Genomic DNA, 57,259 nt, shown 5'->3' on the forward strand with positions numbered 1-57,259 from the left:
GGCCAGGAACTTCTTGAGTTTTCTCTATCTCGTCAGTGCTCTCTTTTGGCTCAAATGAAAGATCAACACAACCTAGATCTCGATTGGCAAGAGCTTGATGAAGCGCTTCACTCATAACAGATAGAAACAAAAAAGCCAAGTTGCAATGAAGTTGGGCAACAGGAAGGGATCCTCGATAGGCCGGAATGGAGGCTCCAAACAACTTGGCCAAAGTCTAACACTGGATCCCTGCTGCTGAGGGAAGCGGGAGAACCAAGCGCTTGGTGGGATCCCTTGGTCAAGCCGGGGCCGCAGCGATAGACTAGAGCTGGTTTTTGGCCAGGTCTTTTCCCGATCCCTTAGTTGCGCCACCGTTTATGGATTACTACGCGATCCTGAACCTATCTCCTGCAGCGGACATTGAAGAGATTAAACAGGCGTTTCGACGGTTGGCGCGGCAGTTTCACCCTGATGTGGCAGGGGAGGGATCCCGAGAGCGTTTCCAACAAATCCACCAAGCCTACCAAGTGCTGAGCGACCCTGAGCAGCGGCGGCGCTACGATGCACAACGTCAATCTGCACAACGTCAATCTGCACAACGTCAACCTCCACCCAGCTCTCCTGCTGCCGGCGAAAGGCGGGTGGTCATTCGCAGCATAGGCCCCTCATCGGCAGAGCAGCCCAATCCGGAAGGGCTCAAGGAGGGGATTGCCCGCGTCAAGGCAGCCTGGCGGGAGCGGAAGTTACCCACGGCGGTGGCCCAGGCGGAGGCGCTGCTGAAACGGTTTCCCAACTCCAGCGAGGCCATCCACATCTTGGCGTTGGCCTACCAGCGCTTCGGCAACCATTTGATCTACGAGGGGCGCTATCAGCAGGCGGAAGCCTACTTGAGAAAAGCTTTGGCCACGGAGCCGCACAACCGGGAATTGGCCTTTGAAATCAAGCGAGATTTAGCCCGTTTGGGCATTCAGGAGGGATCCCGCTAGCTCGCCTGCGTTGAGATCCCCAACATTTGGGCTGTCCACTGCCGGAGTTGTTGGCGGTTGACTTTGCCCTGGGGGTTGCGTGGGATCCCGGTACACCACAGCCAGTGCTTCGGATGCTTGAAGGGACTCAGTTGGCGGCTCAGGTGTTGCTTCAGGTGCATCTCCAGCTCTTTGGGGATTGCCGGGATCCCTGTTTTGGGGACGACCACCGCCACAACCCGCTGCCCCCATTCGGCATCCGGCAGGCCCAACACACATGCATCTTCCACCCAGCCGCTGGCTCGGATCTCCCCTTCCACTTCCGCAGCCATCACCTTTTCCCCGCCGGTCAGGATCAGGTCATCGGCTCGACCCAGCCAATGGAGACATCCCTGTCGGTCTAGATAGCCCAAATCGCCGGGGGTAAAGCCTTGCTGTTGCCCTTCGCGTAAGCGGTGCGTAGCACTTAGGTGCGGGTAGTAGCCCAGTGCCAGCGACTCTGCCTGAATGTGAATGTAGCCCACAGCATGGCTGGGCAGGGGATCCCCTTTTTCGCTGCGGATCTGGAGCGTGGCGTGGGGCAGAGGCCGACCCAGACTGTCGCTCCCTTGCCAAAAGGCTTCTGGCAGTAACGTACACACCTGGGAGGCGGTCTCGGTCATACCGTAGGTGAGGGCAAGGGGAAGGTGAAGTTGCCGGGCCTGTTGCCGCAAGCTGGGCCAGGTGGGGCCACCGCCGACCAAAATGGCCCGAAATTGGCGCAGGCTCTCCAAAACTCCCGGATGGGCGCTGAGCAACAGCCGTTGCAACTGAGTGGGCACCAGCGATAGAAAGCTCCCCGGCAGAGGGGGATCCCAAGACTCGGCCTGCTGTTGCCGTTTCCAATCCCAGACAACCCACTGCCCACCGCTCAGCCAGGATCGGACTGCCTGCATCAAGCCGCTGACGTGGTACAGGGGCAGAACGCAATAGCTGTGTACAGGCCCAACGGCAAAGTGCTGTTGGTGGGCTTTGGCCGAGGCGCTGAGGGTCAGCCAAGAGTGCATGGCCCATTTTATCTGGCCGCCGGAGCCACCGGTGGGGATGCCGATCAACGGCCAATGGGAGCTGGGCAAAACTTCCCGCAACTCTCGCAGGCGCGGATTCAAGGGGGCGGGATCCCCTTCCAGCCGTCCCTGTCGCCACCACCAGCCGGATCCCATATCCGCCAAAGCCTGTCCCCATTCCCGTTCTCCCCAGTGGGGATTACCCAAGAACAGCGGGATCCCCAAGCGCTGGCAAGTCAAAACTGCCGCCCACACCTGCACCGGATCGGAGTCTGCCACCAGCAGGGGAACGGCCTTGTCTGCCAAAGGGCGCAGTTGCTCTTCCAGTTCGGACAGGCGCCCCTTCAAGTCTCCGCCATCCCCGGACAAGGCAATTGATCTCATGGGCTATGGGTATGCCATCTCAACGGCTTCGCGGATCCCCTGCATTTTATTAGGGGATCCCCCCTCGATTTCCTTGGCAAGGAACGGTGAGGATAGGTTTGGGCTTGGCTTATCATGATTTAGGTTTAACTGGGAGGTCTGTGCTGTGATCGAGCCAATTTTGTTGGGGATCGTGTTGGGAATGGTGGTGGTCACCTTGGCGGGCTTGTTCGTGGCAGCCTACAGGCAGTATCAACGCAGCAACAAGATCGGCCTGTAGGAGCAGCCTTTGGGGGGGTTGGAGAAAACCCATAGGGGAGAGAGGGATTGAGGTAGCATGGCAATGCACTGGCTGCGCACAGTTGCTGCTTTGCGGGAGCAGGTAGCCGATTGGCGGGGATCCACAGTTGGCTTGGTGCCCACGATGGGATCCCTGCATGAGGGCCATCTCAGCTTGATTCGCCGCTGCTGCCAGGAGTGTGACCACACGGTGGTCAGCATTTTCGTCAATCCGCTGCAATTTGGCCCCAACGAAGACTGGGATCGCTATCCCCGCGACGAAGAGGGGGACCGAGCTTTGTGCGAGGCAGCAGGTGTGGATGTGGTCTTTGCCCCTGACCCGCAAGAGATGGGAGCCGACCCGGCAACCGGAAGCGACCGCACCTGGGTCATGCCCCCCGAATCCCTTCTGCAGACCCTCTGCGCCCCCCACCGACCTGGCCACTTTCGCGGCGTGGCCACCATTGTGCTGCAACTGCTGAACTTGGTACAGCCGCAGCGGGCCTACTTTGGCCAAAAAGACGCCCAGCAACTGGCGATCATTCAGCGTTTGGTTCGGGATCTGCAAATACCCACCACGATTGTTCCCTGCCCCACGGTGCGAGAAGCCGATGGCCTCGCCTGTAGCTCCCGCAACCGCTACCTTTCTGCTGCTGAACGACAGGTGGCTGCCGGGCTGTACCGGGCCTTGCGTCGGGGATATGACCATTGGCAGGCCGGGGATCCCTCAGCAGAAGGGATCCTTGCCGCCGCCCGTGCTGAGCTGGAGCATACCCCAGAGCTGCAACTGCAGTACCTGGAATTGGTGGATCCCCAAACGCTACAGCCGCTGCCGCGGGTGGAAGACAAGGGCCTGCTGGCCATTGCTGCCTATGTGGGGCAGACTCGCCTGATCGACAACCTGCTCCTTTCCCCAGAGCAAGGGGATCCCTCGCCGGAGAGAGTCCAGCATGCGGCACCGCCCTCTTCCGGCACGACCTCTCCCCCGCGTCGCCCGCTGATTGCCATCGACGGCCCGGCTGGAGCCGGAAAATCCACCGTGGCGCGGGCAGTAGCCGCCCAGCTGCAGCTTTTGTACTTGGACACGGGGGCCATGTATCGAGCCATCACCTGGCTGGCACTGCAACGGGGGATCCCTTTGGACGATGCCGAGCAACTCACCCAACTGGCCGCCCAAACCCAGCTCACCCTGCAAAGTGGCACCTCTTCGACAGAGCCGACCCGCATCTGGGCCGATGGCGAAGAAATTACCCAGGCCATTCGCTCTCCGGAAGTGACCCGCTGGGTCTCTCACGTGGCGGCAGTGCCGGGAGTACGCCAGGAGCTGGTGAAGCGGCAACGCAGCATTGGCCGGGATGGCGGTGCTGTCTTGGAGGGGCGGGATATCGGCACCCACGTCTTTCCTGATGCAGAGCTGAAGGTTTTCTTGACCGCTTCTGTTGGGGAGCGGGCGCAGCGTCGGCAACACCAACTCCAAGCCCAAGGGCAAATGGTGCCTCTCGAAGAATTGAAAGCGCAAATCGAGCAGCGGGATCGCCGCGACAGCGAACGGCTCATCTCTCCCTTGCGGCCTGCCCCCGATGCCATCTTGATCGACACAGATCACCTGAGCCAATCCGAGGTGCAAGACAAAATTGTAACGTTGTACCGGCAGCTTTTGGAGCGATCCGGCTCCGCCCATTTCGATCAGTAGCCTTAACTCAATCAAGAACAAATCAACGGGATGAATAAGATCTTCGAGGAGCTGACTGGCTTGAGCAGCTTGGGTTTAGTCCTTCGACGCCACCCATATCCCGTAACGGAGCGCTATGGTTAATGTCTTCCTCTTGGCCTTTTTGCTGCTCCTCTCAGGAGCTTGCTCTGGGGCCGAAACCGCCATCACGGCCATGGACAACCTGCGCCTGGAATCTCTGATCGAAGAGCAAGGGGATCCACAGGGCTTGTATCGACTGGCCCAACAACAGCGCTCGCGGCTGATCACCACCCTGTTGCTGGTGAACAACTTTGTCAACATCGGCATTGCCGCTTTGGCCACAACCCTCTCCATTGAACTGTTGGGAACCCAGATTGGAGCTTTGGCCGCCACCGTGCCCACCACAATTGTGGTGCTCCTCTTTGGAGAAGTAGCCCCAAAGTCTTTAGCGGTGAGCCATCCGCTAGGGGTGTTCCGCTGGGTGGTGCGGCCTGTTCATGTCCTATCGGTGCTGCTGCGCCCTTTTAGCGACGCTTTTGAGTGGGTTGTCAGCAGGCTCTTCAATCTATTGGAATTCTCCCCCCTGACGGCCACCGCTTCTCTCAAGGATTTGGAGCTGCTGATCGATGTGTTGGGGCAGCGGGGGCTGCTGGATTGGCAAAAACGGCGGCTGTTCCGCGGTGCCTTGGCTTTGGACTTACTCCAAGCGCGGGATGTGGCCAAGCCCAGAGTCAAGATGGAGACCATCTCCCACGACAAAACGTTGCAGGATGTGGTGAAGCTCTGTTTGGAAACGGGCTACTCCCGCATCCCCGTACAGGGAGAATCCAAGGATGAGATCGTCGGCATCATCCACCTCAAGCAAGCCCTGCGCCATCTGGATCAAAAAGGCAATGCCGAAGTGACCCAGGCGATGGCACCGCCTTTTTTTGTGCCGGACACCAAGCGGGTCAGCCTGTTGCTCAAGGAAATGCTGCGCTCTCGCCAACACCTGGGGATCGTGGTGGATGAGTTTGGCGGCACCACCGGCCTCATCACGCTGGAAGACATTTTGGAGGAGCTGGTGGGGGATATTTACGACGAGAGCGATCTCTCCCCCCTGCTGCTGCGGCGGCAGCGGCGACCAGGTGGAGCTTCTACCTCCCCTGGCTGAGAACAGGAGCAAGGGGATCATCCCCTCTCTAAGTCCTAGCTGGCTCTGGAGGGATCCGTCTCCGCGGCTGTTGGGTTTTCGTGCGCGCCGGGAGTGAGCTCCCCAAAGCCGGCCTCGACGGGATAGCGGGCCACAAAAAAGATCCAGAAGCTGTGGATCCCTAGCCCCAAAGCCCACCAGCCCAACAGGGGCACCAGCCACGGCCAATCCGCGCGGTACAGTTGCTGAAAAAACACCAGCCCAGACCCGCTACAGAGGAAAACAGACAGGTGGGCGGCATAGGTATAGCGATCATCCAGCTTGCGAAATTCGGGATCCCGACGGGAGGGCTTCCGGGGCCAGCGAGGCGGCATGGCAAAACCATCCAGTTAAAACCTTCTCCAGTGTAGAACAGCCGTCGGCGGGGATCCCTGAGACTTGGGAGCGGCATTTCTGCTGCGGAACCCCAGTTTCAACGCCCGTTTGCCCAGCCAGTACACCAGCAAACCCATCAGCAGCACTGCCAGCCAAGGAGCCAGCACCGCCACCACCGCCAGCAGCAGAGAAGTGACGTTTTCGCCGGTGGCCAACAGCGGGTTGCCCAGCCCCCCTGTGGTGGTGGTAGAGGTCACCAGTGTGGCACAAAAATGCGAAACTGAGGCCCAACCCCCAAAAAATGGCCGGTATGCCCTTCATATCCTCAGCGTTGATGGGAGTGCTCCCGCCAAGCGCAACTGGGGGGATCCGTCTCGGCGGGCGGATCCGTGAACTCCAGGGGCGAGCCCTCTGCATACAGATGCAGATCGAACCAAAAGGTGGATCCCTGTTCTAGCTTGCTCTCCAGGCAGATGCGGGTTCGATGTTTCTCCAGGATGTTGCGCACGATGGCCAACCCCAGGCCGGTGCCCTCTAGGGTGTGGACCCGGTTCTCGACACGGAAAAAGCGGTCGAAAATCCGCTCCTGATCTTCTGGGGCAATGCCAATGCCTGTATCGGCCACCGCCACCCGCACTGCCTGCGGGGATCCATCCGCCTGAACCACCAGGTGGGCATGTACCGTCACCAGGCCCCCTGAGGGGGTGAACTTGAGGGCATTGCCCAGGAGATTGGTCATCACCTGCAGCAGCAGATCGTAGTTGCCCCAGACCAGCGGCAGATCCGGATCGACGAACTTGCGCAGCTGGATCCCTTTGTCGCGGGCCTGCAGTTGGTGGGTGCGCAAAGTCTGCTCGATCACTGCCGCGATGTCGACACCTTCAAAGTGGTACTGCTTGCCCGATTCCAGACGAGACAAATCCAAAACATCGTTGACCAGGCGGGTGAGGCGGTCGGTTTCGCGGTTGGCAATTTCCAGGTAGTCCAGCCGCTCCGCCGAGGACATCTGCTCGCCGTACTCGTAGAGGGTCTCGATAAAAGACTTGATGCTGAAGAGGGGGGTGCGCAGCTCGTGGCTGATGTTGCTGATGAATTGGGCCTTGGCTTCGTTGAGCTCTGCCTCGCGGGTGATGTCCTGCACCGTCATCACGATCCCCTTGAGATTTTGCCGCCGCGGATCCGACACCGGCGAAAGCAGGATGCGGATAACACGCTTGGTGGGGCCGGTGAGGTTGACGCGAACTTCCTCTGCTTCTTGATCCCCGCGGGCAATTTGCATCAGGGGGCGGGCCAGTTGCTGCTGCAGATCCTCCGGCAACAGCTCCGGCAGGGGTTTGCCCAAAACGGGATCCCCTTCCCAGCCAAACATGCGGGAGGCGGCAGGGTTGAGCAGCAGCACCCGCAACTCGGCATCCAGCAAAATGGCAGCATCGACGATGGAGAAGACCAAGGTCTCCAACTTGGCTTTGGCGGCAGCCAGTTCCTCGATGTTTTGCTCTTCGTAGCTTTGCAGCCGCTCCGCCATCTCGTTAAAGCTGTCGATGAGCTGGGCCAGCTCTCCCCCGAAGGGCAGGTCGATGCGCTGCTTGAAGTTACCTTTGGTGATCTCCTGGACACCTTTGACCAGCTCTTTGATGGGATAGGTGATGGTGAGGGCATTGACCACCGCTCCCAGGATGGCCAAGACCCACACCGCCAAAAACACCCCAATCGAGACCTCCCGCGCCAATTGTGTGGAGCGCACCAGGGCGGGATTGGGATTGATGCCCAAGCCGAGGGTGCCCAAAAAGCGGCCCTGATGGTAGATGCCGACGAAAATATCCGTCACCCGCCCAGCAGGGGTAAGGTGGGTGCGCACCAGCGGTTGGCCCTCAGCAGGAGGACGGTTGTCCGGCAGTTGCATGCGACGGGTAAGGCTGAGGGAGGTTTTCACCTCCTGATTGGAGAACGGGATCCCGTAGTAGATGTTTCCTTCGGGATCGGCATAGAGCAGATAGCGGATGCTGCTGGTGCTCTCAAAGTACTGGCGGGACAGTTGCGCCACTTCGCCAATGCGATCTTCCGCAATCAGGGGGGCGACATTGGCGGCCAAGAGCAGCCCCAGATCTCGGCCAAAGCGGGCCTCGTTGAAGCGGGCATCCTGCTGCACAGTGCTGACGGCCCAGAAGGTAAAACTGCTCACCACCAAGGAGACCACCAGCGTGGCCACAAAGAGCAGCTGGGTCTCCAGGCGCAGCTTTTGTTTCCAGCGCGCCCACCAGCGCTGCAGGGATCCCATCGAAGACCCGGCTGGCTTCGACTGCGAGGGATCCACAGCCCCAGGCAATGGCTCTGGAGACGGAGCAGTCGCTTCTGGAGATTGGGCTTCAACAATTGGCTCAGCTGGCTCGACGGTGCTGACAGGAGGCATCAACCCAACGCTAGCAACCTTGGAAACACTGTCGCCATCATTCTGACATGGCTGCCGACAGGGTTAGGAGATAGTGACCTCCTCTGTCAAGAATCGTCACCCAGTAGAAGAGCACAGCCCGCCCAGCCGAGACCTGCAACGGCATTGCAGAAGCGCCAAGACATTTGCCCCTAGAGCGGTCGCAGGCCCAGCTTTTGCAGCAAAGCTGCATCGGCAGCCGACCCTGGGTTGGGCGTGGTCAGCAATTTGTCGCCGGTAAAAATGGAGTTGGCACCTGCCAAGAAGCACAGGGCTTGCTCGCTCTCGGAAAGATTTCTCCGCCCTGCCGAGAGCCGGATCTGGGCCGTGGGCAGCAGCAGGCGAGCAGTGGCGATGGTGCGCACCAGCAGCAGCGGATCGGGAGGGGGAAGCTGGCCTAAGGGCGTGCCGGGCACCGGCACCAGAGCGTTGATGGGCACTGAGGTGGGCGGCGGCGTCAGGCTGGCCAGCACGTGCAGCAGGCCGATGCGGTCTTCGTCGGTTTCTCCAAGGCCGACAATGCCGCCACAGCAGATCTGCAAGCCGGCTGCCGCCACATGGGCCAAAGTCTCCAGGCGCTCCCGGTAGGTGCGCGTCGTGATGATGCGGGAGTAGAACTCCGGCGAGGTGTCCAGGTTATGGTTGTAGGCCGTCAGCCCTGCCGCCGCCAGCTGCTGGGCCTGAGCCGCCGACAGCATTCCCAGAGTGGCACAGGCCTCCATCCCCAGCTCGCGCACCACGCGCACCATCTCCAGCACGCGCTCAAACGCCTCCCCTTGCGGGGCTGACCGCCAGGCAGCCCCCATGCACAGCCGAGTGGCGCCTGCCTTTTGGGCGGCAATGGCGTGCTGACGCAGCGTATCCGGCGCAATCAAGGGGTAGGTCTCGATGCCCGTCGAGTAGCGGGCGCTTTGGGGGCAATAGGCGCAGTCTTCCGGACAGCGGCCCGATTTGATGTTGACAAGGGCACACAGTTGCACCCGGTCGGGCGGGTGGTGCTGCCGGTGCACCGCTTGCGCCTCGTACACCAACTGCAGGAGAGGCCGATGGTAGATTTGGCGGACGTCCTCTAGAGCAATGGCCATGTCCACGCCGGAAGGGGGAAAAAATCCCCAAAAGTTTGCTAGCCCTTCTGGGCTTGCTAGAATTGGTGATCGTGCTTTGCGACGGCGGATCCTGCCGCGCTCAGGAACTCAACCATAGACACAATAGACACATAATAACGGGGGAAGCAGTGACCAACGGCCCTGTCAGCCAATTTATCGAGCATCACTTTCGCCACTTCAACGCAGCCGCGCTGCTGGATGCAGCCAAAGGTTATTGTGCTCACCTGGAAAAGGGCGGCAAAATGATGGTGACCCTGGCCGGCGCCATGAGCACAGCGGAGCTGGGCCTTTCCCTAGCTGAGATGATCCGGCAGGGTAAGGTTCACGCCATCTCCTGCACCGGCGCCAACCTAGAAGAGGACATCTTTAACCTCATCGCCCATGAGTTCTACGAGCGGGTGCCCCACTACCGCGATCTTAGCCCGCAGCAGGAGCAGGAGCTGCTGGAGCGGCACCTGAACCGGGTAACCGATACCTGCATTCCCGAAGAGGAGGCGATGCGGCGCCTAGAAAAAGCCCTCTTGGAAGAGTGGATGGCTGCCGACCAGGCCGGGGAACACTACTTCCCGCACGAGTTTATCTACCGCATCCTGCGCAGCGGCCGGCTGGAGCCCTACTACCAAATTAATCCCCGGGATTCTTGGGTTTACGCCGCTATGGAGGCCAACTTGCCCATCTATGTGCCGGGATGGGAGGACTCCACCACCGGCAACATGTATGCCGCCCACTGCATCACGGGTGAGATCCGCAATGTGCATACCATCCGCACAGGGATCGAGTACATGATCCACCTGGCGGACTGGTACACGCACACCTCGGCGGAATCCTCCATTGGCTTCTTTCAAATTGGCGGCGGCATAGCCGGGGATTTCCCCATCTGTGTGGTACCCATGCTCCATCAAGACCTGGGCCGCCAGGGCGTGCCCATGTGGGGCTATTTCTGCCAGATCAGCGACTCCACCACCAGCTACGGCTCCTATTCGGGAGCAGTGCCCAATGAGAAGATCACCTGGGGCAAGCTGGCTGTCGATACCCCCAAGTTTGTCATCGAGTCGGATGCCACCATTGTGGCACCTTTGATCTTTGCCTGGGTGCTGGGGTGGTGAGAGAAGCGGAATCAATCCATATGCCCGTCAGCGGATGCCGAGCGGGGCCAGCGGGACAAAAGGATCGCAGCTTCCCAGCGCCGCATGTCCTGGGCAATTTGCAGGGGGGTGAGGCCGTAGCCATCCGGCTCGTCGATCTCGGAGCCATGTTCCAGCAGCAGCCGAACGACCTCTGGGTTGCCGGACCAAGCGGCAAAATGTAGGGGAAGGCCACCGGCACCAAAGCGAGCGTTCACCTCGGCCCCTCCCTGGAGCAGGGCTTTCGTAACCTCAGGGTTGCCCAGGCGAGCGGCTTGGTGTAAGGGGCTGGCTCCCCCATGGTCTAGTTGATTGGGATCCGCCCCCGCTGCCAGCAAAAGACGGGCGTTGAGGCCGCTTTCTACGAAAAACAGGGCTGTCTTGCCCCGCTCATCGACGGCGTTGGCGTCTTTCCCCAGCCAGAGAGCCAGTTGCAGCCGCAGCGGGTTGGCTTGGGCCAAGGCTTGTGGATCTTCTGGTAGGGAGTATCCATAGAATCCCAGACCCCCCACTAGCAGGGATCCCAGTCCGACAGCGATTTTTAGGACCTGACCTCGCATAGCCCTATTCCTCAAAGAAAAGGATGGCGAGCCCCTGCCTGGGCAGAGCCTGGGCCGAGAGCAGCAACGGGTTGCTGAGGGCAGGTTGCGGGGCAGCAGCGGGGAAGAGACGCAAAAACTCCTGCAGCGGCAGCAGCTCGCATTGGGATTCCTCGGCGGCGGCCGTGCGATACATGGTGGGGATGACCAGCTTGGGCTGCAGCGCCTCAATGGCCGCCTTGGCCCCGGCAGGATCGTAATTTTTCGGCCCACCCCCCACTGGCACCAGCAACAGGTCGGGACGAGCAAGCAGGATGGACTGCTCCCGCGTAATTGGCTGCAGCGCCCCTCCCAAATGGACAATGTCGATCCCAGCCATGCGCCAGCGCCAACCCACGTTTACGCCAAAGCGAGGGCCACGGGGCATGCGTACTCCTTGCACCCGGATCCCGTCGATCAGATAGTCCCCCGGCTGAAACAGCACCCTTGGGTTGCCGGGCACCACATCCAAAGCGCCCTCATCCAACAAGCGGCTGCTGAGCAACACCAGATCGGCAGCAACTCGTGGGGCAGGATAGCCAGCCGTACAGCCCGCCGGCCGAAACGGGTTGACCAGAAACCGTCGGCCCTCCCCCTCGAACAAAACACAACTGTGGTGCAGCCAAGTCAGTTGCAGCCCCTGCGAGCTGGAGCCGGGAGTGAACTCTATAGACCCTGGGGTTGTTGGCGTTTCCGAACCTTGTGCCGGCGCTGTCTGAGCGCCCGCTTTGCGCCCTCTGGCCAGGTTCACGGCCATCGATCCCAGCAGCCCAGCGCTGGCTTGCAGAAGCTGGCGACGCTTCATGGAGTGGGGATCCCTGATGTAACAACGGCAACGGTTTCCTGAGGTTTCTGCGAAACATTGGGCTGAGCAGCAGTTGAGGCTTTGGCGCTGCGCAGGAAGTTGCTCAACAAGCGCTTGCCCTCTGCAGTCAAGATGCTCTCCGGGTGGAACTGCACGCCCTGAACATGGGGATAGCGGCGGTGGCGTACCCCCATGATGATCCCATCGCTGGTTTGGGCCGTCACCTCCAGCTCGTCAGGACACGTAGAAGGCTCGATCACCAAGCTGTGGTAGCGGGTGGCCGTGAAAGGCTGGCTCAACCCCTCAAACACTCCCACCCCTCGATGGTAAATGAGCGAGGTTTTGCCATGCATCAGCTCAGGTGCGCGCACGATCTGACCACCGTAGACCTGCCCAATGCACTGGTGCCCCAGACAAACGCCCAGGATCGGCAGCTCTGGCCCCAGCTCCCGAATCAACTCCAGCGAGATCCCGGCATCTTCTGGCCGCCCTGGCCCAGGAGAGATGACCACCGCTTGCGGCTGCATGCGGCGCAGGTCGTCAACGGAGAGCTGGTCATTGCGAAAAACCTGTAGCTGGGCTCCCAACTCCCCCAGATACTGCACCAGGTTGTAGGTGAAGCTGTCGTAGTTGTCGATGACGACCAGCACTTCAACATCCGGCAACGGCACCCCATTTTATCACTTCCACTGGACTGAAGGAGATTGGGTCACGGGGACAGGCTAGAGTGAAGGAGCCAGACTCCTGTGCTTTTGAGATGGATTTATGTCGGCCCTACCCATTCCCCTGCTGGGGCAGTCCTTGTCTGCTCTGAAAGACTGGGCGGTTGCCCAAGGACAGCCGGCCTATCGCGGGCAACAACTGCATGCTTGGATCTACCAAAAAGGGATCCGCTCCCTGGAACAGGTGACGGTGTTTCCTAGGGCTTGGCGAGAGGCGGTGCAAAGCTACCCAGTGGGACGCTCGCGCATTGTGCAGCGGACAGAGGCCCGCGATGGTACTGTGAAGTTTCTGCTGGGGTTGGCGGATGGGCAGTTGATCGAAACGGTAGGGATCCCAGCGGCTGAGCGTCTGACGGTCTGCGTCTCTTCTCAGGTGGGCTGCCCGATGGCCTGCGATTTCTGTGCCACCGGCAAGATGGGCTACCGACGCAACCTAGAGCTGCACGAGATTTTGGATCAGGTGTTGACGGTGCAGGAAGATTTTGGCCGTCGCGTCAGCCACGTGGTCTTTATGGGCATGGGGGAACCTCTGCTCAACCGCGATACGGTGGTGCAAGCCATCCGTAGCCTGAATCGAGATATCGGCATCGGCCAACGGCACATCACCCTCTCGACGGTGGGCGTACCCCGGCAAATTGCCTGGCTGGCGCAGCAGGATCTGCAAATCACCCTGGCCGTCAGCTTGCATGCTCCCAATCAAGATCTGCGGCAGCAGTTGATCCCCTCGGCAGCCCACTACCCTCTGGATGCTCTGATCCAGGATTGCCGTGACTACATGCTGCGCACCGGGCGGCGAGTCAGTTTTGAATATACCCTGCTGTCGGGGGTCAACGATCTGCCCATTCATGCCCGCCAACTGGCGCAATTGCTGCAGCAGGCCAGCCGGTCAGGGGTGCAACTGCACGTGAACCTGATCCCTTACAACCCTATCTCTGGAGCCGACTATCAACGCCCCCACCCGGCACGAGTCAAAGCGTTCGTCCGCCAGCTTGAGCAACACCAGGTGCGGGCCACCGTGCGCCAAACCCGTGGTTTGGATGGCAATGCCGCATGTGGTCAACTGCAGGGATCCTTCCTGCGCTCTTTGCCAGGGCGCAACGCTTTTGCGAGTACATCAGCTCAGTCCGCAGGCGCGTCGTAACCAGGCGGCATCCTGTTCTGGCAAGGTGGCGTGGTGCATGGCGTAAACCTGCCGGTGATACTCGTCCAGCCAGGCTCGCTGCACCTCGTTTAACAGTTCCCAATCGATCAAGCGCCCATCGAAAGGGATCCAAGTCAGGGAGCGAAAGCCCATCCAGCCCTCCGGCTCGGGAATGGCAATCACCTCGTAGAGATTCTCCAGGCGGATCCCACCCCATCCCGGCTGGTAGTAGCCCGGCTCAATGCTGTTGATCATGCCCACCTTGAGAGGGGTGTTGGCGCGGCGGTGGATCCCGTTGGGCCCCTCGTGGACGTTCAAAAAGGCGCCGACACCGTGGCCGGTGCCATGGCCGTAATCCAGCCCGGCCTGCCAAAGGGTGGAGCGGGCGATCCCATCCAACGAGACCCCATAGGTGTCAGGGGGGAAGATCTGGCGGGCGCATTGAATGTGGGCCTTGAGCACCTCGGTATAGCGCCGCTTGCACAAGGGATCCGCCGGCTCCTGGCCAATCCAAACGGTGCGGGTATCGTCGGTGGTGCCCCCCTCGTAGTGGGATCCCGAATCCAAAAGGAACAGTTCTCCCGGTTGCAGGCGCTTCTGGGGATCCGGAGTGCCGTAGTGGATGATGGAGCTGTTGGCTCCTGCCCCGGCAATGGTATTGAAGCTCAGACCCACCCACTCCCCTTCCTCCCGGTAGTGGGCCTCCATGATCGCGGCCACGTCGGCTTCGGTGACGGGGATCCCCTGTTGGATTTGCCGGTCGATCCAGGCCAGGGTGCGAATCTTGGCCCGGCTGGCCTTGCGGTTGGCGCGGCGCATTTGCTCCAGCTCGGTGGGGTTTTTCACGGCCTTGAGGGCTTCTACTGGGTGCTCCAGCTCGCGGCAGCTCGCATCCTGCAGCAGCTCTTGAGTGCCCTGGGTGGTCTGCTTGGGATCCAAGCCCACCGGCGCATAGCTCTTGGCCCATTGGGGCAGTTGTTGGCTGTAGGTCTCGTAGGGCCAGAGTTCCACCCCGGCTTCTGCCAGAAATTGCCGAGATGGGGGACTGAGCCGCTCCAGATCTGTGAATAGAGCCGCTCTATCTAGGCTGACCAAAGCATAGGCCCAAAACACTGGGTTGTAGGGGATGTCGGATCCCCGCAGGTTAAACAGCCAGGCCACCTGATCCAATTTGGTCAGGGGCAACAGTCCCACCCGCTTGCGGCGCATCTCCTGCCGGACTTGGGCCAGCTTTTCTGCAGGGGTGGCCCCGCTTAGGTGGGTGGGTACCGAGTCAATGGGCCGGTCAAAGGGAGCGACAGGAGCGGATCCCTGAGCCAGCTTATCCACCAAGTTTTCCATGACCGGGATCAAGAGCACCCCTCCCGCTTGGGCATGGGCCTGCAACTGGCGATAGGTGGCCACCGCCACCGTAAAGGGATCCACCCCCAGGCGAAAGCCGGATCCCAGCTCTTCCACAATCTCCATCAGGCTGGGCTGATTCGGCAGACCTCCTTTGATCACTGTCAATAGATTGGGATCCACCTCCCGCTCCGCCTGTTCGTGATAGCGGGGATCTACCCACAGCCAAGCCCTGTCCCGGGTGATCAAGGCATCCCCCACCGAGCCGGTAAAGCCTGTGATCCACTGACGCCGCTTGCGATGTTCCGGCAAATACTCATTGAGATGCTCATCAGCAGAGGGAACCCAAAAGCCATCCAGATCTTGTTCTCGCAGAAGCTGGCGCAACTGCTGCAAACGGGCAGCAACATCCAGGCGGGGTAAGGTTTGGAGCATGGCAGGAGTAGGGCAAAGCTGTTGTCATTCTAGACAAGGTTAGAAGTTTTCCCTTGCCCCTAGCCCTTGTCCCAAGGGGAGAGGGAAGCTTCCAATGCTGCAATCAGAACAAGAGCGCCCCTGGGTTTAGCGCTCCTCAGGAAAACCCGCTTCCCGCCAAGCCCGCATGCCCCCATCCATCGAGATCACCCGACGATAGCCCATTTTCTGTAGATTATCGGCTGCCAACGCCGAACGAAACCCGCCGCCGCAGTACAGGACGATCTCCGCTTCTTTGTCGGGGATCACCCTCTCGATGTCCCGCTCAATGATCCCTTTGCTCAAGTGGATGGCTCCGGCAGCGTGGCCGGCTTGCCACTCCGACTCTTCCCGCACATCCACAAAATAGAAGGGATCCCCTTGCAGTTGTTTTTGCCTGACCTGCTCGACTGTCAGTTCTTGGATGCGGCTTTTGGCCTCGTTGACCAGGGCCAAGAAAGCTGGAGAGTGCTGGGGAGCCATGGAGAACAGGCGCTATGAGCCAAAGCTTATTCCAATCGATCTTATCTGGTCTGGACTTTGGGATCCCAACTGCCCTAAGGCTAGACTGGGATCCAGATTTGCCGGCTGGAGGCCCATGGCTTGAAATCCCGATCTAACTTTCCGCAACTGCTTTGGCCCCTTGCTCTGGCCGTGAGCTGGAGCATCCCCCTTGGATTGACAGCCGGTCACGTCAGCCGGACGGAGTCCTCGGCTTGGGCCCAAGCTGCCCCGATGCCCCTAGAAAGTGGGATCCAGCGGCAAGTTTCCAGCCCACCGCCAGCCGCCCTGGTGGAGTGGCTAAGCCAGCAGGTGGCCGCCGCCAACCGGCGGGATTTGCCAGGGGTGATGGCCGGCTACAGCCCCGACTTCCGCCACCGAGATGGGCTGGACCGGGAAGAGGTGGAAGGTGCCATCCGCAAGCTGTGGAGCTCTCATCCCAAGCTCACCTATTCGGCCCAGATCCTCTCCTGGCGGCAGGTGGGCCCTGAGATTGTTGCGGATATTCTCAGCCAAGTAGAGGGATCCCAATCCTCGGTGCGGGGGGACTTTCAGGTAGAAGCCTCTGCCCTGGTGCGCAATCGCTATCGCCCGGATCCAGCCAATCCCGGACAACTGCTGTTGATTGACCAAGAAGTGCTGCGGGAGGCCAGCACCCTCACCTCTGGATCTGCCCCTCCCACCGTCACCTTGAACCTGCCGGAGGTGGTCAAACCGGGATCCACCTATTCGCTGCAGGCGATTGTGGCAGAGCCTCTCACCCACTCTTTGCTGTTGGGCGCCGTTGCCGAACAACCCGTTGCCGGGGCGGGCTACCCAGAGGTGACCTCGTTTGCTCTCGAACCTCTACAGGCCGGAGGGATCTTCCTACAGGCAGATGCTCCGCAAGAACCCCGTTCTGAGTGGATTTCTGTGATGTTGGTTAACCAAACCGGCATCACGCTGGAGAGTCGGCGTCTTATCGTCAGCGATCGCTTGGCTCTGGAGGGATCCCTGGCCATCCCCACCGTCCCTTAGGAAATCTTCAGGATGATGAGGAATGGCTCTGGGGTAATCTGGACAGGCAGTTGAGCTTGTTAAGGTGGGAAACTATGCGCCCCTCAGCTTGTTTGCTTTCTGGTGCTGGCCCTATTTTTGAGCGGTTGCGATAGCGGCGACTCCCTTGGTGCTCCGGTGGTGGATCGCCCCACTCCTGCCAGCAATTGACCGAACAATCCCGAGGGGTCTCGAAAGGTTGGGTCGAGGTGTCTTGAAAGGACCCAACCTCAAGAAACATTGGCATCTTCAGACGCCCGTCCATTCCAAGCCCCGCTACAGCTAGCTGCAAAACTATCCGCTCTCTCCCACCCCCAAGGCAACAACAGGCGGTCAGGGAAAGAGCGGTCTAGCGGGCCTTCAACTGGAACCTGACTGCCGGGAGGAACTCCAAGCGAGCCAGAACGCGAAGACTCTTCAGCAGACTGAAGGATCTAAGTTCAGACCGTTAGAGAACAGCCCCGGCGCACAGCCGGCTGAACCCAACTTGACGACCCTTACAACTACTACTATCTGGCATCCGCAGGAACCTCCCTTACTAAACGACACCCTGAGACTAGCACAAATCTTTTCTTGTTTTCTCGATCAGGGAGTTCATGCGGTGGTTTGTTGGAGCCGTTTGAGAGCTCCAGGCGCTCTGGGTGACCGTGGGCTTCGGATCCCCTGTCCCACAAGAGGGGTGAGGGATGGACTGCTGAGGATAAGGCAACAGCGTAGGATAGAAGGACGCCCTCTAGTTGGCTCGAGTTGCCGTGGACTACAAAAGTACCCTCAACCTGCCCCAAACTCAGTTTCCCATGCGGGCAGAGGCCGCCAAGAGAGAACCCGCCATTCAAGCCTTTTGGCAGGAAGAGCAAATCTACCAGCGCCTTGCCGACCACAATCCTGGGGATCCCTTTGTCCTGCACGATGGACCGCCCTACGCCAATGGCGATATCCACATGGGCACCACCCTCAACAAGATCCTCAAGGATATCGTCAACAAGTACCACATCCTGCAGGGGCGCAAGGTGCGCTACGTGCCCGGCTGGGATTGCCACGGCCTGCCCATCGAACTGAAAGTGTTGCAAAGCCTCACTCCGCAGGAGCGGGAAAACCTCACCCCTCTGCAGCTGCGACAAAAAGCCAAGGAGTACGCCCTGCACTACGTTGATGTGCAGCGGGCCAGTTTTCAGCGCCTGGGGGTATGGGGATCCTGGGATCGGCCCTACCTGACGCTGTCGCCGGAGTACGAAGCCGCACAGATTGAGGTGTTTGGACAAATGGCCCTCAAGGGCTACATCTACCGCGGCCTCAAACCCGTCCACTGGAGCCCCAGCTCCCAGACGGCTCTGGCGGAAGCGGAGCTGGAGTACCCCGACAACCACATCTCCCCCAGCATCTACGTGGCCTTTCCGCTACAGAGCCTGAGTCCGGCGGCGCAGCCGGTTTTGGAGCCTTTCATGCCGGGCCTGCGGGCAGCCATCTGGACCACCACCCCTTGGACGATCCCGGCCAACCTGGCTCTCTGCTTTAACCCCAAGCTCACCTATGCAGTGGTGGAGTCTCCCCGCTTCGGCCTGCTGTTGATCGCCGCCGATCTGCGGGAGCGGCTGGAGAAGGTTCTGGAGACGCCTCTGGAGATCAAGGCCACCCTGCCGGGATCCGCCCTGGAATACAGTCAAGGACGGCACCCCCTCTTTGACCGCGCCAGCCTCTGCGTGCTGGGGGACTATGTCACCACCGAGTCCGGCACCGGCATTGTGCACACAGCTCCGGGGCATGGGGAAGATGACTTCAAAACCGGCCAAAAGTATGGTCTGCCCATTCTCAGCCCTGTGGACGATCAGGGGAGATTTACCGCCGAGGCCGGATCCCAGTTCGTCGGGTTGGATGTGCTCTCCAAGAAGCCGGAGACCAGCGGCAATGCTGCTGTCATCCAGGCTCTGCAGGCTGCGGGGGCTTTGCTCAAGGAAGAGCCCTACAACCACAAATATCCCTACGACTGGCGCACGAAAGAGCCAACGATTTTCCGGGCCACCGAGCAGTGGTTTGCGTCTGTAGCTGGCTTCCGGGAGCTGGCCCTGCAGGCCATTAAAACCGTGAAATGGATCCCGGCCATCGGGGAGAACCGCATCACTGCTATGGTGTCGGAGCGCTCGGATTGGTGTATTTCCCGCCAGCGGGCTTGGGGCGTGCCCATCCCCGTCTTTTACGACGAAGAAACCGGCGAGGTTCTGCTCACCGCCGAGACCCTCGACCACATCAAGGCCATCTTCGCCCAAGAGGGATCCGACGCCTGGTGGCAGCGCCCAGTGGAAGAGCTGCTGCCGGAGCAGTACCGCCGCAATGGCCGCACCTACCGCAAGGGCACAGACACCATGGATGTCTGGTTTGACTCCGGCTCCTCCTGGGCAGCGGTGGCCAAGGCCCAAGGGCTGGGCTACCCGGTGGATCTGTATTTGGAGGGCTCCGACCAACACCGGGGCTGGTTCCAATCCAGTTTGCTCACCTCCGTGGCCGTCAACGGCCATGCCCCCTACAAGGCGGTGCTCACCCATGGGTTTGTGCTGGACGAGAAAGGCCAGAAAATGAGCAAGTCCCTGGGCAATGTCATCGATCCGCTGGTGTTAATTAACGGCGGCAAAGATCCCCAGACGGATCCCGCCTACGGGGCGGATGTGCTGCGCCTGTGGGTCTCCAGTGTGGACTACTCCGGGGATGTGCCGCTGGGTAAGACCATTCTTGGGCAAATGGCGGATGTATATCGCAAAATCCGCAACACAGCTCGCTTTTTGCTGAGCAACCTCTACGACTTCAATCCGGCTCAGGATGCCGTTCCTTTTGCAGCCTTGACGGAGCTAGACCGCTACATTTTGCACCGCCTGCACGAGGTGGGATCCGAGATCGGCGAATCTTTTGCCAGCTATCAGTTCTACCGCTTTTTCCAGGCGATTCAGAACTTCTGTGTGGTGGATCTCTCCAACTTTTACCTGGATATTGCCAAGGATCGCCTCTACATTAGCCATGCCCAAAGTCTACGGCGGCGCCAATGTCAAACGGTGCTCTCCCTGTTGCTGGAGAACTTGGCCAAGGCCATCGCCCCCGTTCTCTCCCACATGGCCGAAGAGATTTGGAGCCATCTGCCCTATCCCAAGCCCACCCGTTCGGTGTTTGAGGGGGGGTGGATGAAGCTGCCGGAGCACTGGCGGGATCCCCAGTTGGCGGCCATTTGGGAGCAGCTGCGAGAGGTGCGCCAAGAGGTGAACAAGGCTCTGGAGCAAGCCCGTACCGGTCGCGTTAGCGGGACGGAGTCCTTTAAGCCCATCGGCGCTTCCACCGAGGCCAAGGTAATCCTGAAGGTAGCGGATCCCAGCCTATACGCTCTTTTGCAGGAGCGGGCTGCCGAGTTGCGCTACTTGTTCATCACCTCACAGGTGGAACTGGAGAAAACCTCAGGTCAAGGCTTGGAGGTCTCTGTTTTTCCGGCTGACGGCCAAAAGTGCGTGCGCTGCTGGAACTATTCCACCCGTGTGGGGGAATTTGCCGAACATCCAGAGCTGTGTGAGCGTTGCGTAGCCGCTCTGGCCGGGGAGTTTTGAATTAGTTTTGAATTAAGGACTCGTCCTGCTGGCGGGAAGGGATCCCCCTCTTTGAATTGGCTCTTTCTCCGGACAGGTCTTGTCGGCCTTCTTCGGGATCAAGGGGCAGAGCTGCGGGATGGGATCCCCTCGACATGGGTGTGCAGCACTTTGCCGCACAGGGTTTTCTCCAGCCAGGGAGTCGCTGGCGATCGGGAGTGGAGAGTGGCAACAGAAACCGTCCAAGGGTGGGTGGGATCAAACAGCACCCAGTCGCTGTGGGGGGTGAGGGTGGGCGGATCTAGGTTTAGGCAGCGGGCCGGGTACAGGCTGAGGGCAGACCACAGTTGCAGCGCTGTCAGGGATCCCGTTTCTACCAAATGGTGCCACAGCAGCGGCAGAGCCAGCTCCAGGCCCATCGCCCCCGGCGGAGCATCGGCAAAGGGCAGGGTTTTCTCTTCGTAGGTGTAGGGGTGGTGATCCGTCGCGATCCCCAGGCTGCCGGAACGGATCCCGGCGATCAGAGCCTCTCGGTCGCCGGCGCTGGGAAGAGGGGGCAGAAGGCGAAGGTGGGGATCGTAGCGGTGCTCAAAGACGGCCTCTTCGGACAAGATCAGGTGCATCCAAGTGGCGCTGGCGGTAACCGGCAGTCCTTCGGCTTGGGCCTGTTGGATCAGCTCCAGGCTGCGGGCTTGGCTCAGGCGCATGATGTGCACAGGCGGAGGGGAAGGAACGCTCCTGATCACCTCCAAGAGACGGGCCAGAGCGGCAGTTTCGGCACTGGCAGGGATCCCTTTCAGCCCTAGGCGCAGCGCCCAGATCCCTTCGTAGAGGCTACCTTGCCCGGCCAAGGTGGGATCCCAGGCCCAGAGCAGCAGGGGTTTCTTTCCCAGCCGCAAATACTCCAGAGCCCGCCGCACCAAAGCCAAGGAGCGCAGCGGCTGAACTTCTGCAAAACCAACTGCTCCCGCTTGCGCCAGTTCTCCCCAGGGGGTTGGAGTTTCTCCTTGGCCACCCACGCTCAGGGCAGCCCAGGGCAGCCAGCGGGGATCCCCCAATTGGCGGGGGTAGCGGTTCAAGTGCTCCGGGCGATCCAGCACCGGAAAAAAGCCGCTTCCGGGAAGGGGGGTGGGCAGAAGCCCCACCTGGGTAAAGCCTCCCGCCAAAGCCGCTGCAGCCAAAGAGGTCAGGGTTTCCCGACTGTGGGCCAGATCGCTGCCAACCATCTCGCCGCTGTGGGCATACAGATCCAGCAAACCCGGCCCCACCACCCAACCTGAGCCATCGATGGTGGGGATGTCGGCAGGGATCCCTGCTGGCTCGGTGGCCCGCAGGCGACCCTCTTGCAACCACACATCGGTTACTTCATCCCGCTGGCGCCAAGGATCCAACAGGCGCACTCCCTGGAGATGCACATTTTGTCCTGTTAGTCGTCCTGTTAGCTCGCGGAGAGGGGATGAGCCCATCTTTACAAAGCTCCAGCGGTGGTGCAGTCCAAGATCTGGCCCGACAGATGGGTGGTGAGGTTCAACACCTTCAAAACCGGGGCACCCTCCTTGCCTTCTGGATAGTCGATCACCGTAATGGCACCATTCCCCTGCTTGAAGATCCAAAAGGCTTGGGGGGAAAGGTCGAACAACTGACAGATGATCGCCTTGTTGATGGCATCGTGGGCAACAACAACCGCCGTGCCCTGAGGAAACTGGGCTGCGGTGATGGCCAAAAGCTCCTGCCAAGCGGAGCGAGTGCGCTCCCACACCTGGTGAAGGTTTTCCCCATTGGGCATCTGCACACTGGCGGGATCCCGTTGCCAGCGCTCCAGCTCGCCGGGGTATTCAGCTTCGACTTCGCTTTGCAGCTTGCCCTCCCAGTCCCCGTGGCAGATCTCCTGCAAGTCGGGCATTGGGCGCAAAATGAGGTTGCCGTGGTTGCTGCAGATGGCATCGGCTGTGGCCCAGGGGCGCTTCAGGGGGCTGGAGAAGGCCAGTTGCAGGGGTTGAGTGGCCAAAAATTCTGCCACCTTGGCTGCCTGTTCCTCCCCGGTGGCATTGAGGGGAATATCCCGCTGCCCCTGAAAACGGCGCTCTCGGTTCCACTGGGTTTCTCCATGCCGCACCAGCAAGATGCGCATCCCCTGCTTGCGCTTGGGCAGGGCTTGGCCGAGGTGAGCGGTGATGTTTAGAGATTCCAGTTGTGGCGGCCCCTGCAGGCCCTCGGGAAAATTGAGAACGCTGATGGCGCAGTTATCCTGCCCGAGGCGGTGATAGTGGTGTGGCCCCAGGCCGATGGCGGTGCTGACCAGGGCGCGATTGATGCCGCTGTGGCCCACGATGAGGATATTGAGGGGCTGCCTTGGGGAGGGATCCGCTCCATGGTTCCAGAGGCCTGCAGCCGATTGCAGATGCAGGGCCAGCATTTCCCAAAACCCCTGCGCCTGCTGCCAGAGCTCCCGCACTGGAAAGCGGCCCTCCAGCTCCAGGTTGTCGGGATGGTGCCGCCACAGGTGGTAATCTTCGGGGTATTTCTCCTGCACCTCGGCAAAGGTCAGCCCTTCCCAGGCCGTCAGGTCGATCTCCCGCAGTTGATCGGTAACGTGCAGAGGGATCCCTTCTCGGTCTTTCAAAAGGATGCGAGCTGTCTCGAGGGCGCGAGACAGGGGGCTGCAATAGGCGCAATCCAACGGGATCCCGGCCAGGGCCTCGGCTACACGCTGCGCCTGCACTTCTCCAGTGGGGGTGAGCCGGGAGAGATCGGAGCGGCCTTGAATGCGATTTTCCAGGTTGAAGGTGCTCTCACCATGGCGCACGATCAAGATGCGCAGGGCAGGCTGGTCGCGGTAGCGGGACGGAGTCCTTGCCATCGCTTGCATGGACTTACTCATCGCAGTAGCGGGACGGAGTCCTTAGAACACCTTCTAGAGTACCGCCACCTGGCAGTGCTTGCCTTCCTCAATTCACCGGTTTGGCTGCGGACTGAGGGGTGCTTGGGCTGGTTGCCGCCGGTGATGAGGGCATCCTGGGAGAAGGACTACCGTGGCCGTGCTGCGTTCCCGTTGGCAGGGGTTTTGGCGGGAATGGATGCTGGCGACGCTGTTGGCGCAGTTCTTCTTCCGTTTACTGATCCCTCAAGAGATCCCTTGCCACCGCTAGATAGAATCTGAGGGGACAAAACGTGGGATCCCTCTCCCCTAAGCAAGCACTGCTATGGATTCTCCACAAGTGGCCGGGGATCCCGGATCCCTGACCGAAAGCCCCAACCCGGCCACAGCCGAGATCGACCGTCTCAGCACCTGGGAACTGGTGAAACGGATCAACGCTGAGGATCGGCGGGTGCCGGAAGCGGTGGCTGCTCAAGCAGAGCCGATTGCCCAAGCCATCGATGCCATTGCCCAGCGGATGCGTCACGGCGGGCGGCTGATCTATATCGGGGCAGGAACCTCAGGTCGGCTGGGGGTGCTGGATGCGGCTGAGTGCCCGCCCACTTTTGGCACTTCCCCCACCCAGGTGGTGGCTTTGATTGCCGGGGGGGAAAAAGCCCTGACCCAGGCGGTAGAAGGCGCAGAGGATGACGCGGAAGCGGCTGCCCGCGCTCTGGAGAGTCTCCACCTCCAAGCTCAAGATAGTGTGGTGGGAATTGCCGCCAGCGGTCGTACCCCCTATGTGCTGGGTGGGATCCAAGCCGCTAGGAGCATGGGGGCGCTCACGATTGGCCTGGCCTGTAACCACCCTTCCCCGCTAACCGAGCAGGTGGACATTGCCATTGCCCCTTTGGTGGGGCCGGAGGTGATCCTCGGATCCACCCGCATGAAAGCCGGCACAGCCCAAAAGCTGGTGTTGAACACGATCTCCACTGGAGTGATGATCCGCTTGGGCAAGACCTATGGCAACCTAATGGTGGATCTCCAGGCCAGCAATGCCAAGCTCAAGCAACGGGCGGAGCGAATGGTGGCCCTAGCCTGCGATCTGGATCCCACTACGGCTGCCCAATTGCTGCAGGCTTGTGATGGAGAGGTGAAAACCGCGATCCTTGTGGCCTTGATGGGGTGCTCTGCTCAGGAAGCTCGTCAGCACTTGCAACAGGCCCAGGGCAACATTCGCCAGGTGCTTGATTCCGTTCTGGCGCAGCGGCGGTGACAATAGTTGAATGGCTTGTCCATGAGCGTTTGCGGCTACCTCTACACGCCTTCCCATGCTCCTTTGCCGGAACAGGAGTTGGCCTGGCTCCAGGGGCGAGGGGCCGATCCCATCCTGCACGATTGGGGATCCCGAACTCATTTGGAGGAGCTGTTCCGACGCATCACAGCCGGCTTGGTGCAGGAAGTGCTGCTCTTGCGCCTGTCGGATCTGGGGGATCGGGCGGATGAAATCCACGAGCGGCTGCTGCAACTCCAACACTCCGGGATCCGCCTCAGCTTGGTCACCGAATCCGGTCTGCAAACCCCCACCGAGGCTGCCGATTGGATCCCCCTGCTGGCCGAGATCCCCCATCAGTTGCAAAGCCGCCGCCTCTGCTGCAGCCAAGCCCAAAACCGCCTGGCGGGCAAACCCCCCCCTGGCCCTGCCCCCTTTGGCTACCGCCGCGAAGGGGAACGTTACGTGCTGGATCGCCGGCAGGCCAGCATCGTTCAGGATTTTTTCCAGCACTTTCTCCTCTACGGATCCCTGCGGCAGGCGGTGCGCTTCTTGGAGGAAAAACACCACAAGCGGATTTCTGTGGCCACCGGACGCAACTGGCTGCTCAACCCGGTATACCGCGGGGATCTGGCCTATGCCGACGGCACCACCCTGCGGGACACTCACCCGGCCCTTCTCAGCCGCACGGAAGCCGCCCAGATCGATCGCTGGCTCAAACGCAACCAAGGGATCCCTCGCCGCAGCGCCAGTGCTCCCCGCGCTTTGGCCGGCCTGGTTCATTGCTGCGCTTGTGGCAGCCTTCTGCGCATTGTGCAAACCACCCCTCGCAAGGGGAAAAAGAACGGATCCCCCTACCTCTATCTGCGCTGCCAAACCTGTCGCTACAGCCTCCCCTACACCGAAGTCCTGCAGGAGGTGATCCGGCAGGTGTGCGAACAACTGCCCCAACGCGCCCAGACCCTGGATCGACAAGCCCTCACCCAAGTCCGCCAAGAGCTCCAAGCCCAAATCCAGGCCAACGCCGAGCGGCTGCGGCAATTGGAAGAGCTGCAGCAATCTGGACTAATGGACGAGGCCTCCCTGGCCCAGCGTCGCTACCAGTTGCGAGCAGAGACGGCCCGCTTGGCCCAAAAGCTGGAGCAACTCCCCCCCGCCAACCTCACCCAGACCATCCAAACCCTCTCCATCCCGCCCTTCTGGCAAGACCTCAGCGAGACCGAACGGCGTGCCTACCTGCGGGAATTCCTGCGCAGGATCGAGGTGGATTCTGCAGGAGCGGTGCGAGTTACGTTTGCCTTCGATCCCTGAGAGCGAAGGGTTCCCCCCACCTTCCCCCCAGAATTGAGACCATTCTTGATTCTTTCTCAGCCCAGACCTGCCTCAGCGCCAAGCCAAGAGGACGGGATCAGCGCCATGGCATAGCTGAATCCTTCCCGATTTGGGTGAATTGTCATCTGGAATTGTTTTCTTTTGATCACTGATGAAAGTATATCTAAAACTAAAATCGGGAAAAACATCAAAAATCGACTTGAGAAGCCCTGGGAACTTTCTTAGGACCATTTGCAAGATCTGGGAACTTCTAGCTTTTTGAGGGATCCACCTTTATCCTTCGCAACAGTTCTCAGGGGGCGGGTTGGCTGCCGATAATGTCCCTTGTCTGCCCCATGGAGGAACGCGCTGTGAAATTGGCGGTTTACGGAAAAGGTGGGATCGGCAAATCCACCACCAGTTGCAACATCTCGGTGGCCTTGGCCAGGCGGGGCAAAAAGGTCTTGCAGATTGGCTGTGATCCCAAGCACGACAGCACCTTCACCCTGACCGGCTTTCTCATCCCCACCATCATCGACACCCTGGAAGCCAAGGGCTATCACCACGAAGACATCTACCCAGAAGATGTGATCTACCGCGGCTACGGCGGCGTGGACTGTGTGGAAGCGGGTGGGCCCCCGGCAGGGGCCGGCTGTGGCGGCTATGTGGTGGGGGAAACCGTCAAACTCCTGAAGGAGCTGAACGCCTTCGATGAGTACGATGTCATCCTCTTCGATGTGCTGGGGGATGTGGTGTGCGGCGGTTTTGCGGCTCCCCTCAACTACGCCGACTACTGCCTGATCGTAACCGACAACGGCTTTGATGCCCTGTTTGCCGCCAATCGGATTGCTGCCTCGGTGCGAGAAAAGGCCAAAACCCGCAAGCTGCGGTTGGCCGGGCTGATCGGCAATCGCACCAGTAAGCGGGATCTGATTGACAAATACGTCTCGGCAGTTCCCATGCCGGTTATCGAGGTGCTTCCCCTCATTGAAGATATTCGCGTCTCGCGGGTCAAGGGCAAAACCCTCTTCGAGATGGCGGAAACCGATCCCAGCCTGGAGCCTGTCTGCCAGTACTACCTGAACATCGCCGATGAGCTGCTGGCCCGTCCGGAAGGGATCGTGCCCCAACCTGCCGAGGATCGGGAGCTGTTTGCTTTGCTCTCCGACTTTTACAACACTCCAGCCCGCCAACTGGCCTTGGTGTAAGGGATCCCCTGCCAGCGGGGGCAGTGTGTCCAAAAATGAAGCCACTGTTTCGGAAGACTGTCGCAAACCTTATCAATTTGTTGTCCGATCCGCTTTCCCCCCCAAGATGGATCCTGTAGGGATCTCGCTTTGGGAAGGAAATGGCACAGGAGTTGGATATGCAAGGACAAGAGCAACCCACCGTCGTGATTACCGGAGCTTCCTCGGGTGTTGGCCTGTACTCAGCTTTGGCCTTGGCCAAGCGCGGCTGGCACGTGGTGATGGCCTGTCGGGATCTGGACAAAGCCTACCGGGTGGCCCAACAAGTGGGGATCCCCCAGGGCAGCTATACCCTGATGCACATCGATCTGGCCAGCTTGGCCAGCGTGCGGCGGTTTGTCGAGCAGTTCCGCAACTGGGGCCGTTCCTTGGACGCCTTGGTCTGCAATGCCGCCATCTACATGCCCCTGCTCAAGCAGCCCCTGCGCAGCCCGGAAGGATATGAGCTGACCATGGCCACCAACCATCTGGGGCATTTCTTGCTCTGCCATTTGATGTTGGAGGATCTGAAACGCTCCACCTATCCAGATCGGCGGCTGGTGATCTTGGGCACGGTTACCCACAATCCCAAAGAGCTGGGGGGTAAGATCCCACCCCAACCCCACCTGGGGGATCTGCGGGGGTTTGCCCAGGGCTTCAAGGATCCCATCAGCATGGCCGATGGCGGCAAATTCGATCCGGTGAAAGCCTACAAAGACAGCAAAGTCTGCAATATCCTCACCATGCGCGAGCTACACCGTCGCTTCCATGAGAGCACAGGCATCACGTTCCTCTCTCTCTATCCGGGGTGTGTAGCCACCACGGCTCTGTTCCGCCATCACTATCCCCTGTTTCAGAAACTTTTCCCCTGGTTCCAAAAAAACATCACGGGCGGATTTGTTTCTGAGGAATTGGCCGGAGAGCGGGTGGCCCAAGTGGTGGCCGATCCCGAGTTTCGTCGGTCGGGGTTCTACTGGAGCTGGGGCAACCGGCAACGCAAGAATGCCAAGCCCTTTAACCAAGAAGTCTCTGACGAGGCGGCGGACGATGCCAAGGCCAAACTGCTTTGGGATCTCAGCGAAAAATTGGTGGGTGTGCCCCAGTTGGCGGCCCTTTAGCCCGAAATGTTCCCCTCTTTATATGTTGTTAGGAGACGAGCATGAATGCTGCTTTGGATAGTGCCAACGCCCTTAACTTCCAGTGCGAAACCGGCAACTACCATACCTTTTGCCCGATTAGTTGTGTAGCTTGGCTTTATCAAAAAATTGAAGACAGCTTCTTTTTGGTCATCGGCACCAAAACCTGTGGCTACTTTCTGCAAAACGCCATGGGGGTGATGATCTTTGCCGAGCCCCGCTATGCCATGGCGGAGCTGGAAGAGGGGGATATTAGCGCCAAGCTCAACGACTATGAGGAGCTGAAGCGGCTGTGCCTGCAAATTCAACGAGATCGCAATCCCAGCGTGATTGTTTGGATCGGCACCTGCACCACCGAGATCATCAAAATGGACCTGGAGGGCCTAGCCCAGAAGCTGGAGGGGGAGATTGGGATCCCGATTGTGGTGGCACGGGCCAATGGCCTCGACTACGCCTTTACCCAAGGGGAAGACACGGTTTTGGCCTCGATGGCTCAGCGCTGCCCAGAGCAGGTGCGGGCAGAGGAGCAGGAAACCCGCGGGGGTCTCCAGGCGCTTTTTTACGGGCTCCGCTCTGGAACAAAGAAAGAGGAGGAAGGCTTCCACAAGCATCCTCCCTTGGTGATCTTCGGCTCGGTGCCCGATCCGGTGGTTACCCAACTCACCCTGGAGCTGAAAAAACACGGGATCCGCGTCTCCGGCTGGTTGCCGGCCAAACGCTATGGGGAGCTGCCGGCCATCGAGCCGGGCACCTACGTGGTGGGGGTGAATCCTTTCCTCAGCCGCACGGCCACCACGCTGGTACGCCGCAAAAAGGCTAAGCTCATCACCGCTCCTTTTCCCATCGGGCCGGATGGCACCCGCGCCTGGATAGAAGCCATTGCCCGCGAGCTGGGGATCCCGACTCAGGGCTTGCCAGAGCGGGAAGCGGAAGTGTGGAGCCATCCCCAAGTTCGGGATTATCTGGAGCTGGTGCGGGGCAAAAGCGTTTTCTTCATGGGCGATAACCTGCTGGAGATCTCGCTGGCCCGTTTCTTGGTGCGCTGCGGCATGACGGTGCAGGAAATTGGGATCCCTTACATGGACAAACGCTACCAGGCGGCTGAGCTGGCCCTCTTGGAGCGCACCTGCGAAGAGATGGGGGTACCCAAGCCCACCATCGTAGAGAAGCCGGATAACTACAACCAAATCCAGCGCATCAAGGCCCTGCAGCCGGATCTGGTGATCACAGGTATGGCCCACGCCAACCCCCTAGAGGCACGGGGGATAACCACCAAGTGGTCGGTGGAGTTCACCTTCGCCCAGATCCACGGCTTCGGCAACACCCAGGCTCTGCTGGAGCTGGTGACCCGACCGCTGCGGCGCAATGCTGCCCTCAAAGGCTTGGGTTGGGAGCGGCTGGTGCGAGAAGAAGCCCCTATCTAACCTTCCGGCTCCTCATTGTCAAACAGTAGACCGTCTAGGTGATCTGGCAGTTGCTGCCGGTCGATCCAGACCATGCCCGCCAGAATAGCTTCGGCCTCGTTTTGAAAGTAGCCGTAGGCTTTGGTGCCAATCTCCGACTCGCAAGAGCCATCTTGCTGGAGCAGCCGGCAGCGAAAGATAAACCCCTTCTCTGTAGCTTGGGTGGTGATGCTCCAGTTGCGATGGATATGCTCGGCCATAGCAGGGATCCCGGCTCGCGAGGGGGTAATTGTCAACTCAGAGGGTGCTCAACACCTCTCGCGCGGCGGCTAGAGTTTTCTCCACATCGGCCTCTGTGTGGGCCAGGGAGGTGAAGCCGGCCTCAAATTGCGAGGGCGCCAGATAGACTCCCCGCTCCAACATGCCGCGATGGAAGCGGGCAAATTTCTGCAGATCGGAAGTCTTGGCCTCTTCGTAGTTGCGCACTGGGCCGGCAGTAAAAAAGAAGCCAAACATGCCGGGCAGATAGCCCCCGCACATCTCATGCCCCGTTTCCCGCGCGATCTGCAATAGCCCCGTCGCCAACTTCTCGGTAATCCGCTCCAGATACTCGTAGGTGCCCGGGCGGCGCAAAATGTCCAGTGTCTGGATCCCTGCTGTCATGGCCAGGGGGTTGCCGGAAAGAGTCCCTGCCTGATACATCGGCCCCGCTGGAGCCACCATTTCCATAATTTCTCGCCGACCGCCGTAGGCCCCCACCGGCAGGCCGCCGCCGATGACCTTGCCCAGGGTCGTTAAATCGGGGATGACCCCAAACTTGGCCTGTACACCGCCATAGCTGATGCGAAAGCCGGTCATCACCTCATCAAATACCAGTAGGGCTCCGTACTTTTGGGTGAGATCCCGCAACCCTTCCAAAAAGCCCGGCTGGGGGGGAATAAAGCCGGCATTGCCCACCACCGGCTCTAGGATGACTCCGGCAATGGAGTCGGGGTGCTGTTCAAACAGGGCCTTGACTGCCTCCAGGTCGTTGTAGGGAGCCGTCAGCGTAGCGCTGGTAGCTGCCTTGGGCACCCCCGGCGAGTCTGGCAAGCCCAGCGTGGCCACCCCCGAACCGGCTTTCACCAAAAACATGTCCGCATGGCCGTGGTAGCAGCCCTCAAACTTGATCACCTTTTCCCGGCCGGTATAGGCCCGCATCAAGCGCAGCACCGCCATGCAAGCTTCGGTGCCGGAATTGACAAAGCGCACCATCTCCACACTGGGCACCGCCTCAATGACCCGCTCCGCCAGTTCATTTTCCAGAACGCATGGGGCGCCGAAGCTGGTGCCTTTCTCCAAAGCTCGGCGCAGAGCCTCAATGACCTCGGGGTGAGCGTGGCCAACAATCGCCGGCCCCCAACTGCCGATGTAGTCGATGTATTGGTTGCCGTCCACATCCCAGGCGTAGGCCCCTGAGACACGGTCGAACACGACGGGATCCCCGCCCACCGACTTGAAGGCGCGCACCGGAGAACTCACTCCCCCCGGCATGAGACTTTGTGCCCGGGCAAAAATCTGTTTGGAGCGGGCGGTGTTAAACGAAGTGGAGTGGAGAGTGCTGGTCATAGAGCAGGAGCTTTCAACGCATTACCAAGGCTAGCAAGCAAGGGAGCTTTCTGGTGAGCCCTTTTACGGACCCTGAACCTACAAACCCATCCCTGCCAGTGTGTCGATCACCTGCTCCAGGATCAGGGTAAGGTTGGGATGCGAGGTCTCGAACAGGCCCAGCGCCTCTCCGATGCGATCCCTGGGGCCTTGGCTCGGTTTGCTCTCGGTCGGGGATCCCAGCTCGGCCAGCACCGCTTCCACTTCCTGGCGAATGGTGGCAATGTGCTGCCGCTGCTTTTCGTCCAGGCCAGGGGTTTTTTGCAGCTCAACATCCAGATCGCGCAGCAGTTGTCGCAGTTTCGATTCGGCCATTCTTAAAGAGACCTTAACAAATTGAGAACAAATTAAGTTTTGACCACCCTGCCTCGATCATACGGCCTGATGGGTTGAAGCAGGGATCTCTTTGTCCAAGGTCTGAGGGCGGGTGAGGCGACGAAGGTGAACTTTGACCGCCGGGGATCCCAGCATTGGAGCAACCTTTGTAGGATGGGCAGTAGAGTCTATCCCCATGTCTGAGCTGGCATTGGCCCTAGTAGGGGCGGCGGTTGCTGCTGCCCTTTTCGTTGGGATTTTCGTCTGGGAACAAAGACGCAGCCAAGAATTGCTGCAGCGGTGGGCGGCAAAGCAGGGCTACTCCCTGTTGAGCCAGGAGGCACGGTACTGGCGGCTGGGGCCTTTTTCCGGGAGCACTTCCAAGTATCAACGGGTATTCCGTGTGCGGATACGGGATCCGTGGGGGCAAGAACGCACCGGCTGGGTGAGGTTAGGGAACTGGTGGCTGGGGCTTTTGTCGGATCAGGCTGAGGAGCGGTGGGAGTAGGCTGGGATTGAACCACAGAAGGGGAAAGCAATGAACGGGATCAGGGGTTGGAAAGGGCTGAAGGGGGTAGCGTGGCTGGGCCTGGTACTGGCGGTGGCACTGTTGGGTTGGAACATAATCGCCGGAGGTGGAGCGATGGCCAGTCCTGGTGAGGGATCCCGAATGTTGACGGTTACAGGGCAGGGATCGGTCTCGGTGGAGAACTCCATTGCCCTCATTCGCTTAGGGGTAGTCATTCAAGGGGAGACGGCGCAATCGGTACAACAACAGGTGGCAGAACGCTCAGAGCGGCTGGTCAATCGCCTCAAGGAGCTGCAAGTAAGCGCTCTGCAAACCACCGGCATTTCCCTCTACCCGCAATACGACTACCGGGATGGCCAGCCTCGCCTAACGGGTGTGCAGGGGCAAAACAGTCTGCAATTCGAGGTGCCCGTGGCCAGAGCCGGGCAAGTGCTGGATGAAGCCGTGGCCGCCGGAGCCACCCAGGTGGAATCGGTCAGTTTCCGGGCCGACGATGCCACCCTGTTGGAAGCGCGCAGCCGCGCCCTAACCCAAGCCGTGCAAGATGCCCAACGCCAAGCCCAGGATGTGCTGGGGGTCTTGAACCTGAGCATCCGTTCCGTCGAGCGCATCCAGATTCAGAGCGATGGCTACATGATCCCGCCGCCGATCCCCTTTGCCCGCGCCGACTATGCCCGTCTAGAAACAGCATCCACACCGGTGGAGGGGGGACAGCAAACCGTGCGCGCCCAAGTCACCCTCGAGATCCGTTACTGAGCCTCTGCTTTGCTGCCTCGAATAATTCACAAATGTTCACCACATAGATTTCAGCTCTCCCGCCAAAGGGCTTCTGGTCAGAGCAAGCCTTGGGCAGCAACAGACAGCGGCTCTGGACGAGCGAAGTCTCAGTGATTCAAGAGTGATTCAATCCATCTAACCAACTCGGCAAAGTGGAAGCGGCTGCTGTTCGCTACCGCATCAGAATAACGATGGAGATACCACATTCATTAGAATAGCGATGGAAAGTTGCGGGTAGTTTGCTTTCCCGCGCCACCCTGCCTCGGTTTATCTATGGATCCCAGCCCGGAGAGCGTTGGTGCAACTCCTCTGCCCGAGAAGGGGAAATCCGGCTCTGGCAGAAGCCAAGACAGCAGTCTGCAAGCCCGTGTACTGATCGTGGATGATAGCTACATGGTGGCAGAAATGCTGTCCAACTTTTTGGGCAAGCAGGGCTGCAGTATTTCTTATGCCTTGGATGGCCTCTCCGCGCTGGAGCAAATTCGCCGCCAACCCCCAGACCTCATCATTGCCGACTGGGTCATGCCCTCTCTGAACGGCCTAGACCTGTGCCGCCAACTGCGGCAATTGCCGGAATATGCCTGGGTGTACTACATCATCATGACTGCCCGCGAGGGCAGTGACAACATGGAGCGGGCTTTGGAGGCAGGTGCCGATGAGTTTCTCTCCAAACCCTTTCAGGCTGCAGAGCTGCTGACGCGGGTGCGGGCAGGGCTGCGCATTGTAGAAAGTCGCCGCCAGCAATATCTGCTCAAAACCGGGCAAAAATCTACTCCCTCTCCCCCCAAGTCAATTGGCTTGGAGGTGGGTAGCCGTCAAGATTTGGTGGCTCGTTTGCCGCTGCGGGTGGCCCAGGCCCGTGCCCAATCCGAACCCCTCAGCTTGTTTGTGCTGCGCTTGGCCAACCTCGGTTCTCTGGCACAAGAGCTGGAAGCCGACGGTCGGGGTGCTCTTCTCAAGCTGTTTAGAGAGCGCCTGGCCAATAACCTGCGCGATGGAGACGACCTGTTTTGCTACGACGAGGGGCAGTTTATCATTCTGCTGCCGGGGAGCACCTTGGCTGCTGCGCAAATGGCTGCCGAACGCTGCTGTCAGCGGATGATTCAGGATCCCTTTGTGGTGAATGGGCGGGCGCTGCCGGTGCAGCTCCAGTTTGGAGCGGCCAGCCTCATGGACAGCGATGATCCCAAGGGGGTGGCTCTGTTGCGTCGGGCTGCCCAGGCTATGCGAGATAGCAGGAATGTGCACAGCTCGGTGGTGACTGCTCCCCATCCCATCCCAGTTTCCGACCGCGTCAGCGGAACGGAGTCCTCAGAGCTGCTGAAACGCCTGCAGCGTCTGGAAAAAGAAAACGCCGAACTGCGCCGAGAGCTGGAGACTCGCCTCAGGCAGATTGAGGATCTCCGCCAACACCATCAAGAGCTGAGTCGAAAGATGCAGGCTCCTGCACCGGAGTCAACCACAGCGGGATCCCTGGCCCATAGACCCTTCCGCTTGCGGCGGCGAAAACTCCGGCAGCTTTGTCTGAAGCGTCAACTGAGCCGTAGAAGACCGCGCCTGGCCTTGGGGCGGCTGAGCAGGTAGTGATGGGCTGAGCGAACGGGAGAGACGGAAGGGAGGTGCAAAAGGCTATGATGGGCATTCTTCAGGGTCAAGTGGCCGGATCTGGGATCTGGAGACCAGCAGGAAGATGGTTCCTAAACAACATTGAGCTCATCTTGACGGCGGTAGGAATAGGGGTGATTCTGCTAAGTGGTTTTGTGGCCAGCCGCAGCGCTTTTTCGCTAGAAACGGCAACGGCGGTCAGCGCCACTTTGGTAGGGGTCGTCCACGGGATCCTCTTTTGGCTGTTGCGACGGCGACAAAGATGGGTAAGGCAGGAGGCAATCCGACAGATTCGGGAAATGCTGGAAGATTTGGGCAAAAACCGCCTGCAAACCATCAAGATGAGCTTGTACATGGTGCAGGCGCGTCAACCGGAACAGGAAGAGCGAACCCGACAAAGCTTTGACCGCGTTTATCAGATCCTGGCGGAGATGAGCACCTTGATCGACCACATTTCGGAAGAATCGTTGGCCGACTGGCGCCATCGCTACCGGCAGACTCTGCAGCGGGTTGAGTCGGAGTCTCAGTAGTTTTTAAATCGTCTTTAAATCTTGAGTGGCTTAAGGGATCCCTTGAGGAGTTGGCTGAGCCGGTGGACGGTCGGATTTCGGGAAGCACCCAATTGCTTGGTCTGGTTGGGGATCCGGTGGCCCACAGCTTATCCCCGGCCATGCACAACGCTGCTTTGGCAGCTATGGGGGAAAACTATTGCTATGTGCCGTTTCCGGTGGCTCCAAAACACTTGGCGGCGGCGGTGGCAGGGCTGGCGGCCATTGGGGTGCGGGGGTTTAATGTGACGATTCCTCACAAACAGGCCATTCTCCCTTTGCTCGATCAGATTGAATCGCGGGCAGCAGCGGTGGGGGCGGTGAATACGGTTTACCCCTTGCCAGAGGGCGGGTGGGCGGGCACCAATACCGATATCGATGGCTTTGTGCAGCCTTTGCTGGGTCTGGAAAAAGGGATCCCTACTCTCATTCTGGGATCCGGGGGGGCAGCGCGGGCGGCCATCCAGGGCTGTTTGGAGTTGGGGCTGGGGCCGGTGCGGGTGGCGGGGCGATCCCCCAACTCATTGCTGGCCTTGCGACAGACTTGGCCGCAGGTGGAGACGGTGAACTGGGCGGAGTTGAATTGCTACCTGTCTCAGACGCGGCTTTTGGTCAACACCACCCCCGTGGGCATGCACAAGCCGGGATCCCCTGGCGGTCAGGAGCTCTCTCCCCTGAGCCGGGAGCAACTGGGCCTGCTGTCTCCGGGTGCCATCGTCTACGACCTGATCTATGTGCCGGATCCCACTCCTCTGCTGCGGATGGCCGCCGAGTTGGGACATACCCCCATCAGTGGACTAGAGATGCTGGTTCACCAGGGGGCCAAGGCTCTATCGCTTTGGCTGGGAGGCAAGCCTGTACCGGTGGAGGTGATGCGGCAGGCAGCTCAGCACCAGTTGGCCCAGGTTTAGGGTCACTCCAGGCCAGTTGGAAGCCCTCTCTCAAGGTGTAATGAGATAACAACAACTACCGGGCTAGCAATCCAAGGTTGTTTCCCGCTCCCAGGGCGTGATCTGACGGTTGTATTCCTGCCACTGTTGGCGTTTGAGCTTGAGGTAGGCATTCACAAAGGGATCCCCAAGCCTGCTGCGGAACAGGGTGTTTTGGTCTAAATGGTTGAGGGCTTCGACCAGAGAGCCGGGCAACGTTGGGGCATTGGGGAGGGGATCGGTGTAGGCGTTGTTGTCACAGCGGGGGCCAGGATCCCGTTGGTGTTGGATCCCGTCCAGGCCGGCGGCAATGAGACCAGCAGCCAAAAGGTAGGGATTGGCGGCAGCATCGGCCAAACGCAATTCAAACCGCCCGGCATCCGGGATCCGAATGGCGTGGGTGCGATTATTGCCGCTGTAGCTGATTGTGTTGGGAGACCAGGTGGCTCCAGAGAGGGTGACAGGGGCATTGAGGCGACGATAAGAATTGACCGTTGGGTTGGTGAGGGCACACAAAGCAGGCGCATGGTGCAGCACCCCGCCGATGAAGTGATAGGCCAGTTGAGAAAGCCCCAATTCCCCTTGAGGATCGGCAAACAGGTTTTGTTCGCCTTGCCAAAGAGAAATATGGGTGTGGCAGCCGTTGCCTGTCAGATGAGCAAAGGGTTTGGGCATGAAGGTAGCTCGATAGCCATGCTTTTCGGCAATGCTTTTCACCATGTATTTGAAAAAGGCGTGGCGATCAGCCGTAACTAGGGCATCGTCAAACCGCCAGTTCATTTCAAATTGGCCGTTGGCATCTTCGTGATCGTTTTGATAGGGATCCCAGCCCAGCTTCTGCATGCCATCGCAGATGTCCCGGATCACCGAAAAACGCCGCATCAAACTTTGCTGGTCATAGCAGGGCTTGGCCTGCCGATCCCGCTCATCGGAAATGGCCCACTCTTCTGGCGACAGAAGCATGAACTCGCATTCGATCCCCGTCTTGACTTGAAAGCCCATAGCTTCTGCTTGGGATAACACCTGCTTCAACACCCAGCGGGGGGTTTGTGGCAAGGGATCCCCGTTGACCTGGACTAGATCGGCAGGCATCCAGGCCACTTCCGGCTGCCAGGGCAGTTGAAACAGGCGCTCGCGCTCCGGCTGGGCAAACACATCGGGATCCGCTGGAGTCAAGTCCAACCAGGCGGCAAACCCGGCAAATCCAGCCTGACCCTCTGCCATGAAGTCGATAGCTGAGGCAGGCACCAGCTTGGCCCGTTGGATCCCAAACAGGTCGGTAAAAGAGAGCAGAAAGTAGCCGATCCCTTGGGCGCGGGCAATTTCAGAAAGCGGCTGTGTCATGCACCCAAGCTAGGTCTTGGCCTCAGGTAGAGGTGTGTCTTTCCGCACAAAAATAGATCTTTATCAAAAGAAACGGCCAGGAAGACAAACACCGCCATTTGTATTCGCCCAGGGTTGCGCAGCAATGGGAAAATTCTCCCCTGGCCAACAATTACCCGTTGATGTTCCTTCCCGCTTTTGAGTCAGCCCAGATGGTTGCCAAGGCGGGGTGGAAGTTGAATGCCAAGAGGGCCAGCAAGCCATCGTTTCGAGCAGTACCTCTGGGCATGAAGGCCGGGGCGTCTGCGCCGTGGCTCCCTCAGTGAATTAGGATGGGAGAGCGTGGTTTTCCGCTTGTTCTTCTCTTGGGTAGGTCTGGAGCAGCGCAGATGGCAGTTTACGAGGGCAATTTTGTTCAGACGGAGGATCTGCGTCTGGCCATTGTCATCGGTCGGTTTAACGACCTAATCACCGGCAAATTGTTGGAAGGGTGCCAGGACGCGCTGAAGCGGCATGGTGTGGATGTCGGCCCGGAGAGCAAGCAGGTGGACTACTACTGGGTGCCGGGCAGTTTTGAGGTGCCTTTGCTGGCCCACCAACTGGCCCAATCTCGCCGTTATGACGCCATCATCTGCCTGGGGGCAGTGATTCGCGGGCAAACTCCCCACTTCGACTATGTGGCAGCGGAGGTCTCCAAGGGCATTGCGGCGGCAGGATTTCGTACCGGAGTGCCGGTTATTTTCGGGATCATCACCGCCGATACCCTGCAGCAGGCTCTGGAGCGGGCCGGGGTCAAGAGCAACAAAGGTTGGGAATACGCCATGAGTGCCCTGGAGATGGCTACTCTGATGCGCCAAGTTGCCCCCGTGCTCCAAGGCAGCTACAGCCACAGCGGCAACGGGGCCGGATCCCGTCCGTCTCTGCCCGGTGGAGCGGAAGCCCTGCAGTCTACCCTGGACAGCGCTGCCTATTGAGGGCGGGTGAGCCGAGTCAGCACTTCGTTGGAGCGCTGCACAAAGGCCCGCGCGGCTGCTGGATCAAAGCTTTTCTGGGTAATCAAAGCCAAATCGTAGATGTGATTGCAGATGAGGTGAACCAAGTCGGGATCCCGCCCCCGATCGGCAAGAGATTGCAGGTTTTGGATAAGGGGATGGGCCGTGTTCAGAACCAGGGTGTGCTCTTCCAGAAACTCCAGCGGCTTTTGCTGGATGACGGCGTTGAGCTCCTGCAGGCGCCGCAGCGTCTCCGGCAGCAAGATCATGGCCGGAACCGACTCTGATTTAAGAGCTTCTGCTTTGATCTGCAACTTGTCTTTGCCCAGGGCCTGCCGAAAGAGATCGACCAACTTTTGGCTGCGGGTTTTTTGCGTGACCGGATCCACAATTTCGGCGGCTTTGTCCTTATCCACCAGCGTTTCATCCAGCTCAGAGTCCACCCGCTTAAATTGGATCCCTTCTTCTTTGTATTCCCGCTCCAAAAAGCTGCTGAAGTGGCTGTCGATCCAGCTATCCAACATGATCACTTCCAGTCCTTGAGAGCGGTGGAGATCAATGTAGGCGCTCTGGGCCGCCTCATCGGTGGCGTAGTAAACTCGCTTGTTTTGCCTATCGCGGGTGCGCTCTAGGTATGCTTTCAGGGTCACATATTCGGGTTTATCGGCAGGGGATCCGGCCACTCGGAAAATGAGAATATCCTTGATCTGGGCAAAGAACTTGTCATTGTTCATCGCCCCAAACTTCATAAAGAGGCTGATGTCGGGCCAGACCTTGACGTATTTTTCGTAATCTTCCCTGTATAGTTCATTGAGACGATCCGCCACCTTTTTGGCAACGTGATCCCCAATGCGCCTTACGGTGCGGTCATTTTGTAAGAAGCTGCGGGAGACGTTGAGAGGAATATCCGGGCTGTCGATGGCCCCCCGCAGAGGCAGGAGAAACTTGGGGATGACTTCCTCACAGTTATCTTGGACAAAGACTTGGTTGCAGAACAGCTTGACTTGACCCTTGGTGGGATCAATATCCGGGCGCAACTTGGGGAAATAGAGGATCCCTTGCACGATGAAGGGATAGTCGGTGTTGATGTGCACCCAGAAATGGGGATCCTCTTGAAAGGGATAGAGGTAGCGATAAAACTCTAGGTAATCCTCATCTTTGAGTTCGGAAGGTGAGGTTCTCCACAGGGGCTTTTGCTTGTTGATCACTTCCCCGTTTAACTTGATGGGAACGGGGATGAAATCGCAGTATTTACGAACCAATTCCCGAATGCGGCTTGGCTCCAGGTATTCTTCGTTTTCGGGGGTGATGTAAAGGGTAACGGTGGTGCCGATGCTGGAGCGCTCAGAATCGGAGAGGGTAAAAGTAGTGGTGCCGTCACAAGCCCACTTCACCGGCGTGCTGCCGGGCCGATAGGAGAGGGTGTCGATCTCCACCCGCTGCGACACCATAAAAGAGGAGTAGAATCCTAGACCAAAGTGGCCAATGATTGCTTGCTCTGCGTCTTTGCCCTTGTACTTTTGAATGAACTCTTCAGCGCTGGAAAAAGCCACCTGGTTGATGTATTTTTTCACTTCCTCGGCAGTCATGCCAATGCCGTTATCGGCCACCGCTAAGGTCTTGGCCTCCTTGTTGAGGGCAATCGTAATCTCCGGCTCTGGGAGATCTGCCACTTCGCCGGCAAGGCTGGCCATCTTCAGCTTGGTGATGGCATCAGCAGCATTGGAGATCAGCTCCCGCAAGAAGATCTCTCGATCCGAGTAGAGAGACTGCTTGATGATGGGAAAGATGTTCTCGGTGTGGATGGTGATGGATCCCTGTTCCAGCACGGTCATAGGTGGCTCAGCACTCAAACAAGCTCAGTGCTAATCTACAGAGACCGAAAAGTCCCCGACAAGCAGGCTCTTTTTCGGAAATCCGCACTCGCAACCGAACCGGCTCTCTAGAGCTGAGCGGCTCCGGGCGGAGCTTGGGCTTGGCCGTTCCCATCAGTGGTGCGGAGCGCTTCATCCAAAGCAAGTTGTTGGGCCCAATCTTGGCCGACTCGAATGGTGACATCGGAGTTGAGAACGCCAGTAGATTCTACCCGCACTTCTCCCAGGCCAATGGCGGCGCGGATCTGTTTAGCCCCCTCCCGATCCCCGCTCTGGGCGAGGATCTCCGTTTGCTGCAGCACCTGGGTGCTGTCTTCCACAGCAAAAGCATGGACGTATCCTTGCCTCACCAATTCTTGCACCATACGGCGGGCCATCCCCGGCTCTCCGGTTGCGTTTTGCACGGCTATGCGCAGGCGGTGTGGAGGAATGCGGGCTACCTCTGCCTCCAGGCCAAAGTGGGAGACGGCCACCCGTCGGATCCCGGCTGGATCCGGCAGCCAGTAGCTGGTGGAAAATTCTCCCGGCTGGCTGAAGCGGCCCGGCAACAGCACCAGGTCGATGCGATCGCCCCCAGAGGTGAGGACAAACTTGGCCAAGCTCAGAACCTCTTCCCAGGTGAGGTTGGTATCGAGGTTGGTGCGGACGACCTGCAAAATCTTCGGGATCCGCGGCCAGACGGCAGGAGAGAGCAGTTCCCGGCTCAGGGCCCGCAGCAATTCCTGTTGCCGTTGCACCCGACCGATATCCCCCAATCCCAGGTGATCGCGGCGAAAGCGGGCAAAGTGGTGGGCTTGTTCCCCGTTGAGGCGTTGCCAGCCGGGTTCCAGGTGGATAAACAACTGCTGGGTGTGATCCACGTATTGCATCGGTTCCGGCACGTAGATTTCCACGCCGCCCACCGCGTCGATCAGCTCTTCCAGAGCATCGGTATTGAGGCGAATGTAGCGGTCAATCGGGATCCCACCCATCAAGTGGCTGACCACCTGGGCCGCCAGCGCCGGGCCCCCTGCCAAGTTGGCAGCATTGATCTTGGCCACACCAAAGCCAGGCAAGCGCACACGAGTGTCGCGGGGGATGGACAAAACGGTAATCCGCCGCGCCTGGGGATCAAAGCGGGCCAAGAGAATGGTGTCGCTGCGGGTGTGGAAGCGATCTCGCTCTGTGGGCAAGGGCAGGGTGGGATCCGGGTTGTCTGTGCCGAGAATGAGGATATGCAACGAGCGATCCAGAGCCGCAGCCCGTAAGGCATCGGGACGGAAGGCTTCTTGTTCTGCAGGAGTGAGGGAAGTTGGGATCACCTGACGGGGCAACATCACGGCCAGGAGGGCACCGGCAGAACCCGCCAACACAGCCGTGAACCCCAACAACAGCCAGAGGATCCCCTGACGAATGGCCTGCTGACGAGCTGCGCGGACACGGTCAGGACGGGGGGGATAGTGGAAGGAGGGCATCAGGTCAGACCAGGCCTCGCGAGCGCGTACAGGAAAGGGTGTACTGTCTGGGTGGTGTTGCCAACTCCACCAATTCAAGGCCATGTTATCCCATCCTTATTCCTTAGAGTTGTCTAGACCCAACTTCACAGGGGGATCCCTGCAGCCGTTGTTGGGGAAGTCGGAGGCGCACCTTTGGCTGCAGACAGTCCCCCCGTTGGAGAAGTTGCTCCCCCAGCTCGACTTTCTTTCTCCTGAGGAACGTCGGCGGGCAGAGCGTTTACAACTGCCGGCGGATCGGTGCCGCTTTCTGGCCGGTCGTCTTGGGTTGCGGAGCTTGCTCAGCCGCTACAGCGGCATTCCACCCCAGGCGATCCCCCTCGACCACAGTTCTACCGGCAAACCCTACTGGCGGGATCCACCCCTACCGCTGCAGTTCAACCTCAGCCACTCCCACGAGCGCGTCCTGATCGGCCTGAGATGGCAATACCGCATTGGAGTGGATCTGGAATGGGTTCGACCTGTGCTCCGCTGGCAGCGCATCGCCCAGCGCTACTTTTCGGCTGCCGAGCAAGTCCGTTTGGCCAACTGTCCAGCTCCAGAGCGAGATGCCCTCTTCTTCCAAATGTGGACACAAAAAGAGGCACTCCTGAAGGGAACGGGCAGAGGTCTGGCCGGCTCTGCAGCTTTGGGCGAGGACTCCCGCTGGGTGACCTTACCGCTTCAGGTTGCCGGTGGCTACGTCGCTGCGGTAGCCCTTGAAATAAGGAAAGACGGAGAGGAAGCCCCAGCCGTGCGGCTCTACGAGGATGTGGATGGCTAGACAGGGCAGAAGGGAATCAAAACCTCTCCGCCTAGAGATGCTATCTTGAGTTTCCAGGCTACTCGCAGAGGAGTGAGAAGGGAGGAGTGAGAAGTGAGAAGGAGGAATCTCTTCTCTTTGCTCTTTTCTCTCTCCTCGTTGCTCTTTTCTCTTTGCTCTTTCCTCTCTCCTCGTTGTTGCAATGTTAAACAGGTTCTGTCATTTCCTGGTGCTGGGAATCTGGCTATCGGCCCTCATGATTGGGATCCCTGGCCTGGCGCAGGCGCGGGATCTCTCCAGACAAACGCCGCAGGAGAAGGTGGTTGAGTTGGGCACTGCCGACAATCAGTTGGTGTTTGCGCCCAAGGAACTGTCTTTTCACAACGGCAGCCTCTACCGTCTTCGCCTGAGCAACCCCAGCCAATTGAAACATTATTTCAGCGCCAAAGATTTTGCCGATGCCGTTTGGACCCGTAAGTTGGAAGTGGCCGGTGTGGAAATCAAGGGCCAGATCCGAGAATTGGAGCTGAAGCCAGGCGCTTCGGTGGAGTGGCAATTTATTCCCCTGAAATCTGGAGTCTACGCTTTGGTTTGCACCATTCCCGGCCATGCAGAAGCAGGTATGGTGGGGCAGATTACCATCGGCGATTGAGATCCTCTTCCTGGGCTACCCGGCCAAAAGGGGATAGAAAAGAGAAAGACGCTGCCAGGCCAATCCATGAAAAACCCGCTCACGCCCAAAGCCCTTCGCGCCACCGACGCGAACGCGGAACACTGGACTCGGCGACGCCAGGCAGCTTCCCCTCGAAAGAGCAGGCCCCCCCTTTCGGAGCGGATTGCCGGCTATGCCCTCGCGCTTCTCTCCCTCACTGCCGTCCACGGGATCCGCTACTACAACGAACCACAACTGACCGTCGGCAGCCGTTCTCCGCAGACGTTTCTTGCCCCTGCTGCGGCGGAGATTGAAGATGTGGAGGCTACCCAGGCCCGACAAGCTGAGGCGCGACGGCGGGTGGTTCAGGCCCTCAAAATCAACAGCACCGCCAACGACAGCATGCGGCAAAACCTGGAGGGTCTCCTGGCTGAGGTGGAAGCCATCCGACAAGAGGCAGGGCCTCTGCCCTATGTTTCTGTCCAGTTGCTGTCTCTGCCAACGCAGATCTACCTGCGCCAGCTTTCCCCGGAGGAGTGGGAACCCTTCCAGGCTCGCGTCCGACAAGAGGCCATCCGCGGAGCCACCCCATCTCCTTCAGAAGAGCCCTCTTCTGGGCGACCGGAGCAGCTGGAGCAGCGGGCCAAGCAGGAGCTTGTTGAGGTTTGGCAGCGGGCTTGGTTGGATGGATCGGCCACCCAGATGGCGGGGACGGATCCCTATACTCAGCTAATTGCCCAGGTGGAAGCGGCGCAACGGCGCTATCAAGCGGCTTTGCCGGCTCTGGAGCAGCTCACCCCCCCTGTCCCGGCCACCGTTCTCAATTTGGCAGATGCGGATTGGCAGCATTTGCAAACCTTGAGTCGGCGGGTCTTGGAGCGTCTGCAGAAGATAGGGATCGTGGATGGCCTGCCCCGCGAAGTTCGCGCCGAAGGGATCCAAGCCCAACTGGACGATTTGATGTTTCCGGGCAATGCTGCCCAACGACAGGAGTTGCAAGGGCTGGTCTATCAGTGGCTGCAGCAGGTGCTCATTCCCAATGTGGAGGTGGATCCCCAGCGCACCGAGCAGCGCATTCGCGCCGAGCTGGAAAAAGTAGAGCCGGTTCTGATCTCGGTTGCCGAGAACCAGGTGATCGTGCGAGCAGATCAGGTCATCACTCCCGAAATTTTTCTCATCTTGGATCACTTTGGGCTTACCCAGCGCGGGATCAACATCTGGGGCTTGGTGGGAGTGGCCGGAGTGATGGGCATGGGCCTGGCTGTCTTTGTGCCTCTGCAACAACGCTTGAGGCCGGGATTGCGCCGCCGGGATCGAGTGTTGATCCTCATGGTTTCCCTGACCGCTCCCCTGTTGGCGGCCTTGTTCAAGCTGGAGTTCAGCTCCTTGCCGGCGGTGGGGCTGTTGCTGGGCAGTTTTTACGGGGCAGGGCTGGGCCTGGTGGTGGTGGTGGGCCAGGCGTTGTTTTTGCCCTTGGTCTCCTCTGCCAACCTGCTCACCGTCGTGCCCTTGTTGTCCGGCAGTGTGGTGGCCTCTGCCTTGGCCGGGCGTTCCCGCTCCCGAGAAGAGCTGGCCTTGCTGGGGGGAGGAGCGGCAGCGGTGCAGATGCTGGCCTACGGGGCGGTTAGCTTGGCCGCCACCGGCGGCATCGACCTGTTGGCTATGGCTTTGGCGGGGGGAACCAGCCTGGGGTGGAGCATTGTTGCCCTGGGAGCCAGCCCCTACCTGGAGCGCCTGTTTGACTTGGCCACCCCCATTCGTCTGATCGAGTTGAGCAATCCCAATCGCACCCTGTTGCGGCGACTGGCTGCAGAGGCCCCCGGCACCTTTCAGCACACTCTGTTTGTGGCCACTTTGGCAGAACGGGCTGCCCAAAAGCTGAACCTCAACGTGGAGCTGGTGCGCACCGGCACCCTCTACCATGACATCGGCAAGATGCTGCAGGCCCGCTACTTCATCGAGAACCAGATGGGCAGCCTCAACCCCCACGCCCAACTGGACGATCCCTATCGCAGCGCTCAGATCATCAAGGCCCACGTCAGCGATGGCCTGCGCCTGGCCAAGCAATACAACCTGCCTACCGCCGTCCAGGCGTTTATCCCTGAGCACCAGGGCACAATTCTGATTGCCTACTTTTACCATCAAGCCCAGATGAAAGCCGGGGATCAGCCGGTGCCCGAAGAACCGTTCCGCTACGATGGCCCGATCCCCCAGAGCAAGGAGACGGGGGTGGTGATGATGGCCGATGCCTGTGAAGCCGCCCTGCGCAGTATGACCTTGAGCGATGGCTTCGGCCCCGATGTGGTCGAGCGGGCAAAGGCTGTTGTCCGCAAAATTGCCCAGGCCCGCTGGCAAGATGGCCAGTTGGTTGACAGTGGGCTGACGCTGGAGGATTTGGAGGTGGTGGCGGACGCTTTTGTGGAGGTCTGGCGGGAATCCAACCACGAGCGCATTCCTTATCCCAGTTTCACCCCTGCCCCCTCGCTGCCTGAGACTGCCTCTGCTCAGGCCCAGATCCCGGTGGCGATGAGCCACTCCACGGGATCCCCTTAGCCAGGTGACCTCTCCCGTTCGCGTCAGTGAGACGGAGTCCTCAGAAGCTAAGTAGGTAGAGAAAGGTCTAGCCCTGCGGCTCATCGATCAGTACGATAGGGGATCGTTCTGTGGACCCAGTATGAACCAAGGCAGTCCTAGGATTTGCAGCCCTAGGCGGAGGATTTTTGTTTTATTGTTTTTGGATGGCCTGCTGAATGCTTCATGGAGCTCCTACTTCCTCTGCCGATCCCAAAGCTTCTGCAGCTCCTTTTCAGATTCCACCTCTGTCTCAGTCCAGCCCTGTCCAACTGTCGCTGGTCATTCCCACCTACAACGAAGCCTCCAGTATCTGCAGCCTGATCCGGCAGTTGTGTGCCCACCTAGACACGATTCTACCGGGGGCCTATGAGCTGATTGTGGTGGATGACAACAGCCCGGATCACACCGCCAAGTTGGCCCAGGAGCTGCAGGAGGAGTTTCCCCAACTCAGCGTTATCTGCCGGCAGCGGGAACGGGGCCTGGCTACAGCAGTGGTGCGAGGATGGCAGGCTGCCCGCGGAGAGGTGCTGGGGGTTATGGATGGGGATTTGCAGCATCCGCCGGAGATCATCCTCAAATTGTGGCTGCTCATCCAGAAGGGGGCAGATCTGGCGGTGGGCAGCCGCTATGCGGAGTCGGGGGGGGTGAGCCACTGGAGCTTGGGCCGACGCATCGTCTCCCGTGGGGCCCAATGGATCGGGTTGGCTCTGCTGCCAGGGATCTTCAGCCGTGTTTCCGATCCGTTGAGCGGACTGTTCCTGGTCAGACGCCAGTCTATTGCCGGGATCCCGCTCAACCCCAAGGGTTACAAGCTGCTGATCGAGGTGCTGGCGCGGGGCCGGGTGAAAACCATTGCTGAAGTCGGCTACATCTTTCAGGAGCGCCAGAACGGCGAGAGCAAAATCCAACTGCAAACTTGTCTCCAATATCTCCACCACCTGATGGTGCTGCGCTTTTCGCTAGGGCAGGTGGGATCCTTTTTGCGCTTCAGCACGGTTGGCCTATCCGGCACCTTGGTGGACATGGCTTTGCTCTATGTTTTGCACGATCCCGCCAACTTGGGATGGGATCTCATAACGAGTAAGCTGGTTGCTTCGGAGGTGGCCATTCTCAATAACTTCCTTTGGAACGACCTGTGGACTTTTCGCCATGTGACCCGCTTGCAGCCGGGGCTCTTGAATCGCCTGCAGCGGTTGGCGAAGTTTAATGTTATCTGCTTGATCGGCTTGGTTCTCAACGCTTCACTGGTGATCTTGCTGAGCGAGCGCTTGGGCGTTCATTATCTACTGGCCAACTTAATTGCCATCGGTGTTGTCGTATTCTGGAACTTCTACCTCAACTCCAAACTGAGCTGGAGGAGTGCAGAGGTTAAGTCGGACTCTGTGGGTGGCCAGTCTTGAGTATGGCTTTTTCCAGGAAGAGCCAATCCGGAGGTATGGGCATTTCGCTCATTTCCTCACTGTCTGGGCCCCCTTTGGCATCCACCTTCGCCCCTTGTTCCTATGGCTGCGCTAAGTAGAGTTAGGGCGGATCCCTTCCAGGGCGATGATCTCCTGGATGACCGAGCGAACAACGGGAGCAGCCGTCGTCGAGCCGAAAGCATCTTCCCCCTGCGGCTCGTCGATCACCGCCAAGATCACGTAATTCGGGCGAATGGCCGGGAAGTAGCCCACAAAACTGGTGATGCGCTTGCCGGGCAAATAGCCCCCCCGCGGCCCAACTTTCTGGGCAGTGCCGGTTTTGCCGCCGATCTCATACCCCTCGATCTTGGCCGATTGCCCGGTGCCAAAGTCCACCACATCCCGCATTTGGATACGCACCGCCAGGGTGGCTTGCTCGGACAACACCCGCACCGGCTGGGGCTGCGGGGATCCCCAAACCAGAGTATCCGTATCCTTTTCCACCAAGCCTCGCACCACATGGGGCTGTACTTTCAGTCCGCCATTGGCAATGATGCAGTGCATGGCAGCCAACTGTAGAGGAGTGAGGGCCAGCCCCTGGCCGAAAGCGACAGTGGCCCGCTCCACCGGCACCGTAACAAACTGTCGCAGCGGTTTCAAACGGCTGGCCGGCTCAAAGGGCAAATCCACGCCACTGCGCTCGTTGAACCCCAGCCGCACCAAGGCATTGTAGTACTGGCGGGGATCCAGCTTGCGCATTAGATGTACCATGCCCACATTGCTGGATTGCCGCAGGATATCCGTGACGCTCATCCAGCCATGGGCCCCTCGCTGGTGGTAGTCGTAATTTTGAATGGGCCACTGACCGATGAGAATCCGACCCTCGTCATAGACCCGCTCATCTGCCCTGAAGGCTCCAGCATCCAACCCAATGGCAATGTTGATGGGCTTGAAGGTGGATCCCGGCTCATACAAATCCGTTACGGCCCAGTTGCGAAAAAGACCGGGGTCATACTCAAAGTAGCGGTTGGGGTCATAGGTGGGCTCGCTCACCAGAGCCAAAATCTCCCCCGTGTGGGGCTGCAAGATGATCACCGTACCCCGCAGCGCTCGAAACCGTTGCAGTTGGGCTTTCAGGGCAGCGCGGGCAGCTCTTTGCAGACGCATGTCTAGGGTAAGTTGCAGCACCGTCTCGCGGGATTGCAGCAGCCCTTCTGGTACCTCTGCAGCCAACAGTCGTCCGTAGCCATCGCGAGGAATAGTAACAGGCTGAACAGTACGCTCCAGCAGCTCTTGCCGGGAATATTCCACTCCCGCTTGGCCCTGATGATCCAGATCCACATAGCCCACCACCTCGGCGGCCATCTCTTTTTGGGGGTAAATGCGTTGCCGCTCGCTCACCAGCTCCAGGCCATCCAGATGCAGAGCCTGAATTTGATCCGCCACCTCCTGGGATACCCAGCGCTCCACCCGCACCGCATGATTAACCGACAGCCGCTGCGTCAGTTGCTCCACCGGACGCCGCAACAGGGGAGCAAGGGCAGTGGCCATTTCCTCCGGGGTGCGTTTGCCGAAGAGACGGGGATGGGCCCAGAGGGTGTAGACAGGGCGATCTACGGCCAGCAATTCTGCCTGTTGCTTGGCAATGGAGTGACGATCCAGAATCGAGCGACGAGGAATGAAGGGTCTTAGCTGGGCTCTCTGCTGGGCCTCGGCTCGCTGCTGCAACAGGGGTGCCTGTTGATGTTGCAAATAAACCAGGCGTGCCCCTGTCAGAAACAGGGCAATGGTCAGAGCCAAGCCGGTCATGCCGGCGCGAAAGTCAAGCTGGCGGGCCGTCGGGATCCGATCCCCCAAGAGCCATCCCAGCGTTGTTCCCCACTGCCTGGAGCTTCGCGGTGAAGGGGGCCAAGAGCCTCTGCGTCGGCGCCGTTGGGCAAGTTGCCGGCCATTTTGCCTTGTCTCCAGAGATTTCGGCACAGGCCGCCCTACCCTAGCCCTAGGTCTGCCTTCCATTGCAATCCTCACATAAGCACCACCGCTAGTTTGGCGCTCATCCCACTGTTATGCCACCCCACAGCTTTTGGAAGAGACCTTGGGATCCCGAAAAGCAGCCCAAGAAATTTTAGAGGTGTTGGAGATAATTTAAGTGTTGGAGATAACTTAATTAATGCCTCAGAACATGAATTAGGTGCGGGCAAGTCCTCAGACTTTTCGCACTTGGATCCACAGTTTTAAATCACATTCAAAAGAAACTAGGAGGACATGAAAAACCCAACTCACTTGCGTACATTCAACAGCTCAAACCTTTAACTTGCTTGATTTAAAACCTCTTCCTGGCGCTTTGTGATGACAGTGAATCAGAGGCGCGGGCAGAGGCCGAGAAGCTGGGTCAATTTTTGGGGTGTCCGGTCATTTTTTTGCGGGAAACAAAGTCATAGTGCTAGAGGGACGTAGCCCCGAGAGGTATTCAAGGTAAGTTAGATCTGTCCATCTGCCCATAGGGATCTCCTCCATTGCCTAGAGCGGTTTGGCTAATCCTGGGGTTGGGCTTGTTCATGCGGGGCCTGGTGGCTGCCCTTTTGCCGCCGGGCTTTGACGAAGCCTACTACTACCTCTACACCCGCCATCTGGATTGGAGCTATTTTGACCATCCGCCGCTGGTGGCCTGGACAACGGGCTTGGGGCCTGCCTTGACCGGCCAGGTGTCGGCTTTTTCTATTCGACTGGGATCCCTGCTGCTGTATTGTGGCTCTTCCCTATTCCTCTACTACACCGGAGCGCGCCTTTTCTCTGTTCGGGCGGGACTGATCAGCTTGGCGGCCATCAGCATCGCACCCATCCTTTGGATTGGGTTTGGGGTGCTGACCCTGCCGGATAGTCCGCTGGTCTTTTTTACGGCAGCAACCTTGTGGGTGGCCGCTCAGGAGTTTTTTCCGGCTCCTTTGGGGCAGGGGAAATTGGCTGTCTATGGGGCGGCTCGCTATCGGCCAGGGCCTAGGCTAGCACTCACAGGTCTCTTGGTGGGGCTGGCCTGCTTGGGGAAGTACCACGGCTTGGCTTTGGGGTTTGGCCTGGTGCTCTTCTGCCTGCTCAGCCCGGTTCATCGCTGTGCCTTGAGGTCGGGCTGGACGGTGCTGGCGGTGCTGGGTTTTGTGCTGGCCTTCAGCCCGGTGCTGATCTGGAACGCCCAGCAGGATTGGGTCTCCTTTCGCTTTCAGGCGGGGCGGGCGGTGCCAGAGACAGGGTATCAACTGCCAGCGCTGGGGCTGACGATCCTTTCTGAAATCTTTTACCTGTTCCCCAGCTTGGGGATCCCTTTGGGGTGGGCGAGTTTGGCAGGGACGGGTCGGGTGGCCCTGCAGATTCTCCGCGGGATGCGGCTGACGGATGAAGAGTTAAAGCACCTTTTGATCCTGGCCTGTGGATTGCCGCTGGTGTTGGCCTTTACCTTGATGGGAGGCTACCGGCCCATCTTGCCCACCTGGCCCATGCCGGGGTTTTGGGTGCTGACGCTGCTGCTGGGATCCTTCTGGGAACGGTGGCCGGGAGCGAAGCGAACCTTAGTGGGGACGGCGGTGATGGTCAGCTTGGTGGTGGGGGTGGGGCTGGCCCATGTGCGCTATGGCCTGCTGCAGGCTCCTGGCGGGCTGGGCCTGTGGCCCGTGGAGCAGGATCCCTCTACTCAGCTCATTGAAATTGAGCAGTTGCGGCAGCGGTTTCGGACAGATCCCCACCTGGCTCAAGCCCTTGAGGAGGCAGAGTTCGTTTTTACCAATGTCTATTTTTTGGGCGGTCAGATCGCCATGGCCCTGGCTCCGCTGACGGACAAGCCTCTGACCTGCCTGGATGCAGATTTGCGGGGCTTTGCCTTTTGGTCGCAGCCGCAGGATTGGCTGGGGCAGGATGGGCTGCTCATCACTTCCAAGCTGTTCCAGCCGAGGGCAGGGATCCCAGCCACCTATGGCGACTACTTTGCCCAAATCGAGCCTGTGGCCGAGGTTCCCCTGGTGCGGGCAGGGGCGGTGGCGCAAACCTTTCAGGTGTACCTGGCTCGACAGATGCGCAAGCCCTATCCCCGCCCTTATTCCCGCCTGCAATAACAGCAGAGGACATCCTGGGCCAACCTAGAGGGGGCGATGTCTGTCGAACCAGCGCATCAGCATTGCCGCCAGGCGTTCGGGGTTGTGGCGCACCAAGCCGGTCTCTGGATCTTCTTGCATGACGTTAGCCAAAACGGCGCGGCAGCCCAGGTAAGCCAGTTTGTCGGGATCCAACACCACAAACTCAGAACCGCTGCGGCGGTAATGCTCCAAAGCACGTGGGGAGGGTGGCTCCCGCTGCACCAGCACGCCGTCAAATAGGCGCACTCCTGCCACCCGATCCAGAGCCATGACGTGATCCCCAACGGTATAGCCGTCGGTTTCCCCCGGCTCGGTCATGATGTTGCAGACGTAGATGTGGGGGGCCATATTTTTGGCCAGAGCTTCCACAATTTCCGGTACCAACAGGTTAGGGATGATGCTGGTGTAGAGGCTACCCGGCCCAAGCACCACAAACTCTGCCGCCTCAATAGCCTCGATGACTTCCGGTAGGGCGGGAGGGTTGGGGGGGTCACAGCCGATTCGGCAAATGCGTCCTCCGGCTTTGGCAATGTTGGACTCTCCCACCACGCGGCGGCCATCGCTCAGCTCCGCCCAGAGGGTAACATCCGCCAGGGTGGCCGGCAGCACCCGCCCCTGAATGGCCAAGACTTGCGAGGTGGCAGTGATGGCCCGAATCAAGTCGCCGCCGGTTACCGCGGTGAGGGCAGTGATGAACAAATTGCCGAAGCTGTGGCCGCTTAGCCCTTCCCCCGACTGGAAGCGATATTGAAACAGCTCGGTGAGTAGCTTTTCCTCGTTGGCCAGAGCAGTGAGGCAGTTGCGGATATCGCCGGGGGGCAAAACGCCGATCTCCCGCCGCAGACGCCCTGAGGATCCCCCGTCATCGGCCACCGTGACAATGGCCGTGATGTTGGAGCTGTAGCGCTTCAGACCCCGCAGCAGATTGGAGAGGCCGGTACCGCCCCCCAGCACCACAATGCGGGGACCACGGCTGAGACGCCGCCGCGACAAGAGCTTATCCACCAGCGCCTCATCTCCCTCGGGGATCAGCACATCCTCGATGGAGCGCATGGCGCTGCGAAACCCCAGCACCACCATCACCAGCCCGATCCCGGTCACCAGGGGGCCACTGATGTTGTTCGGGATCCAAGTGGTGATCAGGCGCAGGGTGATGTCGATCAGCCGTTTTAAGCGAAAGATGGGGGTCAACTCCGTCCAGATGGCGATGCCCAGCACCATCAGCAGCACGCCCCCAACCGCCAGGCTCAGCCAGCGTTTAACGGCTAAACCGGGAAAGAGCCATTTCCAGCCACTTCCCGGCCAAGCAGCCTTGCGGCGGCGAATGCCCCAAGCGGCGGACTTGTTGCTGGGCACAGGCTTAGGCATGGGAAGGTGCAGGAACGCCGGCCAAAGGGATCCTAACCTGTTGCTGGGCAACGCCGGCTTCGCCGGGCGCCGGGCCAAAGCGGGCTTCCAGCTCCCGCTGAGAGTCGAGCAGATGGCGATGCTGAACCTGAACATTCAGGTCGGGAAGAACGTGGTTGCCGGCAGGGACAGTCCAAGGCTGCAAATCCTGGGCCAGGCGCTCCACCAGGGCCACCGAGCGGTGCTGACCGCCGGTACAGCCGATAGCCAAAGTCAGGTGGGGGCGACGCTCTGCGCGGTAGTGGGGCCAAAACGCTTTGATCAGGGACAAGATGTGCTGGTAGGTGGATTGTGTGATGGGATCCGCAAACAAGAACTCCTGCAGCAGGGGATCCTGCCCAGTGAGGCGACGCAGATGGGGCTGAAAGAAGGGGTTGGGCAAAAAACGCACATCGAACAGCAAGTTGGCATCGGGGGGAACGCCGTATTTGAAACCGAAGCTGACCAGCCTTAGGTTGAGGGGCTGGGGGATCCCTTGCACCAGAGCTTGCAATTGCTGCCGCAGTTGCTGGGCATTGAGGTCGGAGGTATCCAACCAGTGGGTGCAGCGTTCCCGCACCGGGGCCAGAGCCAGCCGCTCTTGCTCAATGGCCTCCAACAAACCGGCAGCTTCCCCGTAGGGATGGGGACGGCGGTGGGCGCTGAGACGGTTGAGCAACACTGGGGAGCGGGCCTCCAAGAATAGGAAAGGGATCCCTTGCGATTGCACCCAAGCAGCCAGGGTGGGAACTTGATCCCGGTACTCCTGGGCGTGGAGATTCAAGCTGATGGCCAAAGCAGCGTGATGGGTCCGCATCGCCTCAACCAAGGGGATCACCTGGGCAGGCGGGATCCCTTCTAGGCCGGTGTACCCCAGTTGTTCCAACTGCTGGATGGCCAAAGTTTTCCCGGATCCCGTCAGGCCGGCAATGACCAGAACGGGGGGCGCGACTGACATGGGTTTATCCTGCATGGAGCTTATTCTAGGGCGAGAGGCGGCCAAAACAAGCGCCGGAAGAATGGGGGGCTCAGCCACGCGGGGCGCCTAGAAACCATCATCTCAGGCCGGCGAGGCTTTTGTAGCTTTTTTATCCGTTTTCTCGGCCGGTGCCGCCGGTCTCAGGAGGGGAGCGCTGGGGCAGAGATCCACCAAAAAACATTGCTGGCACAGAGGCCTGCGGGCAGTGCAGATGGCCCGCCCGTGGTCGATCAGACGGATAGACCAGTTCTCCCAATCCGCCTGCGGCAACAACTGCATCAGATCCTTTTCGATGCGCACGGGATCCTCATGCTCGGTAAGGCCGAGGCGGCGGCTGAGGCGCTTGACATGGGTATCGACGGTAACCCCGGCATTGATGCCAAAAGCATGGGCCAGCACCACATTGGCCGTCTTACGGGCCACACCGGGTAGGGTGAGCAGCTCCGGCATGGTGCGGGGCACTTGGCCACCGAAATCGCTCAAGATCTTGCGGCAGGCTTCCTGAATGTGTTTGGCCTTGTTGCGATAGAAGCCGGTGGAATGGATGAGAGCCTCGATCTCCTCTCGCGGCGCTGTCGCCAGGGCCTGGGCATCCGGGAAGCGACGAAACAGCTCCGGCGTCACCTGATTCACCCGCTCATCCGTACACTGAGCGGAGAGGATGGTTGCCACCAAAAGTTGCAGCGGCGTCCGGTAGTGGAGGGCACAGGTGGAGTTGGGGTAGTGGCGCTTCAGCCGAAGCAGGATCTCCAAAGCTCGCTGGCGCAGGGCCCGTTTGCTGGCCATCTTCCCCTAGCCTGACCCGGTGACAATGGCGAGGGTGTCTTTGAAGATCAGCACCACCCCCAATCCCAGTAACAACACCAAGCCCGTCTGCATCACCCGCTCCTCCAGATGCTTGGGCAGCCGTTTGCCGCGGATCGCCTCCAGGATCAAAAAGGCAATGTGTCCCCCGTCCAAGGCGGGCAAGGGCAACAGGTTGAGAAAGGCCAGATTAATGCTGATCAAAGCGGTGAAATTAAACAGGCTGGCAGCGTCATCGCGGGCCAGGTCGGCCCCGATCTTGACAATCCCCACCGGGCCGGAGACCTGGGTGGCCGTACTTTGGAAATTCTGAACCAACTGCTGCAGGCCGTTCAGATTGAGCATCACCACCCGCTGGTAGGCATTTCCCGCCTCCGTGAGGATCTCGGCCACGCTCTGGGCGGGGCGCAAGGTCACCTCTTGATTGGGGGCCAAGGTCACCCCAATGGCCACCGTCTCTCCCCGCGCCGCCGGGATCACCGTCAACTGCAGGGGATCCCCTTCCCCGCGCTGCACCTCCAAAGGAATGAGCCGGTTCTCGCTGCTGCGGATCAGCACCTGAAAATCGTTCAGAGCTGCCAAGGCCGCCGTCTCGTCGGCAATCCCCCTGTAATCGCGATCGGCTGCCTGCAACACCACATCCCCTGCCTTCAGGCCGGCCCGCTCCGCCGGGCTATCGGGCATCACCTGAGGGATGAGAATGCCGGGATGGATGCGCGTTACCGAGGGGATCCCCACCGAGGCGAACATCAACACCAGCACCAGATAGGCGAAGATCAGGTTGGCCATCACCCCTGCACTCATCACCACCAGGCGATCCAGCACGGGGCGGTTTTTCAGCAGATCCGGGTCGTCGGGGGGGTAGGGAGAATGTTCATCCTCGTCAGGAAAGCCCACGTAGCCCCCCAGCGGCAGGGCGCGAATGGCATACTCTGTCTCCCTGCCCTGGTATCGCCACAGCACCGGCCCAAACCCCAGCGAGAAGCGGTTGACATGGATCCCTTGGAGTTTGGCTGCCGCAAAATGGCCTGCCTCATGCACCAGGATCAGCAGGGCGAGAATGGCGATGGAGAGGAGAACAGACATGCGCTAGCTCTGAAAAGGCACAGAAGTGGGGAGCAGAGAGCCACCAGAGGCTACCCAGAGACCATGGGACTGTTGATCAAGTTGATCAAGGCACCCAATCCAACACTTGAGAAGAATCCTAAAGAAATCTCACAAAAACCCAAAGCGGAAGAAGGGCCTCTCAGAATACCTGCTCCACTTCTAAAATGTCGGGGATGCTTTCCCGCAACTTGCGCTCAATGCCCATCTTCAAAGTCATGGTTGAGCTGGGGCAGGCTCCACAGGCCCCTTGCAGGCGCAGCTTGACCACCGGGCCATCGATTTCCACCAGTTCCACATTGCCCCCATCGGCCATCAAGTAAGGACGCAGCTCGTTCAGGACTTTCTCGACGTTTTCGGTATTGAGTTCCAGTGCCTGTGCCATGGTTGCTTTCAGCCTCGTTGAGATTTGGATTGTAGCGGTTTCTCCACAGACCCCTCAAGTCGGCAAGGGATCGCTATGATTTCAGCATAGTCTGAATCCTTCTGGGGGAGGGCTGGTTGGGTTGTCCGGATCCCTCCAACGCCAGACGACTAGAATAGGAAGCAGATTTGCCTATTCCCAGCAGCATCACCCACTCAGCAGGGCCGTCTTTTTCCTTATGCTAGACGCTTTACTGGTCATGATCTTCATGTTGGCGGGAGCTGGCCTCGGGTTTTATGGCCTGGATCTGCTCCCTCCTGCCGCCATTCAGGGGGCCAATGTGGAAGGAGCCCGTGTCGTCACCAGCGGCTTTGGCCTGCTGGCAGGGCTGGCTCTGGGATCCCTGGTGCGCTGGAGCTACCGTCGCTTCGAGGCCAATGTGCGCTCCCTGCCGCCGGACGTGTTGATCAGCCGCTCGGTGGGGTTGGTGATCGGCTTGGTGATCGCCAATCTGGCCATGGCTCCTGTGTACTTGCTGCCCTTGCCTCCCCAACTCAACAGGTTCCTCGAGCCACTGGCTTCGGTCTTTTTCAGCTTGGCCTTTGCCTATCTGGGGGTCAGCCTGGCCGATACCCACGGCCCCTCGCTGCTGCGGCTGTTTAACCCCAACTATGCTTTGCAGGCAGCCCTCTGGGCGGAGGGCAATGTGGTGGCTGCCACGGCCAAGGTTTTGGACACCAGCTCCATCATCGATGGCCGAGTGGCCCAGTTGATCGAGACGGGCTTCTTGGAAGGAACCCTGGTGGTTCCTCGCTTTGTGCTGACGGAATTGCAGACCATTGCCGACAAAGCCGATGCCCAAAAACGAGAGCGGGGCCGCAAAGGCTTGGATACCCTGCAGTCTTTGCGAGAGGCCTACCCCGATCGTTTCGTTATTCACGAAGCCAACTATCCAGATCTGACCACTGTCGATGAAAAGCTGGTGCGCCTCACCCAAACCGTGGGGGGAACGCTGCTTACCACCGATTACAACCTGAAGAAGGTGGCGGCTCTGCAGGGGGTCAAGGTGCTGAATGTGAATGAGTTGGCCGAGGCGCTGCGGCCCATCTATGTTGCCGGCGACAGCTTTGATATCAAGATCACCCGCGAAGGAAAAGAGCCAGGTCAAGGGGTGGGCTACTTGGAAGACGGCACCATGGTGGTGGTGGAAGAAGGGCAGCGCTCTGTGGGCAAAACCCGCTCTGTGGTTGTGACCAGCGCCATTCA

Annotated in this window: 49 protein-coding genes and 1 pseudogene (1 of these 50 cut by a window edge); 25 read left to right on the forward strand and 25 right to left on the reverse strand. The window is 59.6% G+C overall.

Annotation, left to right across the window (positions count from 1 at the left end):
* A partial coding sequence (locus NW816_RS10030) for a hypothetical protein (RefSeq protein ID WP_414409056.1) occupies window positions 1-211 on the reverse strand: 211 nt, incomplete at its 3' end.
* 145 nt (window positions 212-356) lie between these two features.
* Here NW816_RS10030 and NW816_RS10035 point away from each other — a divergent pair.
* On the forward strand, window positions 357-965 hold the full coding sequence (locus NW816_RS10035; protein ID WP_414409057.1) for a DnaJ domain-containing protein: 609 nt from the start codon (window positions 357-359) through the stop codon (window positions 963-965).
* On the opposite strand, the gene NW816_RS10040 is transcribed toward NW816_RS10035, so the two are convergent.
* A complete protein-coding gene (locus NW816_RS10040) occupies window positions 962-2,374 on the reverse strand; it encodes a 2-succinylbenzoate--CoA ligase (protein WP_414409058.1) in 1,413 nt (470 codons plus the stop codon). The two genes, NW816_RS10035 and NW816_RS10040, sit on opposite strands and share 4 nt — an antisense overlap.
* Window positions 2,375-2,519: 145 nt before the next feature.
* Here NW816_RS10040 and petG point away from each other — a divergent pair, with 145 nt between their 5' ends.
* The 3 genes from petG to NW816_RS10055 all read left to right on the forward strand — a co-directional run bounded on the left by petG (window position 2,520) and on the right by NW816_RS10055 (window position 5,478).
* Window positions 2,520-2,633: a cytochrome b6-f complex subunit V gene (gene petG / locus NW816_RS10045; RefSeq protein WP_011433989.1), complete on the forward strand. Its 114-nt coding sequence runs from the start codon at window positions 2,520-2,522 to the stop codon at window positions 2,631-2,633.
* Between the two features lie 63 nt (window positions 2,634-2,696).
* Window positions 2,697-4,325: a bifunctional pantoate--beta-alanine ligase/(d)CMP kinase gene (locus NW816_RS10050; protein WP_414409093.1), complete on the forward strand. Its 1,629-nt coding sequence runs from the start codon at window positions 2,697-2,699 to the stop codon at window positions 4,323-4,325.
* A gap of 115 nt (window positions 4,326-4,440) precedes the next feature.
* On the forward strand, window positions 4,441-5,478 hold the full coding sequence (locus tag NW816_RS10055) for a hemolysin family protein (RefSeq protein WP_414409059.1): 1,038 nt from the start codon (window positions 4,441-4,443) through the stop codon (window positions 5,476-5,478).
* A 35-nt stretch (window positions 5,479-5,513) separates the two neighbouring features.
* Here NW816_RS10055 and NW816_RS10060 read toward each other — a convergent pair whose 3' ends face one another.
* The 4 genes and pseudogenes from NW816_RS10060 to bioB all read right to left on the reverse strand — a co-directional run bounded on the left by NW816_RS10060 (window position 5,514) and on the right by bioB (window position 9,345).
* Window positions 5,514-5,831, reverse strand: a complete 318-nt coding sequence (locus tag NW816_RS10060) for a hypothetical protein (protein WP_011433986.1) — start codon at window positions 5,829-5,831, stop codon at window positions 5,514-5,516.
* 15 nt (window positions 5,832-5,846) lie between these two features.
* A pseudogene (locus NW816_RS10065) lies at window positions 5,847-6,116 on the reverse strand (DUF4126 family protein); the annotation flags it as partial.
* A gap of 41 nt (window positions 6,117-6,157) precedes the next feature.
* Window positions 6,158-8,110, reverse strand: coding sequence for an ATP-binding protein (locus NW816_RS10070; protein WP_414409094.1), 1,953 nt, complete (start codon window positions 8,108-8,110; stop codon window positions 6,158-6,160).
* 302 nt (window positions 8,111-8,412) lie between these two features.
* Complete coding sequence (gene bioB, locus NW816_RS10075) at window positions 8,413-9,345, reverse strand: biotin synthase BioB (protein WP_414409060.1); 933 nt, start codon at window positions 9,343-9,345, stop codon at window positions 8,413-8,415.
* A 149-nt stretch (window positions 9,346-9,494) separates the two neighbouring features.
* On the opposite strand from bioB, the gene NW816_RS10080 reads away from it, so the two are divergent.
* On the forward strand, window positions 9,495-10,472 hold the full coding sequence (locus NW816_RS10080) for a deoxyhypusine synthase family protein (RefSeq protein WP_414409061.1): 978 nt from the start codon (window positions 9,495-9,497) through the stop codon (window positions 10,470-10,472).
* 11 nt (window positions 10,473-10,483) lie between these two features.
* Here the strand turns inward: NW816_RS10080 and NW816_RS10085 are convergent, their stop codons facing one another.
* The 3 genes from NW816_RS10085 to NW816_RS10095 are packed head-to-tail and all read right to left on the reverse strand — an operon-like array spanning window position 10,484 to window position 12,523.
* Entirely contained in the window at window positions 10,484-11,050 is a 567-nt protein-coding gene (locus NW816_RS10085) for an ankyrin repeat domain-containing protein (RefSeq protein WP_414409062.1), read from the reverse strand.
* Window positions 11,051-11,054: 4 nt separating this feature from the next.
* Window positions 11,055-11,873: an MBL fold metallo-hydrolase gene (locus NW816_RS10090; protein WP_414409063.1), complete on the reverse strand. Its 819-nt coding sequence runs from the start codon at window positions 11,871-11,873 to the stop codon at window positions 11,055-11,057.
* Window positions 11,870-12,523, reverse strand: a complete 654-nt coding sequence (locus tag NW816_RS10095) for an anthranilate synthase component II (RefSeq protein WP_414357317.1) — start codon at window positions 12,521-12,523, stop codon at window positions 11,870-11,872. Before NW816_RS10095 ends, NW816_RS10090 begins: the two co-directional genes overlap by 4 nt.
* A 115-nt stretch (window positions 12,524-12,638) precedes the next feature.
* Here NW816_RS10095 and rlmN point away from each other — a divergent pair, with 115 nt between their 5' ends.
* Window positions 12,639-13,736, forward strand: coding sequence for a 23S rRNA (adenine(2503)-C(2))-methyltransferase RlmN (gene rlmN, locus NW816_RS10100; protein ID WP_414409064.1), 1,098 nt, complete (start codon window positions 12,639-12,641; stop codon window positions 13,734-13,736).
* Here rlmN and NW816_RS10105 read toward each other — a convergent pair.
* Window positions 13,710-15,512 (reverse strand): aminopeptidase P family protein, encoded by a 1,803-nt coding sequence (locus NW816_RS10105; RefSeq protein ID WP_414409065.1) that lies wholly within the window; start codon window positions 15,510-15,512, stop codon window positions 13,710-13,712. The two genes, rlmN and NW816_RS10105, sit on opposite strands and share 27 nt — an antisense overlap.
* A gap of 126 nt (window positions 15,513-15,638) precedes the next feature.
* Window positions 15,639-16,013, reverse strand: coding sequence for a rhodanese-like domain-containing protein (locus NW816_RS10110; RefSeq protein ID WP_011432658.1), 375 nt, complete (start codon window positions 16,011-16,013; stop codon window positions 15,639-15,641).
* Window positions 16,014-16,133: 120 nt separating this feature from the next.
* On the opposite strand from NW816_RS10110, the gene NW816_RS10115 reads away from it, so the two are divergent.
* Entirely contained in the window at window positions 16,134-17,048 is a 915-nt protein-coding gene (locus NW816_RS10115) for a hypothetical protein (RefSeq protein ID WP_414330578.1), read from the forward strand.
* Window positions 17,049-17,803: 755 nt separating this feature from the next.
* A complete protein-coding gene (gene ileS, locus NW816_RS10120; RefSeq protein WP_414409066.1) occupies window positions 17,804-20,647 on the forward strand; it encodes an isoleucine--tRNA ligase in 2,844 nt (947 codons plus the stop codon).
* Window positions 20,648-20,745: 98 nt separating this feature from the next.
* Here the strand turns inward: ileS and NW816_RS10125 are convergent, their stop codons facing one another.
* A complete protein-coding gene (locus NW816_RS10125; RefSeq protein WP_414409067.1) occupies window positions 20,746-22,092 on the reverse strand; it encodes a dihydroorotase in 1,347 nt (448 codons plus the stop codon).
* A gap of 2 nt (window positions 22,093-22,094) precedes the next feature.
* Window positions 22,095-23,495, reverse strand: coding sequence for a histidine phosphatase family protein (locus tag NW816_RS10130; RefSeq protein WP_414409068.1), 1,401 nt, complete (start codon window positions 23,493-23,495; stop codon window positions 22,095-22,097).
* A 334-nt stretch (window positions 23,496-23,829) separates the two neighbouring features.
* Here NW816_RS10130 and murQ point away from each other — a divergent pair, with 334 nt between their 5' ends.
* The 5 genes from murQ to NW816_RS10155 all read left to right on the forward strand — a co-directional run bounded on the left by murQ (window position 23,830) and on the right by NW816_RS10155 (window position 29,853).
* Entirely contained in the window at window positions 23,830-24,759 is a 930-nt protein-coding gene (murQ, locus tag NW816_RS10135; protein WP_414409069.1) for an N-acetylmuramic acid 6-phosphate etherase, read from the forward strand.
* A gap of 21 nt (window positions 24,760-24,780) precedes the next feature.
* Window positions 24,781-26,067 (forward strand): recombinase family protein, encoded by a 1,287-nt coding sequence (locus tag NW816_RS10140; protein WP_414409070.1) that lies wholly within the window; start codon window positions 24,781-24,783, stop codon window positions 26,065-26,067.
* 371 nt (window positions 26,068-26,438) lie between these two features.
* The gene (gene bchL, locus NW816_RS10145) at window positions 26,439-27,275 is read left to right on the forward strand and encodes a ferredoxin:protochlorophyllide reductase (ATP-dependent) iron-sulfur ATP-binding protein (protein ID WP_041437180.1); all 837 of its coding nucleotides are present in this window, start codon (window positions 26,439-26,441) and stop codon (window positions 27,273-27,275) included.
* Between the two features lie 158 nt (window positions 27,276-27,433).
* Window positions 27,434-28,411, forward strand: a complete 978-nt coding sequence (locus NW816_RS10150) for a protochlorophyllide reductase (RefSeq protein ID WP_414409071.1) — start codon at window positions 27,434-27,436, stop codon at window positions 28,409-28,411.
* Window positions 28,412-28,452: 41 nt separating this feature from the next.
* Window positions 28,453-29,853: a ferredoxin:protochlorophyllide reductase (ATP-dependent) subunit N gene (locus NW816_RS10155; protein ID WP_414409072.1), complete on the forward strand. Its 1,401-nt coding sequence runs from the start codon at window positions 28,453-28,455 to the stop codon at window positions 29,851-29,853.
* Here the strand turns inward: NW816_RS10155 and NW816_RS10160 are convergent.
* The 3 genes from NW816_RS10160 to NW816_RS10170 form a co-directional block, all read right to left on the reverse strand.
* Entirely contained in the window at window positions 29,850-30,092 is a 243-nt protein-coding gene (locus tag NW816_RS10160; RefSeq protein ID WP_414373570.1) for a hypothetical protein, read from the reverse strand. The genes NW816_RS10155 and NW816_RS10160 overlap by 4 nt on opposite strands.
* 37 nt (window positions 30,093-30,129) lie before the next feature.
* The gene (hemL, locus tag NW816_RS10165) at window positions 30,130-31,440 is read right to left on the reverse strand and encodes a glutamate-1-semialdehyde 2,1-aminomutase (RefSeq protein ID WP_414399924.1); all 1,311 of its coding nucleotides are present in this window, start codon (window positions 31,438-31,440) and stop codon (window positions 30,130-30,132) included.
* A gap of 78 nt (window positions 31,441-31,518) precedes the next feature.
* Window positions 31,519-31,794 carry a DUF4404 family protein gene (locus NW816_RS10170; RefSeq protein ID WP_414409073.1) on the reverse strand — a complete coding sequence of 92 codons (276 nt, stop codon included), beginning with the start codon at window positions 31,792-31,794 and terminating at the stop codon, window positions 31,519-31,521.
* Window positions 31,795-31,990: 196 nt separating this feature from the next.
* On the opposite strand from NW816_RS10170, the gene NW816_RS10175 reads away from it, so the two are divergent.
* The 5 genes from NW816_RS10175 to NW816_RS10195 all read left to right on the forward strand — a co-directional run bounded on the left by NW816_RS10175 (window position 31,991) and on the right by NW816_RS10195 (window position 36,164).
* On the forward strand, window positions 31,991-32,302 hold the full coding sequence (locus tag NW816_RS10175) for a hypothetical protein (protein WP_414409074.1): 312 nt from the start codon (window positions 31,991-31,993) through the stop codon (window positions 32,300-32,302).
* Between the two features lie 30 nt (window positions 32,303-32,332).
* On the forward strand, window positions 32,333-33,079 hold the full coding sequence (locus NW816_RS10180) for an SIMPL domain-containing protein (RefSeq protein WP_414409075.1): 747 nt from the start codon (window positions 32,333-32,335) through the stop codon (window positions 33,077-33,079).
* A 294-nt stretch (window positions 33,080-33,373) separates the two neighbouring features.
* On the forward strand, window positions 33,374-34,684 hold the full coding sequence (locus NW816_RS10185; RefSeq protein ID WP_414409076.1) for a response regulator: 1,311 nt from the start codon (window positions 33,374-33,376) through the stop codon (window positions 34,682-34,684).
* A 47-nt stretch (window positions 34,685-34,731) separates the two neighbouring features.
* Entirely contained in the window at window positions 34,732-35,235 is a 504-nt protein-coding gene (locus NW816_RS10190) for a hypothetical protein (RefSeq protein WP_414409077.1), read from the forward strand.
* 62 nt (window positions 35,236-35,297) lie between these two features.
* Entirely contained in the window at window positions 35,298-36,164 is an 867-nt protein-coding gene (locus NW816_RS10195) for a shikimate dehydrogenase (RefSeq protein WP_414388114.1), read from the forward strand.
* Window positions 36,165-36,227: 63 nt separating this feature from the next.
* On the opposite strand, the gene glnT is transcribed toward NW816_RS10195, so the two are convergent.
* Window positions 36,228-37,526: a type III glutamate--ammonia ligase gene (glnT, locus tag NW816_RS10200; protein WP_414409078.1), complete on the reverse strand. Its 1,299-nt coding sequence runs from the start codon at window positions 37,524-37,526 to the stop codon at window positions 36,228-36,230.
* Window positions 37,527-37,894: 368 nt separating this feature from the next.
* Between glnT and ribH the strand changes: the two genes are divergently transcribed.
* Window positions 37,895-38,479 (forward strand): 6,7-dimethyl-8-ribityllumazine synthase, encoded by a 585-nt coding sequence (ribH, locus tag NW816_RS10205; RefSeq protein WP_414383161.1) that lies wholly within the window; start codon window positions 37,895-37,897, stop codon window positions 38,477-38,479.
* Here ribH and htpG read toward each other — a convergent pair.
* Window positions 38,473-40,332 carry a molecular chaperone HtpG gene (gene htpG, locus NW816_RS10210; RefSeq protein WP_414409079.1) on the reverse strand — a complete coding sequence of 620 codons (1,860 nt, stop codon included), beginning with the start codon at window positions 40,330-40,332 and terminating at the stop codon, window positions 38,473-38,475. The genes ribH and htpG overlap by 7 nt on opposite strands.
* A gap of 107 nt (window positions 40,333-40,439) precedes the next feature.
* Window positions 40,440-41,909 (reverse strand): LCP family protein, encoded by a 1,470-nt coding sequence (locus NW816_RS10215; RefSeq protein ID WP_414409080.1) that lies wholly within the window; start codon window positions 41,907-41,909, stop codon window positions 40,440-40,442.
* Between NW816_RS10215 and NW816_RS10220 the strand changes: the two genes are divergently transcribed.
* From NW816_RS10220 to NW816_RS10235, 4 genes are all read left to right on the forward strand, one after another.
* Window positions 41,908-42,627 carry a 4'-phosphopantetheinyl transferase family protein gene (locus tag NW816_RS10220; RefSeq protein ID WP_414409081.1) on the forward strand — a complete coding sequence of 240 codons (720 nt, stop codon included), beginning with the start codon at window positions 41,908-41,910 and terminating at the stop codon, window positions 42,625-42,627. The genes NW816_RS10215 and NW816_RS10220 overlap by 2 nt on opposite strands.
* Before the next feature lie 208 nt (window positions 42,628-42,835).
* Complete coding sequence (locus NW816_RS10225; protein WP_414409082.1) at window positions 42,836-43,258, forward strand: plastocyanin/azurin family copper-binding protein; 423 nt, start codon at window positions 42,836-42,838, stop codon at window positions 43,256-43,258.
* A 66-nt stretch (window positions 43,259-43,324) separates the two neighbouring features.
* Window positions 43,325-45,811, forward strand: a complete 2,487-nt coding sequence (locus NW816_RS10230) for an HD family phosphohydrolase (RefSeq protein ID WP_414409083.1) — start codon at window positions 43,325-43,327, stop codon at window positions 45,809-45,811.
* A gap of 197 nt (window positions 45,812-46,008) precedes the next feature.
* Window positions 46,009-47,232, forward strand: coding sequence for a glycosyltransferase (locus NW816_RS10235; RefSeq protein WP_414409084.1), 1,224 nt, complete (start codon window positions 46,009-46,011; stop codon window positions 47,230-47,232).
* A 111-nt stretch (window positions 47,233-47,343) separates the two neighbouring features.
* On the opposite strand, the gene NW816_RS10240 is transcribed toward NW816_RS10235, so the two are convergent.
* Window positions 47,344-49,089 (reverse strand): peptidoglycan D,D-transpeptidase FtsI family protein, encoded by a 1,746-nt coding sequence (locus NW816_RS10240; protein WP_414409085.1) that lies wholly within the window; start codon window positions 49,087-49,089, stop codon window positions 47,344-47,346.
* Between the two features lie 659 nt (window positions 49,090-49,748).
* Between NW816_RS10240 and NW816_RS10245 the strand changes: the two genes are divergently transcribed.
* The gene (locus tag NW816_RS10245; protein WP_414409086.1) at window positions 49,749-51,335 is read left to right on the forward strand and encodes an ArnT family glycosyltransferase; all 1,587 of its coding nucleotides are present in this window, start codon (window positions 49,749-49,751) and stop codon (window positions 51,333-51,335) included.
* Window positions 51,336-51,359: 24 nt separating this feature from the next.
* Here NW816_RS10245 and NW816_RS10250 read toward each other — a convergent pair whose 3' ends face one another.
* From NW816_RS10250 to NW816_RS10270, 5 genes are all read right to left on the reverse strand, one after another.
* Window positions 51,360-52,724 carry a gluconeogenesis factor YvcK family protein gene (locus NW816_RS10250; protein WP_011432626.1) on the reverse strand — a complete coding sequence of 455 codons (1,365 nt, stop codon included), beginning with the start codon at window positions 52,722-52,724 and terminating at the stop codon, window positions 51,360-51,362.
* Complete coding sequence (gene rapZ / locus NW816_RS10255; RefSeq protein WP_414409087.1) at window positions 52,717-53,700, reverse strand: RNase adapter RapZ; 984 nt, start codon at window positions 53,698-53,700, stop codon at window positions 52,717-52,719. Before rapZ ends, NW816_RS10250 begins: the two co-directional genes overlap by 8 nt.
* Before the next feature lie 102 nt (window positions 53,701-53,802).
* Complete coding sequence (gene nth, locus NW816_RS10260; protein ID WP_414409088.1) at window positions 53,803-54,507, reverse strand: endonuclease III; 705 nt, start codon at window positions 54,505-54,507, stop codon at window positions 53,803-53,805.
* Between the two features lie 6 nt (window positions 54,508-54,513).
* A complete protein-coding gene (gene rseP, locus NW816_RS10265; protein WP_414409089.1) occupies window positions 54,514-55,611 on the reverse strand; it encodes an RIP metalloprotease RseP in 1,098 nt (365 codons plus the stop codon).
* A gap of 160 nt (window positions 55,612-55,771) precedes the next feature.
* Window positions 55,772-56,014, reverse strand: a complete 243-nt coding sequence (locus tag NW816_RS10270) for a NifU family protein (RefSeq protein ID WP_011432622.1) — start codon at window positions 56,012-56,014, stop codon at window positions 55,772-55,774.
* A 217-nt stretch (window positions 56,015-56,231) separates the two neighbouring features.
* On the opposite strand from NW816_RS10270, the gene NW816_RS10275 reads away from it, so the two are divergent.
* Window positions 56,232-57,259 carry the 5' portion of a PIN/TRAM domain-containing protein gene (locus tag NW816_RS10275; protein ID WP_414409090.1) on the forward strand. 106 nt of this gene lie beyond the right edge of the window, so 1,028 of the gene's 1,134 nt are visible here — the first part of the coding sequence; its start codon is at window positions 56,232-56,234; its stop codon lies beyond the right edge, outside the window.

This window comes from Synechococcus sp. W55.1, from assembly GCF_047461655.1.
Taxonomy (GTDB): Bacteria; Cyanobacteriota; Cyanobacteriia; order Thermostichales; family Thermostichaceae; genus Thermostichus.

What these genes read in the sequence shown, in the direction of transcription:
- NW816_RS10060 (WP_011433986.1), bottom strand. Translation starts at nt 5,831, where the DNA reads ATGCCGCCTCGCTGGCCCCGGAAGCCCTCCCGTCGGGATCCCGAATTT.
- rlmN (WP_414409064.1), top strand. Translation starts at nt 12,639, where the DNA reads ATGTCGGCCCTACCCATTCCCCTGCTGGGGCAGTCCTTGTCTGCTCTG.
- NW816_RS10180 (WP_414409075.1), top strand. Translation starts at nt 32,333, where the DNA reads ATGAACGGGATCAGGGGTTGGAAAGGGCTGAAGGGGGTAGCGTGGCTG.
- bioB (WP_414409060.1), bottom strand. Translation starts at nt 9,345, where the DNA reads ATGGCCATTGCTCTAGAGGACGTCCGCCAAATCTACCATCGGCCTCTC.
- NW816_RS10105 (WP_414409065.1), bottom strand. Translation starts at nt 15,512, where the DNA reads ATGCTCCAAACCTTACCCCGCCTGGATGTTGCTGCCCGTTTGCAGCAG.
- NW816_RS10035 (WP_414409057.1), top strand. Translation starts at nt 357, where the DNA reads ATGGATTACTACGCGATCCTGAACCTATCTCCTGCAGCGGACATTGAA.
- NW816_RS10070 (WP_414409094.1), bottom strand. Translation starts at nt 8,110, where the DNA reads ATGGGATCCCTGCAGCGCTGGTGGGCGCGCTGGAAACAAAAGCTGCGC.
- NW816_RS10190 (WP_414409077.1), top strand. Translation starts at nt 34,732, where the DNA reads ATGATGGGCATTCTTCAGGGTCAAGTGGCCGGATCTGGGATCTGGAGA.
- NW816_RS10250 (WP_011432626.1), bottom strand. Translation starts at nt 52,724, where the DNA reads ATGCCTAAGCCTGTGCCCAGCAACAAGTCCGCCGCTTGGGGCATTCGC.
- glnT (WP_414409078.1), bottom strand. Translation starts at nt 37,526, where the DNA reads ATGACACAGCCGCTTTCTGAAATTGCCCGCGCCCAAGGGATCGGCTAC.
- NW816_RS10175 (WP_414409074.1), top strand. Translation starts at nt 31,991, where the DNA reads ATGTCTGAGCTGGCATTGGCCCTAGTAGGGGCGGCGGTTGCTGCTGCC.
- hemL (WP_414399924.1), bottom strand. Translation starts at nt 31,440, where the DNA reads ATGACCAGCACTCTCCACTCCACTTCGTTTAACACCGCCCGCTCCAAA.
- NW816_RS10110 (WP_011432658.1), bottom strand. Translation starts at nt 16,013, where the DNA reads ATGGCTCCCCAGCACTCTCCAGCTTTCTTGGCCCTGGTCAACGAGGCC.
- NW816_RS10170 (WP_414409073.1), bottom strand. Translation starts at nt 31,794, where the DNA reads ATGGCCGAATCGAAACTGCGACAACTGCTGCGCGATCTGGATGTTGAG.
- NW816_RS10230 (WP_414409083.1), top strand. Translation starts at nt 43,325, where the DNA reads ATGAAAAACCCGCTCACGCCCAAAGCCCTTCGCGCCACCGACGCGAAC.
- htpG (WP_414409079.1), bottom strand. Translation starts at nt 40,332, where the DNA reads ATGACCGTGCTGGAACAGGGATCCATCACCATCCACACCGAGAACATC.
- NW816_RS10040 (WP_414409058.1), bottom strand. Translation starts at nt 2,374, where the DNA reads ATGAGATCAATTGCCTTGTCCGGGGATGGCGGAGACTTGAAGGGGCGC.
- nth (WP_414409088.1), bottom strand. Translation starts at nt 54,507, where the DNA reads ATGGCCAGCAAACGGGCCCTGCGCCAGCGAGCTTTGGAGATCCTGCTT.
- NW816_RS10235 (WP_414409084.1), top strand. Translation starts at nt 46,009, where the DNA reads ATGCTTCATGGAGCTCCTACTTCCTCTGCCGATCCCAAAGCTTCTGCA.
- NW816_RS10155 (WP_414409072.1), top strand. Translation starts at nt 28,453, where the DNA reads ATGAATGCTGCTTTGGATAGTGCCAACGCCCTTAACTTCCAGTGCGAA.
- NW816_RS10050 (WP_414409093.1), top strand. Translation starts at nt 2,697, where the DNA reads ATGCACTGGCTGCGCACAGTTGCTGCTTTGCGGGAGCAGGTAGCCGAT.
- NW816_RS10185 (WP_414409076.1), top strand. Translation starts at nt 33,374, where the DNA reads ATGGATCCCAGCCCGGAGAGCGTTGGTGCAACTCCTCTGCCCGAGAAG.
- murQ (WP_414409069.1), top strand. Translation starts at nt 23,830, where the DNA reads ATGGATTCTCCACAAGTGGCCGGGGATCCCGGATCCCTGACCGAAAGC.
- NW816_RS10090 (WP_414409063.1), bottom strand. Translation starts at nt 11,873, where the DNA reads ATGAAGCGTCGCCAGCTTCTGCAAGCCAGCGCTGGGCTGCTGGGATCG.
- NW816_RS10270 (WP_011432622.1), bottom strand. Translation starts at nt 56,014, where the DNA reads ATGGCACAGGCACTGGAACTCAATACCGAAAACGTCGAGAAAGTCCTG.
- NW816_RS10130 (WP_414409068.1), bottom strand. Translation starts at nt 23,495, where the DNA reads ATGCAAGCGATGGCAAGGACTCCGTCCCGCTACCGCGACCAGCCTGCC.
- ribH (WP_414383161.1), top strand. Translation starts at nt 37,895, where the DNA reads ATGGCAGTTTACGAGGGCAATTTTGTTCAGACGGAGGATCTGCGTCTG.
- NW816_RS10055 (WP_414409059.1), top strand. Translation starts at nt 4,441, where the DNA reads ATGGTTAATGTCTTCCTCTTGGCCTTTTTGCTGCTCCTCTCAGGAGCT.
- NW816_RS10125 (WP_414409067.1), bottom strand. Translation starts at nt 22,092, where the DNA reads ATGGGCTCATCCCCTCTCCGCGAGCTAACAGGACGACTAACAGGACAA.
- NW816_RS10220 (WP_414409081.1), top strand. Translation starts at nt 41,908, where the DNA reads ATGTTATCCCATCCTTATTCCTTAGAGTTGTCTAGACCCAACTTCACA.
- NW816_RS10215 (WP_414409080.1), bottom strand. Translation starts at nt 41,909, where the DNA reads ATGGCCTTGAATTGGTGGAGTTGGCAACACCACCCAGACAGTACACCC.
- NW816_RS10140 (WP_414409070.1), top strand. Translation starts at nt 24,781, where the DNA reads ATGAGCGTTTGCGGCTACCTCTACACGCCTTCCCATGCTCCTTTGCCG.
- NW816_RS10160 (WP_414373570.1), bottom strand. Translation starts at nt 30,092, where the DNA reads ATGGCCGAGCATATCCATCGCAACTGGAGCATCACCACCCAAGCTACA.
- NW816_RS10150 (WP_414409071.1), top strand. Translation starts at nt 27,434, where the DNA reads ATGCAAGGACAAGAGCAACCCACCGTCGTGATTACCGGAGCTTCCTCG.
- rseP (WP_414409089.1), bottom strand. Translation starts at nt 55,611, where the DNA reads ATGTCTGTTCTCCTCTCCATCGCCATTCTCGCCCTGCTGATCCTGGTG.
- NW816_RS10085 (WP_414409062.1), bottom strand. Translation starts at nt 11,050, where the DNA reads ATGCGAGGTCAGGTCCTAAAAATCGCTGTCGGACTGGGATCCCTGCTA.
- rapZ (WP_414409087.1), bottom strand. Translation starts at nt 53,700, where the DNA reads ATGTCAGTCGCGCCCCCCGTTCTGGTCATTGCCGGCCTGACGGGATCC.